Origin of the sequence: Serratia sp. root2, from assembly GCF_031931805.1 — a bacterium.
Classification (GTDB): Bacteria; Pseudomonadota; Gammaproteobacteria; order Enterobacterales; family Enterobacteriaceae; genus Serratia; species Serratia inhibens.
Map to the genome: position 1 here is coordinate 1 of NZ_JAUJXB010000004.1, position 57,671 is coordinate 57,671.

Annotated in this window: 42 protein-coding genes, 1 tRNA gene, 1 rRNA gene and 1 riboswitch (1 of these 45 running past the window's edge); of the genes, 25 read left to right on the top strand and 19 right to left on the bottom strand. The window is 58.0% G+C overall.

The window, feature by feature from the left end:
* Nucleotides 1–6: 6 nt before the first annotated feature.
* The 6 genes from QZQ97_RS17870 to aceK all read left to right on the top strand — a co-directional run bounded on the left by QZQ97_RS17870 (nt 7) and on the right by aceK (nt 6,725).
* Nucleotides 7–82 (top strand) — tRNA-Thr (locus QZQ97_RS17870).
* Nucleotides 83–131: 49 nt separating this feature from the next.
* Nucleotides 132–247, top strand: a 5S ribosomal RNA gene (gene rrf / locus QZQ97_RS17875).
* Between the two features lie 381 nt (nt 248–628).
* Nucleotides 629–1,558 (top strand): homoserine O-acetyltransferase MetA, encoded by a 930-nt coding sequence (gene metA / locus QZQ97_RS17880; protein WP_311994556.1) that lies wholly within the window; start codon nt 629–631, stop codon nt 1,556–1,558.
* A 388-nt stretch (nt 1,559–1,946) separates the two neighbouring features.
* Nucleotides 1,947–3,545, top strand: coding sequence for a malate synthase A (aceB, locus tag QZQ97_RS17885; protein ID WP_311994557.1), 1,599 nt, complete (start codon nt 1,947–1,949; stop codon nt 3,543–3,545).
* A 47-nt stretch (nt 3,546–3,592) separates the two neighbouring features.
* On the top strand, nt 3,593–4,900 hold the full coding sequence (gene aceA / locus QZQ97_RS17890; RefSeq protein WP_065506694.1) for an isocitrate lyase: 1,308 nt from the start codon (nt 3,593–3,595) through the stop codon (nt 4,898–4,900).
* A 70-nt stretch (nt 4,901–4,970) separates the two neighbouring features.
* Nucleotides 4,971–6,725 (top strand): bifunctional isocitrate dehydrogenase kinase/phosphatase, encoded by a 1,755-nt coding sequence (gene aceK, locus QZQ97_RS17895; RefSeq protein WP_311994558.1) that lies wholly within the window; start codon nt 4,971–4,973, stop codon nt 6,723–6,725.
* 27 nt (nt 6,726–6,752) lie between these two features.
* On the opposite strand, the gene QZQ97_RS17900 is transcribed toward aceK, so the two are convergent.
* From QZQ97_RS17900 to iclR, 5 genes are all read right to left on the bottom strand, one after another.
* Nucleotides 6,753–7,394, bottom strand: a complete 642-nt coding sequence (locus QZQ97_RS17900) for a bifunctional 4-hydroxy-2-oxoglutarate aldolase/2-dehydro-3-deoxy-phosphogluconate aldolase (protein WP_311994559.1) — start codon at nt 7,392–7,394, stop codon at nt 6,753–6,755.
* A 29-nt stretch (nt 7,395–7,423) separates the two neighbouring features.
* On the bottom strand, nt 7,424–9,238 hold the full coding sequence (gene edd, locus QZQ97_RS17905) for a phosphogluconate dehydratase (RefSeq protein ID WP_311994560.1): 1,815 nt from the start codon (nt 9,236–9,238) through the stop codon (nt 7,424–7,426).
* Nucleotides 9,239–9,348: 110 nt separating this feature from the next.
* The gene (gntU, locus tag QZQ97_RS17910; RefSeq protein WP_311994561.1) at nt 9,349–10,686 is read right to left on the bottom strand and encodes a gluconate transporter; all 1,338 of its coding nucleotides are present in this window, start codon (nt 10,684–10,686) and stop codon (nt 9,349–9,351) included.
* On the bottom strand, nt 10,683–11,222 hold the full coding sequence (gntK, locus tag QZQ97_RS17915; protein ID WP_062791567.1) for a gluconokinase: 540 nt from the start codon (nt 11,220–11,222) through the stop codon (nt 10,683–10,685). Before gntK ends, gntU begins: the two co-directional genes overlap by 4 nt.
* A gap of 236 nt (nt 11,223–11,458) precedes the next feature.
* Nucleotides 11,459–12,289 (bottom strand): glyoxylate bypass operon transcriptional repressor IclR, encoded by an 831-nt coding sequence (gene iclR / locus QZQ97_RS17920; RefSeq protein ID WP_311994562.1) that lies wholly within the window; start codon nt 12,287–12,289, stop codon nt 11,459–11,461.
* A 182-nt stretch (nt 12,290–12,471) separates the two neighbouring features.
* Here iclR and metH point away from each other — a divergent pair, with 182 nt between their 5' ends.
* Nucleotides 12,472–16,182 (top strand): methionine synthase, encoded by a 3,711-nt coding sequence (gene metH, locus QZQ97_RS17925; RefSeq protein WP_311994563.1) that lies wholly within the window; start codon nt 12,472–12,474, stop codon nt 16,180–16,182.
* 73 nt (nt 16,183–16,255) lie between these two features.
* On the opposite strand, the gene QZQ97_RS17930 is transcribed toward metH, so the two are convergent.
* Nucleotides 16,256–16,981, bottom strand: a complete 726-nt coding sequence (locus QZQ97_RS17930; protein ID WP_311994564.1) for a UTRA domain-containing protein — start codon at nt 16,979–16,981, stop codon at nt 16,256–16,258.
* Nucleotides 16,982–17,173: 192 nt separating this feature from the next.
* Between QZQ97_RS17930 and QZQ97_RS17935 the strand changes: the two genes are divergently transcribed.
* From QZQ97_RS17935 to QZQ97_RS17960, 6 genes are all read left to right on the top strand, one after another.
* A complete protein-coding gene (locus tag QZQ97_RS17935; protein WP_311994565.1) occupies nt 17,174–18,235 on the top strand; it encodes an ABC transporter substrate-binding protein in 1,062 nt (353 codons plus the stop codon).
* Nucleotides 18,236–18,246: 11 nt separating this feature from the next.
* The gene (locus tag QZQ97_RS17940) at nt 18,247–19,044 is read left to right on the top strand and encodes an alkaline phosphatase family protein (protein ID WP_311994566.1); all 798 of its coding nucleotides are present in this window, start codon (nt 18,247–18,249) and stop codon (nt 19,042–19,044) included.
* An 8-nt stretch (nt 19,045–19,052) separates the two neighbouring features.
* On the top strand, nt 19,053–19,892 hold the full coding sequence (locus QZQ97_RS17945; protein WP_311994567.1) for an ABC transporter permease: 840 nt from the start codon (nt 19,053–19,055) through the stop codon (nt 19,890–19,892).
* 23 nt (nt 19,893–19,915) lie between these two features.
* Nucleotides 19,916–20,701: an ABC transporter permease gene (locus QZQ97_RS17950; protein ID WP_311994568.1), complete on the top strand. Its 786-nt coding sequence runs from the start codon at nt 19,916–19,918 to the stop codon at nt 20,699–20,701.
* 3 nt (nt 20,702–20,704) lie between these two features.
* A complete protein-coding gene (locus QZQ97_RS17955; protein ID WP_311994569.1) occupies nt 20,705–21,697 on the top strand; it encodes an ABC transporter ATP-binding protein in 993 nt (330 codons plus the stop codon).
* Between the two features lie 295 nt (nt 21,698–21,992).
* Nucleotides 21,993–23,642, top strand: a complete 1,650-nt coding sequence (locus tag QZQ97_RS17960; RefSeq protein ID WP_311994570.1) for a Na/Pi cotransporter family protein — start codon at nt 21,993–21,995, stop codon at nt 23,640–23,642.
* Nucleotides 23,643–23,692: 50 nt separating this feature from the next.
* Here the strand turns inward: QZQ97_RS17960 and QZQ97_RS17965 are convergent, their stop codons facing one another.
* From QZQ97_RS17965 to QZQ97_RS17985, 5 genes are all read right to left on the bottom strand, one after another.
* Nucleotides 23,693–28,516, bottom strand: coding sequence for a hemagglutinin repeat-containing protein (locus QZQ97_RS17965; RefSeq protein ID WP_311994571.1), 4,824 nt, complete (start codon nt 28,514–28,516; stop codon nt 23,693–23,695).
* Nucleotides 28,517–28,559: 43 nt separating this feature from the next.
* A complete protein-coding gene (locus tag QZQ97_RS17970; RefSeq protein WP_311994572.1) occupies nt 28,560–30,236 on the bottom strand; it encodes a ShlB/FhaC/HecB family hemolysin secretion/activation protein in 1,677 nt (558 codons plus the stop codon).
* Nucleotides 30,237–30,649: 413 nt separating this feature from the next.
* Nucleotides 30,650–31,567 (bottom strand): ketopantoate/pantoate/pantothenate transporter PanS, encoded by a 918-nt coding sequence (gene panS, locus QZQ97_RS17975; protein WP_004948846.1) that lies wholly within the window; start codon nt 31,565–31,567, stop codon nt 30,650–30,652.
* A gap of 149 nt (nt 31,568–31,716) precedes the next feature.
* Entirely contained in the window at nt 31,717–33,084 is a 1,368-nt protein-coding gene (gene lysC / locus QZQ97_RS17980) for a lysine-sensitive aspartokinase 3 (protein ID WP_311994573.1), read from the bottom strand.
* 109 nt (nt 33,085–33,193) lie between these two features.
* Nucleotides 33,194–33,387: riboswitch (Lysine riboswitch) on the bottom strand.
* 52 nt (nt 33,388–33,439) lie between these two features.
* Nucleotides 33,440–35,248 carry a cation:proton antiporter gene (locus QZQ97_RS17985; protein WP_311994574.1) on the bottom strand — a complete coding sequence of 603 codons (1,809 nt, stop codon included), beginning with the start codon at nt 35,246–35,248 and terminating at the stop codon, nt 33,440–33,442.
* Between the two features lie 228 nt (nt 35,249–35,476).
* On the opposite strand from QZQ97_RS17985, the gene pgi reads away from it, so the two are divergent.
* Nucleotides 35,477–37,123 (top strand): glucose-6-phosphate isomerase, encoded by a 1,647-nt coding sequence (pgi, locus tag QZQ97_RS17990; protein ID WP_311994575.1) that lies wholly within the window; start codon nt 35,477–35,479, stop codon nt 37,121–37,123.
* Nucleotides 37,124–37,186: 63 nt separating this feature from the next.
* Here pgi and QZQ97_RS17995 read toward each other — a convergent pair whose 3' ends face one another.
* On the bottom strand, nt 37,187–38,623 hold the full coding sequence (locus QZQ97_RS17995; protein WP_311994576.1) for a capsule assembly Wzi family protein: 1,437 nt from the start codon (nt 38,621–38,623) through the stop codon (nt 37,187–37,189).
* 223 nt (nt 38,624–38,846) lie between these two features.
* On the opposite strand from QZQ97_RS17995, the gene psiE reads away from it, so the two are divergent.
* Nucleotides 38,847–39,254 carry a phosphate-starvation-inducible protein PsiE gene (gene psiE, locus QZQ97_RS18000; protein WP_311994577.1) on the top strand — a complete coding sequence of 136 codons (408 nt, stop codon included), beginning with the start codon at nt 38,847–38,849 and terminating at the stop codon, nt 39,252–39,254.
* A gap of 95 nt (nt 39,255–39,349) precedes the next feature.
* Here psiE and malG read toward each other — a convergent pair whose 3' ends face one another.
* From malG to malE, 3 genes are all read right to left on the bottom strand, one after another.
* On the bottom strand, nt 39,350–40,240 hold the full coding sequence (gene malG / locus QZQ97_RS18005) for a maltose ABC transporter permease MalG (RefSeq protein WP_004948829.1): 891 nt from the start codon (nt 40,238–40,240) through the stop codon (nt 39,350–39,352).
* 10 nt (nt 40,241–40,250) lie between these two features.
* A complete protein-coding gene (gene malF / locus QZQ97_RS18010; RefSeq protein ID WP_311994578.1) occupies nt 40,251–41,828 on the bottom strand; it encodes a maltose ABC transporter permease MalF in 1,578 nt (525 codons plus the stop codon).
* Between the two features lie 186 nt (nt 41,829–42,014).
* Nucleotides 42,015–43,208: a maltose/maltodextrin ABC transporter substrate-binding protein MalE gene (gene malE / locus QZQ97_RS18015; protein ID WP_119805413.1), complete on the bottom strand. Its 1,194-nt coding sequence runs from the start codon at nt 43,206–43,208 to the stop codon at nt 42,015–42,017.
* Nucleotides 43,209–43,567: 359 nt separating this feature from the next.
* Here malE and QZQ97_RS18020 point away from each other — a divergent pair, with 359 nt between their 5' ends.
* The 4 genes from QZQ97_RS18020 (at nt 43,568) to malM (ending at nt 47,966) form a co-directional block, all read left to right on the top strand.
* Nucleotides 43,568–44,539 carry an alpha-amylase family glycosyl hydrolase gene (locus QZQ97_RS18020; protein WP_311994579.1) on the top strand — a complete coding sequence of 324 codons (972 nt, stop codon included), beginning with the start codon at nt 43,568–43,570 and terminating at the stop codon, nt 44,537–44,539.
* Entirely contained in the window at nt 44,532–45,641 is a 1,110-nt protein-coding gene (malK, locus tag QZQ97_RS18025; protein WP_311994580.1) for a maltose/maltodextrin ABC transporter ATP-binding protein MalK, read from the top strand. The genes QZQ97_RS18020 and malK overlap by 8 nt, the downstream gene beginning before the upstream one ends.
* A gap of 32 nt (nt 45,642–45,673) precedes the next feature.
* Nucleotides 45,674–46,966 carry a maltoporin gene (locus QZQ97_RS18030; RefSeq protein WP_065506674.1) on the top strand — a complete coding sequence of 431 codons (1,293 nt, stop codon included), beginning with the start codon at nt 45,674–45,676 and terminating at the stop codon, nt 46,964–46,966.
* 97 nt (nt 46,967–47,063) lie between these two features.
* Nucleotides 47,064–47,966 (top strand): maltose operon protein MalM, encoded by a 903-nt coding sequence (gene malM / locus QZQ97_RS18035; protein ID WP_311994581.1) that lies wholly within the window; start codon nt 47,064–47,066, stop codon nt 47,964–47,966.
* A gap of 55 nt (nt 47,967–48,021) precedes the next feature.
* On the opposite strand, the gene QZQ97_RS18040 is transcribed toward malM, so the two are convergent.
* The 3 genes from QZQ97_RS18040 to QZQ97_RS18050 are packed head-to-tail and all read right to left on the bottom strand — an operon-like array spanning nt 48,022 to nt 51,433.
* Nucleotides 48,022–49,005 (bottom strand): nucleoside hydrolase, encoded by a 984-nt coding sequence (locus QZQ97_RS18040; RefSeq protein WP_311994582.1) that lies wholly within the window; start codon nt 49,003–49,005, stop codon nt 48,022–48,024.
* Between the two features lie 21 nt (nt 49,006–49,026).
* A complete protein-coding gene (locus tag QZQ97_RS18045) occupies nt 49,027–50,028 on the bottom strand; it encodes a LacI family DNA-binding transcriptional regulator (protein ID WP_311994583.1) in 1,002 nt (333 codons plus the stop codon).
* A gap of 22 nt (nt 50,029–50,050) precedes the next feature.
* A complete protein-coding gene (locus tag QZQ97_RS18050) occupies nt 50,051–51,433 on the bottom strand; it encodes an MFS transporter (protein ID WP_311994584.1) in 1,383 nt (460 codons plus the stop codon).
* Between the two features lie 19 nt (nt 51,434–51,452).
* Here QZQ97_RS18050 and QZQ97_RS18055 point away from each other — a divergent pair, with 19 nt between their 5' ends.
* Genes QZQ97_RS18055 through ubiA form a run of 3 tightly spaced genes read left to right on the top strand, consistent with a single transcriptional unit; the run spans nt 51,453 to nt 53,219 of the window.
* Nucleotides 51,453–51,800 (top strand): hypothetical protein, encoded by a 348-nt coding sequence (locus QZQ97_RS18055; protein WP_311994585.1) that lies wholly within the window; start codon nt 51,453–51,455, stop codon nt 51,798–51,800.
* 4 nt (nt 51,801–51,804) lie between these two features.
* Nucleotides 51,805–52,329, top strand: coding sequence for a chorismate lyase (gene ubiC, locus QZQ97_RS18060; protein ID WP_311994586.1), 525 nt, complete (start codon nt 51,805–51,807; stop codon nt 52,327–52,329).
* A gap of 17 nt (nt 52,330–52,346) precedes the next feature.
* Complete coding sequence (ubiA, locus tag QZQ97_RS18065) at nt 52,347–53,219, top strand: 4-hydroxybenzoate octaprenyltransferase (protein WP_311994791.1); 873 nt, start codon at nt 52,347–52,349, stop codon at nt 53,217–53,219.
* A gap of 61 nt (nt 53,220–53,280) precedes the next feature.
* On the opposite strand, the gene plsB is transcribed toward ubiA, so the two are convergent.
* Complete coding sequence (plsB, locus tag QZQ97_RS18070) at nt 53,281–55,746, bottom strand: glycerol-3-phosphate 1-O-acyltransferase PlsB (RefSeq protein ID WP_311994587.1); 2,466 nt, start codon at nt 55,744–55,746, stop codon at nt 53,281–53,283.
* A gap of 149 nt (nt 55,747–55,895) precedes the next feature.
* Here plsB and QZQ97_RS18075 point away from each other — a divergent pair, with 149 nt between their 5' ends.
* The 3 genes from QZQ97_RS18075 to dinF form a co-directional block, all read left to right on the top strand.
* Nucleotides 55,896–56,264 (top strand): diacylglycerol kinase, encoded by a 369-nt coding sequence (locus QZQ97_RS18075; protein WP_212557130.1) that lies wholly within the window; start codon nt 55,896–55,898, stop codon nt 56,262–56,264.
* A gap of 118 nt (nt 56,265–56,382) precedes the next feature.
* A complete protein-coding gene (gene lexA, locus QZQ97_RS18080; RefSeq protein WP_311994588.1) occupies nt 56,383–56,991 on the top strand; it encodes a transcriptional repressor LexA in 609 nt (202 codons plus the stop codon).
* Nucleotides 56,992–57,092: 101 nt separating this feature from the next.
* On the top strand, nt 57,093–57,671 hold the 5' end (the start) of the coding sequence (gene dinF, locus QZQ97_RS18085; protein WP_311994589.1) for an MATE family efflux transporter DinF. 759 nt of this gene lie beyond the right edge of the window; 579 of the gene's 1,338 nt are visible here — the first part of the coding sequence; its start codon is at nt 57,093–57,095; its stop codon lies beyond the right edge, outside the window.

The window sequence follows — 57,671 nt, forward strand, 5'->3', positions numbered from 1 at the left end:
TAGTGTGCTGATATGGCTCAGTTGGTAGAGCGCACCCTTGGTAAGGGTGAGGTCCCCAGTTCGACTCTGGGTATCAGCACCACTTTATTTAAAGTGGTTTAGAAGTTCGGCAAAAGAATTAAAAGAATTTGCTTGGCGGCAATAGCGCGGTGGTCCCACCTGACCCCATGCCGAACTCAGAAGTGAAACGCCGTAGCGCCGATGGTAGTGTGGGGTCTCCCCATGCGAGAGTAGGACACTGCCAAGCATCAATTAAAGCAACAAGCCCTACGTGAAAGCGTAGGGCTTTTTGTTTTATCTATTTTTTGGTGTTCTACTCGAGCATGGGCATGCGAAAAGCCCGTCGGGAACGGGCTTCAACGCCGCGAGCGGCGGCCGCGTAGGGGTGAGTCTCAGGATGAGACGAGTATTGTAGGACACTGCCAAGCATCAATTAAGCCAAGAGGCCATCCGAAAGGATGGCCTTTTTGCTATCCAGCCTTTGAACGATCCCCACTTTTCATTCCCCTGATTTTCAGCAATGAAACATTTTCACCTTACCGTTGAACACTCGACATTGTGCTAAAAAAACGCTATCTTCGGGCATCTAGAAGTCTAAACGTATAAACGGATGTGTGAGGATTAAGCAATGCCGATTCGTGTTCCTGATGAGTTACCTGCAGTCAGTTTCTTGCGCAATGAGAATGTCTTTGTGATGACATCCTCTCGGGCAAAAACACAGGAAATCAGGCCATTGAAAGTACTGATCCTCAATTTGATGCCAAAGAAGATCGAGACGGAAAACCAGTTTTTGCGTCTGCTTTCCAACTCTTCCCTGCAAATTGACATCCAGCTGCTGCGCATCGATAGCCGTGAGTCGAAGAACACGCCAGCGGAGCATCTGAACAACTTTTACTGCGATTTCGAAGATATTCAGGATCAGAACTTCGATGGTCTGATCGTGACTGGCGCACCATTGGGGTTAGTTGATTTCTGTGACGTTGCCTACTGGCCGCAAATTGAACGGGTCATTGACTGGGCCAAGAATCACGTCACCTCCACGCTGTTTGTGTGCTGGGCGGTACAGGCTGCTCTGAATATCCTGTACGGCATCCCGAAGATGACGCGTGAGGAGAAGCTATCAGGCGTTTATCAGCACCAGACGCTGCAGCAACATGCACTGCTGACCCGTGGCTTTGATGAAACCTTCCTGGCCCCGCATTCACGCTATGCGGATTTCCCTACGGAGATTATCCGTCAATACACGGATCTGGATATTCTGGCCGAGTCGGAACAGACCGGGGCCTATTTATTCGCGAGCAAGGACAAGCGGCTGGCGTTTGTGACTGGTCACCCGGAGTATGATGCGTTGACGCTGGCAGGTGAGTACTGTCGGGATAACGATGCCGGCCTCAACCCCGTTGTTCCGCTTAACTACTTCCCTGATGATAATCCTGCACTCACCCCAAAAGCCTCCTGGCGTAGTCATGGGCACCTCTTGTTCGCCAACTGGCTGAATTACTATGTTTACCAGATCACACCGTACGATCTGCGCCATATGAACCCCACTCTCGAGTAACGTTTTTTATTTTAACCGGCGGCTGAATCGAGGCCGCCGATCTCTTCTCTGTCCTGTCATAACCCATTTCCTCCGTCATATTTTCAGTGAAATTCTTTTATAAACAATTACTTGATTCTACTAATTGATTTTAATGGAACCGGTTTCCTTGTCTGTAAAATTCGTTATTTTAATTAACCAATTGATAATAAAAGGTTAATAAAATATTTAATATTAAAATGGAAATCGTTTTTGATTTTTATTTTTAGTTGAGTATTCTTAGATCCAATGGGGTTGAGATCTGACCAGTCGGGATCGTTTTGCATGCCCTGATCCACATTGATTTCTGGTAAAGAGGTACCGGCCTCTTGGCGACGGCGGGTGCGCAACAATGGGAAGGAGTAAGACAATGACGCAACAGATAGTAGGCACGGAGTTAACGTTTACGCAGGGTTTTACCGCTGCTGAGCGACAAGTGTTAACGGATGACGCAGTCGAATTCCTGGCGGAACTGGTGAGTAAGTTTACTCCACAGCGCAACAAGCTATTGGCTGCGCGCGCCTGCTGGCAACAGAAGATCGATCAAGGCGATCTTCCTGGTTTTATTTCGGAAACCAATTCCATTCGTGAAGGTGAATGGAAAATTCGCGGTATTCCTGATGATCTGCGCGATCGCCGCGTGGAAATTACCGGACCGGTTGAACGCAAGATGGTAATCAATGCCCTGAACGCCAATGTGAAGGTGTTTATGGCTGATTTCGAAGACTCGCTTGCGCCGAGCTGGGACAAAGTGATCGAGGGGCAAATCAACCTGCATGATGCGGTGAATGGCACCATCTCCTATACCAACGAAGCCGGAAAAATCTACCAGTTGAAGCCGAATCCGGCGGTCCTGATCGCCCGTGTACGCGGCCTGCATCTGCCGGAGAAACACGTGCAGTGGCAGGGTGAAGCGATCCCCGGCGGCCTGTTTGATTTCGCGCTGTATTTCTTTCACAACTACCGCCAACTGCTGGAAAAAGGCAGCGGCCCTTACTTCTATCTGCCGAAAACCCAGTCCTGGCAGGAAGCGGCCTGGTGGAGTGAAGTCTTCAGCTTTACCGAGGATCGTTTTGATTTGCCGCGCGGCACCATCAAAGCCACGGTACTGATCGAAACCTTGCCGGCGGTGTTCCAGATGGACGAGATCCTGTATCACCTGCGTGACCATATCGTCGGGCTGAACTGCGGTCGTTGGGATTACATCTTCAGCTACATAAAAACGCTGAAAAACCACGCCGATCGGGTGTTGCCGGATCGGCAATCGGTCACCATGGACAAGTCATTTCTCAGCGCTTATTCCCGCTTGCTGATCAAAACCTGCCATAAACGTGGTGCCTTTGCGATGGGCGGCATGGCGGCGTTTATCCCGAGCAAAGACGCCGAGAAAAACGCCTGGGTACTGAACAAGGTGCGGGCGGATAAAGAGCTGGAGGCCAATAACGGTCACGACGGCACTTGGGTGGCGCACCCAGGATTGGCGGATACCGTGATGGAAGTGTTCAGCCGGGTGCTCGGCGAGCGCCGCAACCAACTGGAGGTTCTGCGTGAAAACGATGCGCCGATCAGCGCCGCGCAGCTGCTGGAGCCGTGCGACGGCGAGCGGACAGAAGCCGGCATGCGAGCCAACATTCGCGTGGCGGTGCAATACATTGAGGCCTGGATTTCGGGCAATGGTTGCGTACCGATTTATGGCCTGATGGAGGATGCGGCGACGGCAGAAATCTCCCGTACCTCTATCTGGCAGTGGATCCACCATGAAAAATCCCTCAGCGACGGCCAACTGGTCACCAAAGCGCTGTTCCGCCAGATGCTTGCCGAAGAAGTTCTCGTTATTCAAGAAGAACTCGGTGAGCAACGTTTTAGTCAGGGTCGTTTTACCGAGGCTGCTCGTCTGATGGAGAAAATCACCGTTTCAGATGAGCTGATCGATTTCCTGACATTGCCCGGTTACGAATTACTGGCCTGAAAACATTCCTGAACATTAACCCTACATTATTGAAAAGGATAAAAATTATGTCTACCTCACGTACTCAACAGATTCAACAGCTGGAACAGGAATGGAAATCAGCGCGCTGGGAGGGCATCACTCGTCCATACAGCGCTGAAGACGTGATCAACCTGCGCGGGTCGGTCAACCCGGTTTGTACCCTGGCGCAGAACGGCGCTGCCAAACTCTGGGATCTGCTGAATGGCAAATCACGCAAAGGCTACGTTAACTGCCTGGGTGCGCTGACCGGCGGCCAGGCGTTGCAGCAGGCCAAGGCGGGCGTCGAGGCAATTTACCTGTCCGGCTGGCAGGTGGCGGCGGATGCCAACACCGCGACCGCGATGTACCCAGACCAGTCGCTGTACCCGGTTGACTCGGTACCGACGGTGGTTGAGCGCATCAACAACACTTTCCGCCGCGCCGATCAGATCCAGTGGTCCAACAAGATTGAACCGGGCAGCAAAGGCTACACCGATTTCTTCCTGCCGATCGTCGCCGATGCGGAAGCCGGCTTTGGCGGCGTACTGAACGCCTACGAACTGATGAAGGCGATGATTGAGGCCGGCGCCGCCGGGGTGCATTTCGAAGACCAACTGGCGGCGGTAAAAAAATGCGGCCATATGGGCGGTAAAGTGCTGGTGCCGACTCAGGAAGCGATCCAAAAGCTGGTTGCCGCGCGTCTGGCGGCCGACGTACTCGGCGTGCCGACGTTGGTGATTGCGCGTACCGACGCCGATGCGGCTGATTTGCTGACGTCCGATTGCGATCCTTACGATAGCGAATTCGTTTCCGGTGAACGCACTGCCGAAGGCTTTTTCCGCACCCATGCGGGTATCGAACAGGCGATCAGCCGCGGGCTGGCCTACTCTCCTTACGCGGACATGGTGTGGTGCGAAACTTCAACCCCGGATCTGCAAGCGGCCAAGCGTTTTGCCGACGCGATCCATGCCAAATTCCCGGGCAAACTGCTGGCATACAACTGCTCGCCGTCGTTCAACTGGAAAAAGAACCTGGACGATCAAACTATCGCTCGCTTCCAGGAAGAGCTGTCCGCTATGGGTTACAAATACCAGTTCATTACCCTGGCGGGCATCCATAGCATGTGGTTCAACATGTTCGATCTGGCGCACGCTTACGCGCAGGGTGAAGGCATGAAACACTACGTCGAGAAGGTGCAAGAGCCTGAGTTCGCCGCCGTTGAACGTGGCTACACCTTTGCCTCGCACCAGCAGGAAGTAGGTACCGGCTACTTCGATAAAGTCACCACCATCATTCAGGGTGGCGCATCCTCGGTGACTGCACTGACCGGATCGACCGAAGAGCAGCAGTTCTGATGCAGCAGCGCTGACAATGGGTGTTCCAGAGCCTGCTTACGCAGGCTCTGTCTTCTGGCGGGAGGTAAGGATGGCGGCAAAACTGGAGCTGTTGATCGCACAGACGATCCTGCAGGGCTTTGATGCGCAATACGGCCGTTTCCTCGAGGTGACCGCCGGCGCGCAGCAGCGCTTCGAGCGGGCGGACTGGCCGGCTGTGCAACAGGCGATGAAAAAGCGTATTCATCTGTATGATCATCATGTCGGTCTGGTGGTGGAGCAACTCAAATGCATCACTGGGCAAAAATATTTTGATGTGGATTTTCCCAGCCGGGTGAAGGCGGTCTATACCGATCTGTTGCCGGAGTACCCGCGTTTTGAGATTGCCGAAAGCTTCTTTAATTCGGTTTACTGCCGCCTGTTCGGGCACCGCGATCTGACGCCGGAAAAGCTGTTTGTTTTCAGCTCACAACCGGAAGGGCGTTTTCGCGACATCCCGCGGCCCCTGTCGCGCAATTTTACCGCCGGCGGCGACGTCCCGTCGATGCTGCATACCCTGCTGACCGATTTACCCCTGCGCCTGCCGTGGGAAAACTTGCCGCGCGATATTCATTACATCACCCTGGCATTGCAGCAGAGCTTCAGCGCGCAGCAACTGGCGGGGGCAACGTTCCAGATCGCCAATGAGTTGTTTTATCGCAATAAGGCCGCCTGGCTGGTTGGCAAATTGCGGTTGCCAGACGGAGTTTATCCTTTCCTGCTGCCTATTCATCACAGTGATTCCGGCGCGCTGTTTATCGATACCTGCCTGACCAGCAAGGCCGAGGCCAGCATCGTGTTCGGCTTCGCCCGCTCGTATTTTATGGTTTATGCACCGCTGCCGGCGGCTATGGTCGAGTGGCTGCGCGAGATCCTGCCGGGTAAAACCACCGCCGAGTTGTATATGGCGATTGGTTGCCAGAAGCACGGTAAAACAGAATGTTACCGAGAATACCTTACCTTCATGGCCAGTTCGCAGGAGCAGTTCATCATCGCGCCAGGGGTTAAAGGCATGGTGATGCTGGTGTTTACCCTGCCGTCGTTCGATCGGGTGTTCAAAGTGATCAAAGATCAGTTCGCACCGCAAAAAGAGGTGACGCAGGCGCAGGTGATGGCCTGTTACCAACTGGTGAAAGAGCACGATCGCGTCGGGCGTATGGCGGATACCCAGGAATACGAGAATTTTGTCGTCGACAAGGCGCGTCTCAGCCCGGAGCTGTTGGCGGAGTTGCAGCGCGAGGTGCCGGACAAGCTGGAGGATTTGGGCGATCGCATTGTTATCAAGCATCTGTATATGGAAAGGCGCATGACGCCACTGAACCTGTATCTGGAGCAAGCCAGTGAGCAACAGATGCGCGACGCGATTGAGGAGTACGGCAACGCCATCAAACAACTGGCGGCGGCCAATATTTTCCCCGGCGATATGCTGTTCAAGAATTTCGGCGTGACCCGTCACGGGCGGGTAGTGTTTTACGATTACGATGAAATTTGCTACATGACCGAGGTGAATTTCCGCGATATTCCGCCGCCGCGCTATCCGGAGGACGAACTGGCCAGTGAGCCCTGGTACAGCGTGTCGCCGAACGACGTATTTCCGGAGGAGTTCAGGCATTTCCTGTGCGGCGATCGACGCATCCGCCAGGTGTTTGAAGAGATGCACAGTGACCTGTTCGAGGCCGACTACTGGCGCGGGTTGCAACAGCGAATCCGCGATGGACATGTGGAAGATGTGTTCGCTTACCGCAAGAAGCGGCGTTTCAGCCAGCGCAGCGGCACGGCGCTGCCCGCAATATCAGCCACCGCATAGGGGCGCGGCATGCCGCGCCCGATACGATTAAGCCGCAGCACCCGCAACGGCTGCGCGCGCCAATTCGGTGATGCGCGCGTAGTCGCCGCTTTCCAGCGCATCCGCCGGCACCAGCCAGGAGCCGCCGATGCACAACACGCTTTTCAGCGCCAAATAGTCGCGGTAGTTGCCCGGCGAAATGCCGCCGGTGGGGCAGAAACGCACCTGTGGGAACGGGCCGCCGATCGCCTGCAGCGCTTTCACGCCGCCGTTGGCTTCCGCCGGGAAGAACTTGAACTCGCGCAGGCCATAATCCATACCCAGCATCAGTTCAGACACGGTGCTGATACCCGGAATTAACGGGATCGAACCGGCGGTGGCCGCTTTCAGCAACTCATCGGTCAGGCCCGGGCTGATGGCGAACTGTGCGCCGGCGTCGGTCACCTGCCGCAACTGCTGCGGGTTAATTACGGTGCCTGCACCGATAATCGCGTCCGGCACTTCCTGGGCAATGGCGCGAATCGCATCCATCGCACAAGCGGTGCGTAGCGTCACTTCCAGCACCCGTACGCCGCCGGCGACCAGGGCTTTTGCCAGCGGCACCGCGTGTTCGAGCTTGTTGATGACGATCACCGGTACGACCGGCCCGGCCATCAGGATTTGCTCTGCGCTTGTCTTCCAATTGTTCATTAACGATGTTCTCCAGTTATGGGCAACGATTAAAATTTAATGCAGCAGGCACCTTGTTCCGCGCCGGAAAGCTGGCTGCGTAAGGCGCCGAACAATTCGCGGCCGCAGCCGATGTGTTCCGCGCTCAGGTCCGGCTGATAAGGGGCGCGCTGTGCCAGCACATCGGCGTCGACCAACAGTTCCAGTTCGCCGGTTCGGCCGTTAACGCGGATCAGATCGCCGTTTTGCACCTTCGCCAGCATGCCCCCGGTGTAGGCTTCCGGGGTAACGTGGATGGCGGAGGGCACCTTGCCGGAAGCGCCGGACAGGCGGCCGTCGGTTACCAGTGCCACCTTGAAACCGCGATCCATCAACACGCCCAGCGGCGGCATCAGCTTGTGCAGCTCTGGCATGCCGTTGGCCTGTGGCCCCTGGAAGCGCACGACTACCACGCAATCGCGCTCCAGTTTACCGGCCTCGAACGCCGGAACGATGTCGTGCTGGCTTTCGAAGACTACCGCCGGCGCTTCGATAATCTGATTGTCGACGGGCACCGCCGAGGTTTTCATCACCGCCCGGCCCAGGTTGCCGGCCAGCACCTTGGTGCCGCCATGGTGTTCAAACGGCTGGGCTACGCTGGCGATGACGCCGGCGTCGAGCGAGGCGTCCACGCCTTCGCGCCAGGTCAGTTGGCCGTTATCCAGCCATGGCTCCTGGGTGTAGCGTTCCAGGCCAAAACCGGCCACGGTGTGCACGTCCTGATGCAACAGTCCGTGGTTCAACAATTCACGCACCACCAAAGGCACGCCGCCCGCTGCCTGGAACTGGTTGATGTCCGCCGGGCCGTTCGGGTAGATGCGGCACAGCAGCGGTACCGCATCTGACAATTCCGAGAAATCGTCCCAATTGATGATGATGCCGGCAGCGCGCGCCATCGCCACCATGTGCATGGTCAGGTTGGTGGAGCCGCCGGTGGCCAGCAGTGAAACAATGCCGTTCACCACCACTTTCTCATCCACCAGTTGGCCGACAGGCAGGTAATTGCCGGCGGTTTCGGTCAGGCGGGTGATCTGGCGTGCGGCGGCGTCGGTCAGCGCGTCGCGTAGCGGCGTGGCCGGGTGAACAAAGGACGCGCCCGGCAGGTGCAGGCCCATCACTTCCATCACCATCTGGTTGGTGTTGGCGGTGCCGTAGAAGGTGCAGGTGCCGATGCCGTGATAAGAGGCGGCCTCCGCTTCCAGCAGCGCCAGGCGGTCAGCCTTGCCTTCGGCGTACAGCTGGCGCACGCGCACCTTTTCTTTGTTCGGCAAACCGCTGCTCATCGGGCCGGCGGGTACAAACAGCGCCGGCAAATGGCCGAAGGACAGGGCGGACATCACCAGCCCCGGTACGATTTTATCGCAGATGCCAAGGAACAGCGCGCCGTCGAACATGTTGTGCGACAGGCCAATAGCGGAAGACATGGCAATCACGTCGCGGCTCATCAGCGACAGCTCCATACCGTCCTGGCCCTGGGTCACGCCATCGCACATCGCCGGCACGCCGCCGGCCACTTGCCCGACGGCCCCCACCGCGTGCAGCGCCTGTTTCAGCCGCTGTGGATAGTTCTCATAGGGTTGGTGGGCGGAAAGCATGTCGTTATAGGCGGTGATGATGGCGATATCGCTGCGCACCATGTTTTTCAGTGCGGCCTTATCATCCGGCTGGCAGGCGGCGAAGCCATGCGCCAGGTTGCCGCAGGCCAGTTGCGAGCGGTGTACGGTTTGGGAGCGGGCGGCCTCGATGCGCGCCAGATAGGCGGTGCGGCTCTCTTTGGAGCGGTCGATGATGCGCTGTGTGACACGGGACAGGGTTGGATTAATCATACCTTCCTCACATTGCTGTTGTTATTGACGTCGCCAGTGGCGCTGCCCCCGATGGTTGACTGCAGCCCTGATGTGCAATGACCGGGGGCGGGTTATGTCGTTATATTTTTTTAAAACAGGGTGAAGGCGATCATGCCGATGATCCCACCCACGCTGCCCAGAAGCGTTTCCATCACCGTCCAGGTTTTCAGCGTTTGCAACTCGTTGGCACCGGTAAATTTACCGAACAGCCAGAAACCGGCGTCGTTCACGTGGCTGAGCACAATCGAGCCGCCGGCGATGCAGATAGCCAGTGCGGCCAGTTGCCCGCCGCCAAGTCCCAGTTGGCTGGTGACCGGCAGCACCAGACCGACGGTGGTCAGGCAGGCGACGGTCGCAGAGCCCTGAATCACCCGCACTACGGCGGACAGCGCGAAACAGGCTACGGCGATCGGCAGGCCAGCGCCTATCATGGCGTCACCCAGCGCCGGACCAACGCCGGAATCCACCAGGATCTGTTTGAATACGCCGCCCGCACCGGTCATCAGCAGGATGATCCCGGCGGGTTGCACCGCCGCAGAGCAGATGGCCAGCGTTTGTTCATTGGTCATGCCGCGCGGTTTCGCCAGGCCGTAAATCACGATCAGACAGGCGATCAAAATGGCGGTGAACGGGTGGCCGATAAACTCCAGCCATTGCTGCAATTGCGAGCCGGGCGTGACCAGCCGCGCGCCGATGGTTTTCATGCCGACCAGCACCAGCGGGCAGAGTACCAGCGCCAGGCTAAAGCCAAATGACGGCAGGTTGCCCTTATTGAGCGTCGGTTCGTTTTCATCCGCAGGCATTGGCCAGTTAACGAAGCGGCTGATAAAGCTGCCGTACAATGGGCCTGCAATCAGCATGCCGAGAACGGCGGCGACCAGCCCTATGGCGATCATCCAGCCGAAATCGGCCTTCATCTGAGAGGCCAGCAGCATCGGCACCGGCCCCGGCAGCAGGAACGAAGCTGCGGCTGCAACGCCGGCAAACAGCGGAATGGCCAGCTTGACGATGTTGCCGTCGGTGCGGCGGGCCACGGCAAATACGATGCCGATCAGCAGCACCACCGCCACGTCAAAGAACAGCGGCAGGGCGCAGATCAAACCGGCGATGCCGAGGGCATAATGCGCCTTGCTCTGACCGAAACGTTTCAGTAAGTGCGCCGCAATTTGGTCCAGCGCGCCGACCTCATGCAGTATCTTGCCGAACATGGCACCCAGCGCCACCACAATCGCCAGAAAGCCCAGCGTATCGCCCATGCCTTTTTGCATGGTGTCGGCGATGCGGTCGAGCGGCATGCCGGAGAAGATACCGGCGGCGATAGACACCAGCATTAACGCGACGAAGGCGTGCATGCGCGCCTTCATCACCAGGAATAACAGCAGTAAAACCGAGCCGACTGCGGTACCGACCAGCGTTATCGTACTCACGCGCACACGTCCTGTGGCAGGAAGCTTTGGATATGACGCACCGTATCGGCAATTACGCCTTCCAGAGGCTGATTGATGTCGACAGCCATCACGTCGCTTTCATCGACCCCCGGCTGTTCCAGCGCGGCGAATTGGGTGACCAGCATTTGCGGTTTGAAGAAGTGGCCGTTGCGCGCGGCGAGACGGGCTTCGATCACCGGGAAATCACCGTGCAGATAGATGAATGACAGGTTGCCGTTGCCGGCGCGCAGGCGGTCGCGGTAATGCTTTTTCAGTGCAGAGCAGACGATGATCGACACGCTATGGGTGCGCTGCATGGCGAAGGCGGCGTCGTTGAGTGCGGCCAGCCACGGGGCACGGTCGTCATCGTTTAGCGGTTCACCGGCGGCCATTTTCAGGATATTGCTGCGCGGGTGGAGGAAATCACCGTCGAGGAACCCGGCGGACAGTTGGCGGGCGGTCGCCGCGGCCACGGCGGACTTGCCGCTGCCGGAAACGCCCATGATGACGTAGATTCGGTTTTGATTGTTGGTCATGGCTTAGCTCCAAAACGGCAAATAGGGTTACCTTGCATGCAATTGTTACCGGTAACATGTTATCGGTAACATTGTCGAAGGAAGTTTGGCCGGTTGCAATGAGCTTTAGCGGTGAGGATCGTTAACTGTGATCGGCTTCAAGTTTTTTTCGGGGCTGGAAACACTCTGCCTACAGAGATTTACATGCTGACAACAGTGGGGATACGGGGCGTCGCTGGCGGCGCCCCGGGGTAAGTTCAGCGTATGCCACCGTACTCCAGGCTGATCTCTTTCGCGGCGTGGATCACCAGCGCGCCCAGCTCGATCACGCGGTTGTCGGTGATGCGCGACACCGGGCCGGAGATCGAAATGGCGGCGAAGGCTTCCCGGTGCTCATCGAAGATACAGGCCGCCACGCAGCGAAGGCCGAGGGCATGTTCTTCGTCGTCAAAGGAAAAGCCCTGTTTGCGGATTTGCGCCAGCCCTTCCTTCAGGTTATGCGGTGTCAGGGTATGCTGGGTGTAGGTCTGCATGCCCTTTTTATGCAGCAATTTGGTGACTTGCTCATCCGGGAGGGTAGAGAGAAAAGCTTTCCCCGCGCCGGAGGCGTGCATCGGCAATTTACCGCCGATCGGCGCAGACATGCGCATCAGCGCGGTGCACTGAACCTGATCGATAATAATGGCCTGATACTCGCTGGTATCCAGCACGGCCAGATTGACCGTCTCGCCGGATTCTTCCATCAGACGGCGCAGCGTCGGGTGCACCATCGCCAGCAGGTTACGGCTTTGCAGAAAGCTGCTGCCGACCACAAAGGCGTGCGATCCGATGGTCCATAGGCCCAGATCGCCCACCTGCCGCACGAATCCCTGCTGTTGCATGGTGGTGAGCAGGCGGTGAGTAGTGGAATTCGGCAGCCCGGCCTGCTGGGCCAGATCGGTCAGCGCCACGTTTCCCTGGGCTTCGGCAATGTATTCCAGCAATTTCAGGCCACGGGTCAGCGATTGAACCTGACCGGTCGCCGCGCTGGTGGCCGGCGAGGCGGCGCGGGGCTTTTTGCCGCGTTTGGCGGGAGCAGGGGTGACCATAATTCACATTCCTCTTTCCGTATTATGGAATTCATTTTCGTTTTTTGCAGATGAATTGCAAGCCGTCAATCAGCTCATCGGATGTGTTGGTCGGCAACCTGAAAAAGTCTCAATAGCCGCTCACCCCTTTGACCGCACAACCTGTGCTAGGATGACTCGTTGGTTTTTGCGGCAGTTAAGCGATGGGCTGGATGGCAATTGAAGGGGTTACAGTGACAAATCGAGTAGAACAACTGCGTCGGCAGCTGGCGCAGCGCATCTTAGTGCTGGACGGCGGTATGGGCACCATGATCCAGAGCTATCGGCTGGAAGAGAGCGATTTCCGCGGCGAACGTTTCGCCGACTGGCAGAGCGATCTGAAAGGCAATAACGACCTGCTGGTGCTGACCAAACCGGAAGTGATCACCGCGATCCACTACGGTTATCTGGAAGCGGGCGCCGATATTCTCGAAACCAACACCTTCAACTCCACCACCATTGCCATGGCCGACTACCATATGGAGTCGCTGTCAGCCGAGATTAACTATCAGGCCGCCTGCCTGGCGCGCGCCTGCGCCGACGAATGGACTGCGCGCACGCCGGATAAACCGCGCTACGTGGCCGGGGTGCTAGGCCCGACCAACCGCACCGCCTCTATCTCGCCGAACGTCAACGATCCGGCATTCCGTAATGTCTCATTCGACGAACTGGTGGAGGCTTACCGCGAATCAACGCGCGCGCTGGTGGAAGGTGGCGTCGATCTGATCATGATCGAAACCATTTTCGACACCCTGAACGCCAAAGCCGCAGCCTTTGCGGTGGAAACCGAATTCGAAGCGCTTGGCGTGGAACTGCCGATCATGATCTCCGGCACCATCACCGACGCCTCTGGCCGTACCCTGTCCGGCCAAACCACCGAAGCTTTCTATAACTCGATGCGCCACGTCAAGCCACTGAGCTTTGGCCTGAACTGTGCGCTGGGGCCGGATGAGTTGCGCCAATACGTTGCCGAGCTGTCGCGCATCTCGGAAAGCTACGTCACCGCGCACCCGAACGCCGGTTTGCCCAACGCTTTCGGCGAGTACGATCTGGACGCGCAAGAGATGGCGAAACAGGTGGGCGAGTGGGCGCAGGCCGGCTTCCTCAATATTATCGGCGGTTGCTGTGGCACCACGCCGGAGCATATCGCCGCGATGGCTAAAGCGGTTGAGGGTGTGCCGCCGCGTCCCTTGCCGGAAATCCCGGTAGCCTGCCGTTTGGCCGGCCTTGAACCGCTGAATATCGACGCCAAAACGCTGTTCGTCAACGTCGGTGAACGCACCAACGTCACCGGCTCGGCCCGCTTCAAACGGCTGATTAAAGAAGAAAAATACAACGAAGCCTTAGCCGTGGCGCGCCAGCAGGTAGAAAGTGGCGCGCAGATAATAGATATCAACATGGATGAGGGGATGCTGGACGCCGAAGCGGCGATGGTGCGTTTCCTCAGCCTGATTGCCGGCGAGCCGGACATTGCCCGCGTGCCGATCATGATTGACTCCTCTAAATGGTCGGTGATTGAAAAAGGTCTGAAGTGCATTCAGGGCAAGGGCATCGTTAACTCCATCTCGATGAAAGAAGGCGAAGAGGCCTTTATTCACCACGCCAAGCTGGTGCGCCGTTACGGCGCAGCGATGGTGGTCATGGCGTTTGACGAGATTGGCCAGGCCGATACCCGCGAGCGCAAGTTCGAAATCTGTCGCCGCGCTTACAAGATCCTGACCGAACGCGTCGGCTTCCCGCCGGAAGACATTATTTTTGACCCGAACATTTTTGCCGTCGCCACCGGTATCGAAGAGCATAACAACTATGCCGTCGACTTTATCGAGGCCTGCGCCGACATCAAAACCCACCTGCCGCACGCAATGATCTCCGGCGGGGTGTCCAACGTGTCGTTCTCGTTCCGCGGCAACGATCCGGTGCGCGAAGCGATCCACGCGGTTTTCTTGTACCACGCGATCCGCAACGGTATGGACATGGGCATCGTCAACGCCGGGCAACTGGCAATCTACGACGATCTGAGTGACGAACTGCGCGGCGCGGTGGAGGATGTGATCCTCAACCGTCGCGACGACGGCACCGAGCGCCTGTTGGATCTGGCGGAGAAATATCGCGGCAGCAAAGACAACGAAGTGGCGGTGCAACAGGCGGAATGGCGCGGCTGGCCGGTAGAAAAACGGCTGGAATACTCGCTGGTGAAAGGCATTACCGAGTTTATCGAACTGGATACCGAAGAGGCCCGGCAGCGGGCGGATCGCCCGATCGAAGTGATCGAAGGGCCGCTGATGGCGGGGATGAACGTGGTCGGCGACCTGTTCGGCGAAGGCAAGATGTTCCTGCCGCAGGTGGTGAAGTCCGCCCGCGTGATGAAGCAGGCGGTGGCCTATCTGGAACCCTACATTGAAGCCAGCAAGCAGAAAGGCACCACGGCGGGCAAAATCCTGCTGGCGACGGTGAAGGGCGACGTGCATGACATCGGTAAAAACATCGTCGGCGTGGTGTTGCAGTGCAACAACTACGAAATTGTCGATCTGGGCGTGATGGTGCCGACGGAGAAAATCCTGAAAACCGCACGCGAACAGAACGTGGACATCATCGGTCTGTCGGGGCTGATCACCCCGTCGCTGGATGAAATGGTCAACGTGGCGAAAGAGATGGAGCGCCAGGGCTTTACCCTGCCTTTACTGATTGGTGGCGCGACCACCTCCAAGGCGCATACGGCGGTGAAGATTGAACAGAACTACAGCGGCTCGACCACCTACGTGCAGAATGCCTCGCGCACCGTGGGCGTGGTGTCGGCCTTGCTGTCCGATACTCAGCGCGACGATTTCGTGGCGCGCACCCGTAAAGAATACGAAACCGTGCGTATCCAGCATGCGCGTAAAAAACCGCGCACCCCGCCGGTCAGCCTGCAAAAAGCGCGCGATAACGCCATGGCGCTGGATTGGGAAAACTACCAGCCGCCGGTGCCGAAGCAGCTTGGGGTACATGCGGTAGAGGCCGGTATCGAGACGCTGCGCCAGTACATCGACTGGACACCGTTCTTTATGACCTGGTCGCTGGCAGGCAAATATCCACGGATTCTGGAAGACGAGGTGGTGGGTGAAGAGGCCAAGCGTCTGTTCGCCGATGCCAACCAGATGCTGGACATGCTGGCCGCCAACGGCAGCCTCAACCCGCGCGGCGTGTACGGCCTGTTCCCGGCCAACCGCGTCGGTGACGACATCGAGGTGTATCGCGACGAAAACCGCGATGAGGTGCTGGTGGTCAGCCGTCACCTGCGCCAGCAGACGGAAAAAACCGACTTCCCTAACTACTGTTTGGCAGACTTTGTTGCGCCGAAAAGCAGCGGCAAGGCCGATTATTTCGGCGCTTTCGCCGTGACCGGCGGTCTGGAAGAGGATGAACTGGCTGCGGCCTATGATGCGCAGCATGATGATTACAATAAAATCATGATCAAGGCGCTGTCCGATCGCCTGGCGGAGGCTTTCGCCGAGTACCTGCACGAGCAGGTGCGCAAGCTGCACTGGGGCTTTGCGGCTGACGAGAACCTGAGCAACGAAGAGCTGATCCGCGAGAATTACCGGGGCATCCGCCCGGCGCCGGGCTATCCGGCTTGCCCGGAGCACACCGAAAAAGCGGAAATCTGGCGCCTGCTGGACGTTAACCGCCACACCGGCATGCTGCTGACCGAATCCTTCGCCATGTGGCCGGGGGCGGCGGTGTCCGGCTGGTACTTCAGCCATCCGGAGAGCAAGTACTTCGCGGTGGCGCAGATCCAGCGCGATCAGGTGGAAGATTATGCGGCGCGCAAAGGAATGAGCATCAGCGAAGTTGAACGCTGGCTGGCGCCTAACCTGGGTTACGACGCCGACTGATGACGGAGGGGCGCTGTATGCGGCGTCCCTGTCACTCAGCCTCTCTCACAAGGGGCCACATGTTGGCCCCTTCTTATCCCTCGTCGTTCGCCACTGCCTCCACATCAATGTGCAATGCGTCGTAGCGCCAATATTCCAAATCGCAATCAATCACCCGATCGTGCTGGTCACGGTTAACCCGGGTAATAAACAGCGACGGGCTGCCGTAGGCGACTTTCAGCATCGTGGCTGCCTCCTGCGGTAGCAGAGTCGGCAGCATATCGAAGCGCACCCGGCCATAATGGATACCGTAGCGTTCCGCGTACAGTGCGGTCAGCGACTGTGTCAAATCGGCATCCAGGATACCGGCAAAGTAGGTCGGGTTGAGGTAGTGCTCGCAATACAGCACTGCCCGCCCGTCAATATATCGCAACCGGCGAATGCGATAGGCTTCGGTACCGGGCGGCAACTCCAGCCGCCGGCTCAGGCTGTCGCACAGCTTCAGGGTAGCGGTATCAATCACCTCGGTATGGGCGTCACGTCCCTGCTGCTGGGCCATGGCGTGGAAGTGGCTGCGCTGCAACGGGTTGTACACCAACCGTGGCGGCGAGATAAACCAACCGCGTCTCATCTGACGGTAAATCACCCCCTGGGCCTCCAACTGGCCGAGCGCTTCCTGCAGCGTAATGCGGGTGGTGGCGAACTGTTCGCTCAGGGCGCGCTCGGAAGGCAGCTTGCCGTCGGCGCTGAACTCGCCGCTGGCGATACGGGCGGCCAGCGTCCGGCAGAGGGTCGCGACCGTGGTCGGTACATCATTCATGCAACAGGTGCCCCATTTCAGTGCGTTTCGCCTTCGTTAAGGTAGACCAGCGGCGCGGGTTCGGGGACGCAAATGAGATAAAACTGCTGCTTTTTTGGACTGACATATAATTATCACATTCGTCCATTAGATTGGCTTGGTTCTTGCTGGACTAGTCCAGCCACTCCCACACTACCACCTGGAGCATCTGTTATGAAACGTTTGTGCGCTTCTGTGTTAACCAGTGCCATTGTACTGACCAGCCAGATGAGCTGGGCCGCAGATCCCGATCTGGCGGCGCTGGAGCAGGCAGCCAAGAAGGAAGGTGAAGTCAACAGCGTCGGCATGCCGGACAGCTGGGCCAACTGGAAAGACACCTGGCAGGATCTGCAGAGCAAGTATGGCCTGAAGCATGTCGATACCGACATGAGCTCGGCGCAGGAAATCGCCAAGTTCGACGCGGAAAAAGGCAATGCCACGGCGGATATCGGTGACGTGGGGGCGGCATTCGGCCCGATCGCGGTGCAAAAAGGGGTGACGCAACCTTATAAGCCGTCGACCTGGGAACAGGTGCCTGACTGGGCGAAAGACAAGGATGGTCATTGGGCGCTGGCTTACACCGGCACCATCGCCTTCATCATTAACAAACAGCAGGTGAAAGAGATCCCGCACAGTTGGGCCGATCTGCTGAAAGGCACTTATCAGGTTACTATCGGTGACGTCGGCACTGCCTCGCAGGCGGCAAGCGGCGTGCTGGCGGCCACTTACGCCATGGGCGGCAACGAGAAAAACCTGAAGCCGGGCCTGGAGTTCTTCGGCAAACTGGCCAAGGCCGGGCGCCTGAGCCTGAGTAACCCGGTGATCGCTTCGCTGGAAAAAGGCGAAGTGCAGGTCGGCGTGGTGTGGGACTTCAACGGTCTGAACTACCGTGACCAGATCGACAAAACCCGCTTTGAAGTGTTGATCCCGTCCGACGGTTCAATCACGTCAGGCTATACCACCATCATCAACAAATTCGCCAAACACCCGAACGCCGCCAAGCTGGCGCGCGAATACATCTTCTCCGATGCCGGTCAGATCAACCTGGCGCGCGGCTATGCTCGCCCGATCCGCGCGGAACACCTGACGCTGCCGGACGACGTAAAAGCCAAGCTGCTGCCTGCCGAACAGTATAAAAACGCCCATCCGATCGCCGATCCGGCGGCTTGGGAGCAAAGCGCCAAAACGCTGCCACGCCAGTGGCAGGAAAACGTCATTATGTTTATGCAGCAGTGAGTTAAACCATCATGAAAACGATCCTCGTGCTGCTGGACGGCCTGAACTATCAGGTGGCGCATGACGCCATGGGATATCTGCAGGCCGAGTGTGCGGCAGGGCGCGGACGGTTGTATCAGTTGGAGAGCGAGCTGCCTTCGCTCTCTCGGCCGTTGTATGAATGCATTCTCACCGGCGTGCCGCCGGTGGAGAGCGGTGTGGTGCATAACCAGGTATCGCGCCTCTCGCATCAGCAAAGCGTGTTTCACTATGCGCGCGCCGCAGGGCTGACAACCGCTGCGGCCGCCTACCATTGGTTCAGTGAGCTGTATAACCGTACCCCGTTCGACGCCGCGCGCGATCGCCATACCGACGATACCGGGCTGCCCATTCAGCACGGCCATTTTTATTATGACGATCGCTATCCGGACTCCCATCTGTTTGACGACGCCGAAAGCCTGCGTCGCCGTCATCAGCCCGATTTCCTGCTGATCCACCCAATGAACATCGACGATGCCGGGCACCGTTTTGGCCTGTCTTCACCGCAGTACCGTAACGCGGCGCGTAATGCCGACGGCGTGCTGTCGCGCTATCTGGGCGACTGGTTAAGCGCCGGATATCAGGTGATGGTGACGGCCGATCACGGCATGAATGACGACCGTAGCCACGGCGGCGTGTTACCGGAAGAGCGACAGGTGCCGCTGTTTGTGTTCGGTGCGGCTTTCAGCCAGAACGACGCCAATCCGCAGCAAACCGACCTGTGCGGCACGCTGTGCGAGGTGTTGCAGGTGGCACACGACAAGCCGCGCTGCCGTGCGCTGTTGGCATAAGGGTGAAAATGAAAGCTAAGTGGATTGCCGCGCTGTGCCTGCTGCCGTTTATGCTGCTGTTCGGCGCGTTTCAAATCGCGCCGCTGGTGTGGATTGCGGTCGGCAGTTTTTTCAGCCAGACCCGCGGCTGGGGGCTGGGTAACTACGTTGACGTCCTGACCTCACCGTTCTATCTGCAGGCATTTCAGTTCTCGCTGGAGATTTCCCTCTGGTCGAGCGTTTATGGGCTGCTGATTGCCCTGGTCGGCAGTTACTCGCTGCGCCAACTGGGCCAGACGCGGTTCCATGATTTTGTGATGTCGTTTACCAATATGACCAGCAATTTTGCGGGGGTGCCGCTGGCCTTCGCCTTTGTCATCCTGCTGGGGCTGAACGGCTGCCTGACGTTGCTGCTACGCAAGTACGGCCTGATGGAGAGCTTTAACCTTTACTCCAAAACCGGGTTGATCGTGCTTTACACCTACTTCCAAATCCCGCTGGGCGTATTGCTGTTGTACCCGGCGTTTGATGCGCTGCGCGAAGACTGGCGCGAGTCGGCCTCGCTGCTTGGCGCCAGCCCCTGGCGCTACTGGCGGCACATCGGCCTGCCGGTGCTGGCACCGGCGCTGATGGGCACCTTTGTCATCCTGCTGGCCAATGCGCTGGGGGCCTATGCCACCGTATATGCGCTGACCACCGGCAATTTCAACGTGATACCGATACGTATTTCGTCGCTGGTGGCGGGAGACATCTCCCTCGATCCGAACCTGGCCAGCGCGCTGGCGATGCTGTTGGTGGCGATGATGGCGTTTATTACCCTGATCCATCAATGGCTGTTGCGCAGGAGCTACCTGAATGCGCGCTCATAATCATAATATTGCGGAGGGCGGCCATGTCCCGTTTTGAAACCGGCTACCACCGCGTCGTGACCAGTCTGCTGTTGCTGATCCTGCTGTTACCGCTGGCGGCGACGCTGATTTACGCGCTGGCCACCCAGTGGGGCGCCACTATCCTGCCGGACGGTTTTACCCTGAAGTGGATGACGACGTTGTGGAGCGACCCGCGTTTCCTGCTGGCGCTGTGGCACTCGTTGCTGATCTGTTTCGGCACTTTGGTGCTGGCGGTGGTAGTGATTTTGCCGATGATGTTTGTGATTGCGTACTATTTTCCCAAACTGGACGCGGTGATGAACGTGCTGATCCTGCTACCGTTCGCCGTGCCGCCTGTGGTGTCGGCGGTAGGGCTGATGCAGCTGTTCGCCGCCGATCCGCTGCCGCTGCTCGGTACGCCCTGGATCCTGATCGGTTGCTACTTCTCGATTGCCCTGCCGTTTATTTACCGCGCCATCAGCAACAACATGCAGGCGATCAACCTGCGTGATCTGATGGACGCGGCACACCTATTGGGTGCCAGCACCTGGCAGGCGGCGCTGCTGGTAGTGCTGCCGAACCTGCGCAAGGGCGGGATGATTGCGGTGCTGCTGTCGTTCTCGTTCCTGATTGGCGAATTCGTCTTCGCCAACCTGCTGGTGGGCAGCCAGTATGAAACGCTGCAGGTTTATCTCTATAACATGCGCAACGGCAGCGGCCACTTTACCAGCGCACTGGTCATTTCTTATTTCGCTGTGGTGCTGATTGTCACCTGGTTGGCGAATTTGCTGAATAAAAATAAGGGTTAACGCATGGCATATCTCACCGTCACCCGCCTCAACAAACGCTATGGCCAAACCCAGGTGTTTCAGGATATCGATTTCACCGCCGAGGAGGGCGAGTTCGTCACGCTGCTCGGGCCGAGCGGTTGCGGTAAATCCACGCTGCTGCGTTGTCTGGCGGGGCTGACATCGGTCGACAGCGGGCAAATCTTGCTGCAGGGCCAGGATCTGGTGCCGGTGCCGCCGCAAAAGCGCGGTATCGGCATGGTGTTCCAGAGCTATGCGCTGTTCCCTAACATGACCGTTGAAGGCAACGTGGCGTTTGGATTGAAAATGCAGAAGCTGGCGGCCGGGCAGATCCTCCAGCGGGTACAGGAAGTGCTGGCGCTGGTGGAGTTGACCGAACTGGCGAAGCGTTACCCGCATCAGCTGTCCGGCGGGCAGTGTCAGCGGGTGGCGCTGGCGCGCTCGTTGGTGACACGCCCGCGCCTGCTGCTGCTCGACGAGCCGCTGTCGGCGCTGGATGCACGTATCCGCAAACACCTGCGCGAACAGATCCGCCGTATCCAGCGCGAGCTGAACCTGACGGCAATCTTCGTCACCCACGATCAGGAAGAGGCGCTGACGTTGTCGGATCGCATCGTGCTGATGAACAAGGGCCAAATCGTGCAGAGCGGCGATGCGGAAACCCTGTACACCCAGCCGGCTAACGTTTTCGCCGCCGGGTTTATCGGCAACTACAACTTGCTGAGTGCCGAACAGGCGAGCGCACTTACCGGCCGCAATTATGCCGGCAAGGTGGCGATACGTCCTGAATCGATCGCGCTGCTGCCGGCCGGGCAGGGGATTGAGGGGATGATCATCAGCCATAGCCTGCTGGGGAATGTGGTACGCTACCGTGTCCAGGTTCGTGGCATCGAGCTGTTGGTTGACGCGCTCAACCGGTCGGTCGAGGATTTGCGGCCCGACGGCAGCGAAATTGGGCTACACTTGGAAACTGTTACATTACGGGAAGTTGCATGACTTCGCTGCGGCACTCAATGATAACTCCAGGATAATTCCTGCCGTTGCGTTAACCCTCCAATATGCGGTCTGCAGCCTGTTACCGCTGTCCTGCCCGACTACCGCCCGGCAGGCAGGATAGCCTGCTATACCCGTCGCCTTTCAAGCTGCAGGTGTGTTGGCCGCGCGGTCTCACCCCAGTCACTTACTTGAGTAAGCTCCTGGGGATTCACCCGCTTGCCGCCGTCCTGCAGCCCGAAATTCATAGGGTATGGATTTGATTTTTCCTGCCGGGCGTTAATGGAGCGTATTTTCCGTGTTGACCCTTCTTCACCTGCTTTCCGCCGTGGCGCTGTTAGTGTGGGGCACCCACATCGTGCGCACCGGTATTATGCGGGTCTACGGCGCTAATCTGCGCCGGGTATTGAGCGACAGCGTCGAGAAAAAACCGCTGGCGTTCGTCTCCGGTATCGGCGTAACCGCGCTGGTGCAAAGCAGCAACGCTACCGCGCTGCTGGTCACCTCTTTCGTCGCGCAAGGGTTGGTGGGGCTGGCGCCTGCGCTGGTGATCATGTTGGGTGCCGACGTCGGCACCGCCTTGATGGCGCGAGTGCTGACCTTCGATCTTTCCTGGCTGTCGCCGCTGTTGATTCTGGTCGGTGTTTTCCTGTTCCTCAGCCGCAAGCAAACCCGGGTTGGCCAAATGGGGCGCGTGTGCATCGGCCTTGGGCTGATCGTATTGGCATTGGAGCTGATCGTGGCCGCCGCGACGCCCATTACCCAGGCGGCGGGCGTGAAAGTGCTGTTTTCGTCGCTGACCGGCGACGTGATGCTGGATGCCCTTACCGGCGCGTTGTTCGCCATCGTCAGCTATTCCAGCCTGGCGGCAGTATTGTTGACCGCCACTCTTACCGCATCCGGCGTGATCTCGCTGAAAGTGGCGCTGTGTCTGGTAATTGGCGCCAATCTCGGCAGTGGCTTGCTGGCGGTCATCAATACCAGCGGCCAGAACGCCGCCGGCCGTCGGGTGGCGCTCGGCAGCCTGCTGTTCAAGCTGGTAGGCTGCGTGCTGGTACTGCCGTTTGTCTCTTATCTGGCGGAGGTAATGACCCGTCTGCCGGGCGAAAACGAAGAACTGGTGATCTACTTTCACGTCTTCTATAACCTGATCCGCTGCCTGATACTGATCCCGCTGGCCGGGCCGATGGCGCGTTTATGCGAAACCCTGATTGCCGATGTGGCGGCCGACGATCCCCGCCTGCGGCCGCGACACCTGGACGCCAGCGCGCTGGATACGCCGACGCTGGCGCTGGCCAATGCGGCGCGTGAAACCCTGCGCATGGGCGACGTGGTGGAACACATGATGATCCTGCTCCGCGAAGTGCTGCACGGCAAGAATGGGCAGGATAAAGAGGTGCGCCGCTTGGACGACGATGTCGACGTGTTGTATACCGCCATCAAGTTGTACCTGGCGCAGATCCAGAAAGAGGATTTGGGCGAGGAGGATTCGCGCCGTTGGGCGGAAATCATCGAAATGGCGCTGAACCTGGAGCAAGCCGGGGACATCATTGAGCGCATGACCGGTGACGTGGCGGCGAAATCGCACGCGGCACGGCGAGCGTTCTCGGCGGAAGGGTTGGCGGAGCTGGATACGCTGCATGAACGGCTGGTCGGCAACCTGCGCCTGAGCCTGTCAGTGTTCCTGTCCGGCGATCTTACCAGCGCCAAACGGCTGCGACGCTCCAAGCACCGTTTCCGCATTCTGGATCGCCGCTACGCGCATGCGCACGTCGATCGCCTGCATCAGCAGAACGTGCAAAGCATCGAAACCAGTTCGCTGCATCTGGGGTTGTTGGGGGATATGAAACGCCTGAACTCGCTGTTCTGCGCGGTGGCCTATAACGTGCTGGATCAGGATGAACGCGATGATGAGCGTGAGTGGGACGATACGCCGAGCACGCTGTAAAAAAATGCCCCCGATTAAATCGGGGGCATTGCAGGTTTATTTACCGCGGTTTATTTACCCGAAAAGACCCCCGCCTTGGCATCGGCGGCCTGATTATTGATGTAGCCGCCAACCGGCGTTTCCAGTTTGACCGCGCTTTTACCGGCGATACCGAGCAGCGCGCCGGCAGAAGCCGCCGCATCAAGATGCCCGCCGCCCTGATAGCGGTTGCCTGTCACATCCTGCCGTTCCACCTTGCCGTTACCCAATGCTACCTGGCCCTGCTGGCTGCGGATCTCACCGCCGGTCAGGTGGGTTTTCCCTTGCACGTTCAGCGCAACGCCATTTTTCCCGCTGATGGCGGACTGCACGCCAACCGCATCGTTATCGACCACATCGGCGTTCACCTTGAACTGCCCTTGCAGCCCGGCAGGGCCGGTCAGCGCTTCTTTGGACTTGTTGCCCAGGAAGCGAGCACCGCGATCCCACAAGGGGCCTTTCTCTTTTGCACCCGCCGGCGTTTCCGGCAGCGTCACCTTGCCATCGGTCTTGCTGAAACTGACCGTACCGGCGGTATCCTGCTTCGGATCGAGGCGACGGGCCAGGCTGTTGTACTTGTCGGTGGTCGCGTCGGCCACTTTATTGATGCCGCCTTCCAGTTTCTCCTTCACTTTACCCGCATAGTGCGGAGTACCCACTTTCGACAATTTTGAGGTGATGCTGCTGGCCGGATCGTTGGTGTGACTCAGGCCGACATCCACATTGACCTTCACGCTGCTTTCGTTGTCCTTGCGGCTTTCGACGCGCAGATCGCCGCCGATGTTGCCCTGAACCTGATCGGCGTCCACCCGGGCGCCGGCCAGCCGGGTATCTTTGTCGCTGTTGAGCGTCACTTTCCCGGCGTTAATCAGGGTGTTGCCCTGCGTGGTTTTCTCCAGTTGATCCACGCCGACCTTCACGCCGGCACCCAGGGTGTGGGTATCGCTGCCGCTGGCGGTGTCAACCTTGCCGCCGGCATCCTTGTTGAAGGATTGACCGCCTTTGGCGTTGGCCTTCAGCCCCAGATTCACATTGTTTTTCTGCTCCTGGTTTTGTACCGACTCAAGCACGATGCCGCCATTTTTCGCTTCGAGCGAAGCGCTGCTGCCAGTGACTTCGGCGCCCTGTAGATGCAAGGCGTCATTTCCTGTGCCGCCGGCGGTAATCTTCACGGCGCCGCCACTGGTGACCTTGCCGCCCTTATGGGTGGTGGAGGATTCATTTACCTTGGCGATATCAAACGCGCCGCCAAGGGAAATGCCGCCACCGCTCTTTTTGGCGGAGTCGGTGCTGTTGCCACCGAGATCGATATTGCCCGACAGGCTATCATCCTTACGCTTCTGGTGGGCGTCCGCCGCCGTCAGTGCAACCTGATTGCCCGCCTTGAGCGTAACGTCACCGTCGCTGGTCAGCACGCTGCCTTGCAGCGAAAGATCGCGGCCTGCGTCCAGCTCCACGCCCTGGTTGCCGCCGATGTTGCTGACCTGTGCGCTGCTGCCGTCGCTTTCACCCTGGCTGCGACCACCGCCAAACCCGACGCCAACGTTTTTGGTTTCTGGCGTGGAGCCGCCTTTGGCCGAGGCCTTGACCGTGAAGCCATTGTGGCTCTCATGGTGGGTATCGGTGGCCTGATCAAAACGGATGTTGCCCTCTTCGGCTTTCACCCGCACCTTGCCGTCACCGGCGTCCAGCGCGGTACCCTGATAAACCGCGTCCTTTTTAACCCGGATGTCGATACCTTTGGCGGCGCTGATGCTGCCGGTGGCCGCCTGGCCGGCCGAACTTTCACTGCGTTTGCTGCCGCCTTCGCCTTTGGCGTCCACGGTCAAATCGCTGCCGGTGGTGGTATAGACGCGTAAGCCGGCGCTGCCGTGAGTTTCGTTGCGGTTTGCCTGTTGGCGGTTTTCCGCCGCCTCACTGCGATGCCTGTCCGCCGTCAGCGTTACCGCGCCTTGCGTCGCCTGATATTGGGTGCCGCGATCGTGTACTTCGCCAGTAGCGGTCACCTCTATCGCCCCGGCGGTAATGTTGCTGACTACCGCCTTTGAATCGCCGGTGCGCGTTTCACTGCTGCCGCCCTTGGCGCCGATATCCAGCCCGACATTCGGCGCGCCGATACCGCCGATTTCGTTAATGACGCCGCTGGCGTCCAACTGGGCGACTTTACCCACCGCGCGTTCCACCGGGCGGGTAACCGCGCTGTAATCGAGGTTGGCGCCGATATCCACGCCGACGTCTGTTTTGCGGGTAGTGCTGCTTTCGCTGTTAGTGGCCTCAAGATGGGAGACGTTGGCGGCTTTTTCCTGATATTTTCCACCCACCTGATGCTGCGCGCCCTGCTGGGTTAGCCGATCTTTAGCGGTAATCGTCAGGTTGCCTGCGACATGAGTGCCGGAGGTGACCGCCTTGCTGTTTTCCGCGTGGGTTTTGCCGTTCTCATAGCCGCCCTCGATGCCGGAACCGAGTTTGTCGATGCCGCCGGTGTAATAGACGCCGCCACCGATTTTGGTCGTTTCGGTATCCGAGGTGGTTTTGTCATCGGCTGCCAGGAAGGCGACGTTATTGCCGCTGATGCCGGCATCGCCTTGCGTGGTAACCAGTTTGGAGCCGCTGAAGGTCACGTCTTTATCCGCTTCCAGTGCTACGCTGCCACCGCTCAGCATGGATGCCTGATGTTCGGTACGGGTGGTTTTATCGCTGTCGCTGGTATGTTCAAGGCGCAGACCGGCGCGGTATTGCTTGTCGCCTTTCTCATTGGCATAGCCGTTGATGGCGAGCGCTGTTTTCCGTTCGTCGATGCTTTGCTGCTGCTCGGCGGCCTTGACGTTGATATTGCCGCCGGAGCGGACGTCCAGCTTACCGACGCTGCTCACCTTGCTGCCCACCACGTCGGTATCTTGATGGCTGACCAACTGCAGGTTGGTATCGGAAACCAGTTCACTGGCGGTAGTGTGCTGATGGCTGTTATTGGACTTTTGCGAACTGCTGGTGATGTTGAAGGCGGTACCGGTGCGGGCATCAATCCTGTCCACGGTAGTGCTGAGGGCGTTATCAATACGTAGGCCACCGGCAGCGGCTTCAACGAAACCGCCTTGTTTGCCTCTCGCTTTGCTGCCGGTAATGGCCACGCCCTGCTTGCCGTTAAGCCGCAGGGTACCGTCGGCGGTCAGTTCGGAGGCGTTGCTGGTCTCGTGACGGTTACTGTTGTCTTTATTATCGCCGCCGCCGATCCCGCCCCACGAGGTTTTATTGTCGTGTACCCTTTTCGTGTTAGCGGTCTTTTGCACGTCGACGTTGATACGTTCGTTGGCGTTTACGGTGAGGTTGCCCTTCGCATGGACTTTGGCGCCTTGAGTGAGCAGGCTGTTGCCGGCTTTAAGATCCAGTTCACCGCCGGCGTGCAAATCGCTGGCTTTCAGGCTCTCGGTTTCGTTGCTGTTGTTCCAATTGCCGGTGCGCAGGCTGGAAGTATGGTTGCGCTGGTAACCGCGCTCGCTGGTTTTGTCCCGCTCGATCAGCCCGGCGATTTGCACATCGCGGCTGGCCTCGATTTTAAGTGCGTCGCCCGCTGCAACCGTGGCACCGAGTAGCTTCACATCTTGCGCAGTGGCGGTCAGCGTGGCGTTTTTGATTGCGGTGACGGTGCTGCCGACTTGCCGGATCTGCTCATTTTCTCGTGTCACGTCGTACTGCCAGGAGTAGAACCATTGGTCGTTGGTCTGGCCCTGGGTTTGCTTCAACTGTTGGCCGTCGAGCGTCAGGCTGGCGCCTTGCAGTTTGATCTCATCCCCGCGAATGTCGGTGGCGGTCAGGTGGTTGCTGTTATCGGCCAGCAGGCTGATATTTTTGCCCACCAGTTCGGTGCGCGTCAGTTTCTGGCTGGTGCTGCGGTCATTGATATAGATACCGCCGCGATAGTTTTGATAGTTCTCACTGCTGTTGCGGCTGGTGCTGGCGTCACTGACCTGACTGTCGGCGCGGATGTCGTAGGCTTTCACGCTGATGTCGTCGCTGCCCCGCAGGTTGCCTGCCAGCTTCACGCCGCTGCCGGCTGCCGTATTGATAATGTTGATGCGCCCGGCCTGCATGCTGCCAAGGTAGTAGCTGTCCAACGCGCTCAGCGGCTTTTCGCTGCTGAGCACTTGCGCATCGCGCGACACGCGGTTATTGCCGCTGATGGCGTTGATATCCGATACCGTTTTTCCGGTTTTTTTGTCGAATACCGGCGCGATGATCACCTCGCCACGGCTGTCGATTTTCGGTGCGATCAGATCCAGCACGCCGCCGGCGTTAAGTTTGCCTTCAAGGCTCAGGGTATTCGCGTTACCCAGCGTGCTGTAGCCCTGCAGCATGCCGTTTTCCACCAGTGGGTTGCCCACCACCAGCGATGAACGGCTGGTATTGATAAAGCCGCAGCCGTCGCAGCTGATACCATTCGGATTGGCCAGCACATAGTCGGCCGCCATGCCGAAGATTTCCTGCTGGCCGTGCAACAGTGACGGATTGCGGCTGATCACTTCATTGAGGATCACGCTGGCTGCCTGACCATTCAGGTTCGGGTTGGCGCCCAGTTGGCCGGCCAGTTGCGACTGCCCAGCGTCGCGTGAGTTATTCAGCACGGCGCCCGGCTGGTTGACGTTAAAGTCCTGATACTGGTTATGCGACAGTCCGTGATCGTTGGGCGTCACGATGTTGACTACCTGCGCGCCGGTGGCGGCGGTGGAAACGCCGGGGCCGTTGGCCCCATTGGCCGCTACGATCTCCCCCGCGTAGCCGGCGCCGTACGAGGCGAGAATGATCGCCAGTGACGCGGCCAGCTTGCCCGCTGCGGAAAGCCTGAAGTTATTATTTTTCATCCATGTATCTCCCTATATCGCTGTGGTAGTGCAAAAACGCTGACTAAAAGGTGTATGAGAAGCGCGCCAGCAGTTGGATCGGATCATCCGGCATCGGGTGCTCGGACAGGATCCACCCGCGGCTGGCTTCTACGTCGAGAATTGCCCGCTGGTAACGCAGGGTGGCGCCGGCGCTCAGGCCGGCGCTGCTTTGCCAGCCCGATGGCCGATTGTCGCGCGGCAGGACCCGCCCCACGTCGGCGCCGATACGCGGAATGAGGGTGCTATGACCCAGGCTGAAGTTGCGCGACAGGGTATTTTGCAGATACCAACCGTTGTCGCCGGACAGCGTGCTGCGGCTGAACCCGCGGATTGCGCTGCGGTCGGTCAGGCTGAGCCATTCCACGCCAGGCAGGCTATCGCGGCTGTATTGTCCGTACAGCAGGTTGCTGAGCTGATAAATTGAACCGGCAAGCTGTACACGTTGACTGAGGTTGGCAAACAGTTTGCCTTTGGTGAATTGAGCGTCGGGTAGCCCGGTCGCGGCGTGACGATCCGCGCCAAACCAGGGTAATCCCTGCTCCACGCTGAGGTTGGCGCTGATCAGGCCGGTGGGCAGGATCTGCAGGTGGTTGATCCCCAGTTCAAACAGGCTGAGCGTTGGGCTGCTGAGGCCGATGCGCACGGTGTCGAAATAGTTATCGATGCGTTTATGAGTGAGCTGGCCGTTGAGGGCATTGATCTGATCGCGATCGCGGTAAAACACATAGTCGCCGCGCAGGCCATATTGCTGAGTCTGGCCGTGCAGCTTATAGCGGTTGAACGTCAACTGCTGATGGTTCACGTATTCCGAATAGCTGGCGAATCCGCTGAAGGTGAAAGCGCCATAGGGCAGGGAATAGAGCAGAGTGTAGGCGCGGTTATAGCGCTGCGCCGAGTCTTTCAGCGTGCTGGCGGCGTTCAGGCTGACGAAATCCGACAGGCCGAATGGGCTGTCCAGCGTGGCGGTCGTGCGTGCCAGCCACTGGCCGGTGTTTTTTTGGCCGTAATTGTCCGTCGTGGCCGTCAGTTGCCAAGGCTTGGCGTGTTGGTTATTCAGGCGAATAATGGAGCCGCCTGTTTGATTTCCCGGCAATATATCCAACCGGGTTTTGTTTGATTGCAAACGATTGGCTTGATCCAATCCCTGATCGAGCTGAGTTAATTGCAAGGGTTTGCCTTCGAGCCCGGGGAATAATAATTGGCTATTCACCCAGCGGTCGCCACCCTCTATTTTTTCGATAAACCCTTCGGTGACCCGCAGCCCTAATTCGCCATCGGTATTAGGGCGAACAAATTGCACGCGCGCGGTGATGTAACCTTTATCGACGTATAACCGAGTTAATTCGCGCGTAAGTCGGTTAATGTCATTGCTGCTGATACAGCGCTGCGGCAAGGCGCTCAGCGTTGCCAAATCTTTCGCGGACAGCAGGGTGATCCCCTGTAAATACACGCCACCGATCGGCAAGCACTGCGCAGAACGCGGTAGCGCCGGGGGCGCAGGTGCGGGTTCCGCCAAGAGTTGCTGTTGCTTGAGCTGCTGATAACGGCGTTGTTCTATCTGCTGATTCACTTCACGCGTGCTGTCTTGCAAGGCGCGGCGTGATTCGCTCATCGGTGAAAAATCACCCATTTCTGGCAGAGTAGCGGCGGGGAGTGCGTTGCTGAACAGCAGCGCCAGGACAAGGGTTTTTTTAATCATTGTAATCCATTATGAGAAGCTGCCGGGCAGCCTGCTCAATCCATGAGGGTCAATAACGGACGGCCGGTGGCCGGCCCGAAACAGCGAGCGACAATCACATTGCGGGGTTCTTTTATTGCTCAGGGCAAATAAGAAGGTGGGTTTTTATTATTACCAATAATAATTAGGCTGCTTGTTTTTATTTTTCAATGCATGCCCATTAATTACCCCAAAGGAGGTAATAAGACTCACTCGTTGGTTTTTTTCTTTTCGCTCTTACTTCCGGTTATCGGCAGAGTTAAGAAGAATCTGAATTTTTATTTTGTCGGGGGATAATAAGGGATGGAGGTAATTCTGACAATCCAACCGGTGGGAAATACGAAATTTCGCAGAAGCGGAGTGGGGGGCGCAAATGACTGCGCCCCGGCGTGAGATTATTTTTTCTTGATCGGTCGGCCAGACCAGTACCCTGCCAGCAGCGAGCCGGAAAGGTTATGCCACACGGAGAACAGGGCGCCCGGCAGCGCGGCCAGCGGAGAGAAGTAAATCTTGCCCAGCGTCGCCGCGAGCCCGGAGTTCTGCATGCCGACTTCAATGGCCAGCGTGCGGCAGGTGGATTCGTCGAAGCCGAACAGTTTGCCGCCCCAGTAACCGCTCAATAAGCCAATGCCGTTATGCAGGATCACTGCGATGATCACTACCAGCCCGACGGAGGCGATGTGACTCTGGCTGCCTGCGACTACCGCACTGATGATCGCCAGGATGCAGACCATCGACAGCGCCGGCAGGAATGGCTCGATACGTTTGACGGTTTTGGTAAAGGTGTGATGCACGATCAGGCCGAGGCCAATCGGGATCACGACGATCTGCAGGATGCTCAGCAGCATGCCCATCACATCGACGCTGATTTCGGTATCCACATACAGGCGGGTCAGCAGTGGCGTGGCGAATACGCCCACCAGCGTGGAGACCGCCGAAATGGTCACCGACAGTGCTACATCCCCTTTTGCCAGGTAGATCATTACGTTGGAGGCGGTGCCGCTGGCTACGCTCCCGACCAGCACCATCCCGGCGGAAAGATCCGGCGGCATATGGAACAGCATGGCCAGCAACCAGGCCGCCAGCGGCATGATCAGGTAATGCAGAAAGATGCCCGCCGCCACAGGAGCGGGGCGCGACAGCACGCGCTTGAAGTCATCCAGCCGCAGCGTGACGCCCATGGCGAACATGATCAGCATCAGCAGCGGGCTGACGTAGGGACCAATACCGGTGAAGGTGGTGGGTGTAGCGTAGGCGGCGGCGGCAAGCAGCACCGCCCACAGGGGGAATAATCGGGTTAGTAATGCCAGCATGAATAGGGTTTTCCTTAGCCAAAAAGGGAATTATGGGATGGAGTTATGTTTTTTTGCGGGTTCAGCGTGCTGGGCCCCTACAAATTATGAACGGCCTTTTTTAGACGTAGGGGCGCAGCATGCTGCGCCCGCAATGGGGTGAGATCCGGTTATTCGAACAGATTGTGATGCAGAGTACGCACTACCTGTTCGGCGTCATCGCCCGGTACCAGGAAGCACAGGTTGTAGCTGCTGGCACCGTAGCAGATCATGCGGATATTGAACGGATCAAGCACGCCGAATACTTCTTTGCCCACGCCGCAGGCCTGGGAAAGCTTGTTGCCGATTATCGCCACCAGCGCCAGGTTCTCCTCCACTTCCACCCGACACAACGACGACAGCTCGGTCAGCAGCGAGGTGGTCAGCAGACTGCCGCCGGTGGAGGTGGAGCCGGTGGTGTCCATGGTCAGTGCCACGCTGACTTCGGAGGTGGTGATCAAATCTACCGAAATATTGTGGCGCGCCAGAATGCTGAACACTTCGGCCAGGAAACCGCGTGCGTGCAGCATATTGAGGCTGTGCAGCGTTAACAGGGTTTGTTTGCGGCGCAGCGCCAATGCGCGGAACAGCGGCGGGTTCTTGGTGGTATTGCACACCAGGGTGCCGCCGGCGGACGGATCCTTGCTGGAACCGACAAACACCGGAATATCGCTGCGTACTGCCGGCAGCAGGGTGGCCGGGTGCAGCACCTTCGCGCCGAAGGTGGCCATTTCAGCCGCTTCTTCAAAGGTGATTCTGTCGATGCGCTTCGCCGTAGGGACCACGCGCGGGTCGGTGGTGTAGATGCCAGGTACGTCGGTCCAGATATCCACCCGGCTGACGCTCAGCGCTTCACCCAGCAGGGCGGCGGTGTAATCGCTGCCGCCACGGCCCAGTGTGGTGGTGCGGCCCTTCGGTTCGCTGCCGATAAAGCCTTGCGTGACTACCAGCGCTTCCTGCAGACGCGGTTTGAGCAGCGTCTGGGTCAGTTCTTTCAATACCGCGCTGTCCGGCGTGGCGCGGCCGAAATGATCGTCGGTATGCATCACCTTGCGCACGTCAAACCACTCCGCCTGCACCTTGCGGCTACGCAGGATCTCAACGAAAAGCAGGGTGGACATCAGTTCGCCGTGGCTGACCAGTTCGTCGGTCAGTGCCGTAGAGGTCGCCAGCGCCGCCGCTTCGGACAGCATGGCGATGTTTTCCAGCATGCGGTCGATTTCCTCGCGGATCACCGCCGGGTTATCGAGGCGGTCGAGAATGGCGTACTGGATGCGGCGGATTTCATCGAGCTGGTAGTTGCGTTTGTCGGCGTCGCTGCCTTCGGCCAGTGCGACCAGCAGGTTGGTGACGCCTGCAGAAGCGGATAAGACCACCAGGCGGACCTGCGGATTGGCGAGTACGACGTCGGCGCTGCGGTTCATGGCTTCATAGTCGGCAACGCTGGTGCCGCCGAATTTGGCCACAACGGTAGAATTTTGGGGTGCTGCTTGGTTCATGTAAAACCTCGTGTCAGGGATGCCCTATTTTGAGAGCACTTTTTTCCATAGCCTTGGCACAAGGGGAGAGCGATAAACAGGGGGCAGACGTAGAGGTTGAAACTACGATACACCCAGAAGCGCCCCACCTTGCTGATTGCCCCCGCGGGGCAAACTTTGGTGACAACCCAGGGGATTCAGCCCCTGTAGCCGATACGATGAATGCCGTGCATCACCCTACCTCGGCGTCGCTCCCCCTCAAGTGCCGTCATGGGAAACGGCTCCTCTGACACTCTACCTGGGCGACGCGCCTCTTCTGGCTTGCGCACCGGGTGCGCAAGTAGGCTGATAGGAATAGCCGGTTATTGCGCTTGTGTCAACGGTCAGACGTTGAGGGATTTTCAATTTGCACTAACGCTATCAGCGTGCAGGGTATGGCGGGGACAAAACCGGTGCCTATCGGTTGCAGCTTGCCATCCTCGCGTTGGCACAACAGCGGAATAACGCCCTGATGTTTTTCCAGATATTCCAGCCAGCCAAAGTTTTCGTTCAGCTTGGTGGCCTTGATGGTCGCGCCTTTGGCGATCAGGCTGCTTAACCGGCCGTAGGTGGCCTCCTGATTGAACAGGATTTCGTGGCGGCGGAAGCGCGAACTTTCCGAGCTGTTGCCACGCCCTTTCAGCGGTGCGCCGGAGCGGATGGCGAAGACCTGTTCGTCACCGAAGATATGGCCGAAGTGGTACACCGCCAGCGCATTCTGATGGCGATTGGGCGAGAGCGCCAACACCTGCGCGGTATCGCTCAGATCGAGGTAGTTCTCGGCATGTTCGGAGTAAGCATGCCCATAATAGGCGGGAATACCCTCCATACGCGCCTGGCGGTAATATTCCCAACTGCTGTCGGTGACAAGCACCGGGATGTTCATTTTTATCAACGCCTGTGCCAGCATGCGTGCCACGCTGTTGGCGCCGACGATCAGCACGCCGCGCGGTTTTTGCTGCTGTACCCGCAGCCAGCGCGCCATCATGCCGCTGGTCAGGCTTTGCAACACCACCGTGCCGATGATGACGGCGAACACCACGGTCACCAGCCGATCGGCACCCTGATAGCCGCTGCGCTGCAATGTCAGGGCGAACAGCGAGCTGACCGCTGCGGCGACGATGCCGCGTGGGGCTATCCAGCACAGCAGCAGGCGGTCGCGCCAATGCAGGGAAGAACGCCAGGTCGACACCGCAATGCACAGCGGCCGGGCGATAAACTGGACCACCAGCAGCAAACCCAGCAGCGGCCAGCCCATGTTCCAAAGCGCATGGATATCCAGCCGCGCCGCCAGAATGATGAACAGCGCCGAAATCAGGATAGCCGACAGCTCTTCCTTGAACGCCAGAATGTCGCTGGTATCCACATCGCGCATATTGGCCAGCCAAATGCCCATTACCGTCACCGTCAGCAGACCGGATTCGTCGGCAATGGCGTTGGATACGCCAAAGGCGGTCAGCATGATCGCCAGCACCGCCAGGTTTTGCAGGTAGCGTGGCAACCAGACACGGCGCAACGCCAGCCCCAGCAGATAACCGAACAGCGCGCCGATCGCCAGGCCGACGGCGGCGGTAATGCCCAGTGTCCAAAACAGGTGGGTATAGGACTCCGAATGCTGCTTCAGCACGATAAACTCAAACACCAGCAGGGTGAAGATGGCGCCAACCGGGTCGATCACTATCCCTTCCCAACGCAACACCTGGTTGATATTGGCATTGGGCCGCACCACGCGCATCAGCGGGGCTATCACCGTAGGCCCGGTCACCACCGTTACCGCGCCGATCAGCGCTGCCAGCTCGGGCGGAAAGCCCAGCAGCCACCAGCAGGCGACGCCAATCACCAGGAAGGTCATCAGCATGCCGATGGTCACCAGGTTGCGCACCACGCCGCCCAGGCCGCGTATTTCCTCTACCCGTAGCGTCAGCGCGCCTTCAAATAAAATGATCGCCACCGACAGCGATACCAGCGGGAACAGCAGATCGCCGAACAGCGCGTCCGGCTGGACCAGATGCACTGCCGGCCCCAGTACGATGCCAAACAACAGCAGGGGCAGAATGGCTGGCAGCCGCAATAGCCAGGCCAGCCATTGCGCCAGCAGTGAACTTAAACCGATGATCACCAACATCAGTGGGGCAGATAATTCCATGGTGGAGGTCCTTCTCGAATAGGCTATCAGCAACAATGGCACATTTCAGTGACAGTTCGGCAACCCTGATAACAGGCTGTTATCCAAAAGTATAGGGGAATGGCTGAAACGATGCAGGGGACGTTTGACAGTTAGCGCCTATCGCAAGAAAAGAGATCATAATCACGGTCGAACAGGCTACAATCGGGCAACCACGTCACATTTATTCTCAAGCCTAAGAGTGTTGCTATGAAAAATATCAATCCTAGTCAAACCGCTGCTTGGCAAGCCCTGCAGCAACATTTTGAACAGATGAAAGATGTCCGGATCAGCGATCTGTTCGCTCAGGACAAAGACCGTTTCTCTCGCTTCTCCGCCACCTTCAACGATCAGATGCTGGTGGACTACTCTAAAAACCGCATCACCGCAGAAACGCTGGAGAAGCTGCAGGCGCTGGCGAAAGAAACCGATCTGCAAGGCGCGATCAAATCGATGTTTGCCGGCGAGAAAATCAACCGCACCGAAGACCGCGCGGTGCTGCACGTTGCCCTGCGCAACCGCAGCAACAGCCCGATTATCGTTGACGGCAAAGATGTGATGCCGGAAGTGAACGCGGTGCTGGCCAAGATGAAACAGTTCTGCGACCGCGTGATTGGCGGCGACTGGAAAGGCTATACCGGCAAAGCGATTACCGACGTGGTGAATATCGGTATCGGCGGTTCGGATCTCGGCCCTTATATGGCTACCGAAGCGCTGCGTCCTTACAAAAATCACCTGAATATGCATTTTGTCTCCAACGTTGACGGCACCCATATTGCCGAAACGCTTAAACCGCTGAACCCGGAAACCACGTTGTTCCTGGTGGCGTCCAAAACCTTTACCACGCAAGAAACCATGACCAACGCCCACAGCGCGCGCGACTGGTTCCTGAACACCGCCGGCGATCAAAAGCATGTGGCTAAGCACTTTGCGGCGCTGTCCACCAACGGCAAGGCGGTAGGTGAGTTTGGTATTGATACAGCCAATATGTTCGAGTTCTGGGACTGGGTTGGCGGCCGTTATTCTCTGTGGTCGGCGATTGGCCTGTCTATCGCGTTGTCGCTGGGCTATGAGAATTTCGAACAGCTGCTGAGCGGCGCGCACGAGATGGACAAGCACTTCGCGAACACCCCGGCGGAGCAAAACCTGCCGGTACTGCTGGCGCTGATCGGCATCTGGTACAACAATTTCTTCGGTGCAGAGACTGAAGCGATTCTGCCGTACGACCAGTACATGCACCGTTTTGCCGCTTACTTCCAGCAAGGCAATATGGAATCGAACGGCAAATACGTGGATCGTAACGGTAACCCGGTTGATTATCAGACTGGCCCAATCATCTGGGGCGAGCCGGGCACCAATGGCCAGCACGCGTTCTACCAGCTGATTCACCAGGGCACCAAACTGGTTCCTTGCGACTTTATCGCACCGGCCATCAGCCACAATCCGCTGAGCGACCACCACGCTAAACTGCTGTCGAATTTCTTCGCGCAGACCGAGGCGCTGGCATTCGGCAAGTCGCTGGAGGTGGTGGAAGAAGAGTTCGCCGCTCAGGGCAAGACTGCGGAAGAAGTCAAACACGTGGCGCCGTTCAAGGTGTTTGAAGGCAACCGTCCGACTAACTCCATCCTGCTGCGCGAGATCACGCCGTTCAGCCTGGGCAGCCTGATTGCGCTGTATGAACACAAGATCTTCACCCAGGGCGCGATCCTGAACATCTTCACTTTCGACCAGTGGGGCGTAGAGCTGGGCAAACAGCTGGCTAACCGCATCCTGCCGGAGCTGGCGGGTAGCGAGAAAGTCAGCAGCCACGACAGCTCAACCAACGCGCTGATCAACCGCTTTAAAGAATGGCGTTAATAGCTGTATCCGATTGATGCCAACAAAAAACCCGCCGCGGCGGGTTTTTTTACATCTGGATGATTACAGATTGATAGGCACTTCGAAGCTGATGCCTGCGCCCACGTCATCGGCGGTGCTGGCATTGTTATCGGTATACCACAGGCTGGTATCAAACTTGACCTGGGAATCCAGGGTGTAACCCCAGCCGAGTTGAATGCCTTTCAGCGTGTCAGATTTCGGGAACGCATGGTTGATTGACTGGCTGTTCGGGTTCACTTTGGCGTACACCAAACGGGTGCTCCAGCGTTGGCTGTCATCCAGCACCAGTTCTACGCGCCCGGACAGCATTTGGCCGTCACCGCCCATCGCATGGCCCAGCGGATAACCCTGCTGATAGTAGCCGCCTTTGTAGGTGTAATGGGTGTAAACATAGTTTTTGCGGTTCATATCGGCACGGGTATCAGCCCCTTCGATAGACCAGTTGATGGTGGTTGGGCCCCATTCCGGGTGGCCTTCCAGACCCAGCAAGTAGGTGTTTTGTGACGGCAGGAAGCCCGCTTCATCTTCACCCACCAACTGACCATATAAACTTACCGGCAGGCCAATCAACGGCTGCATTTTCAGCTTGAAGTCGAAGCCGGCGAGCTGGTTGCCCGGATCGTTGCCTTTGCCCGAATCATCGTTATCCTTGCCGGTGAATGCGTCCCAGAAGGAGCTAAAGGACTGAGGTCGACCGCTGCCGCCCCATTCCATAATGCGTGAGGCACCCAGTTCCAGGAAATCGGTCGGCATCATGGTAAGGCGACCACCAATCAGCTTGGTATCAGGTACGGAAGAATATTGCGACAGCTGGCCTGCGGTCAGCTGGTACTGCCAGCGGCCAATCCAGGACAGCCAAGGCGTTTCAAACGGAGACTGGTCGGCGCGTTGCAGCATAAAGCCGGCCACCGGGCGTGCGGCGTCGGAGCGAATCAGGCTGCCGTCGTAACCCGGGCCCCACCATTGGGATACTTCACCGAAGGACAGCCATTGGTTCCAGATTTTTACTGCGCCGTAGGAGCCATTCAGGTTGAATTTTGAGCCGTCGCTGACGCGTTGATCGCCTTCGACTGAACCTTGTACACGCACGTCCCAGAATTCGCCGTTGGCACCGGCGCCGATAGTCAGGCGATCGTCAGCATATTCATTCTGACCGAAGCCCTGCGGGGTACCGGGTTTGTCGGTAGAGGCATAGCCGCTGACGCGGATATTGGCTTTCAGGGCATCGACACGGCGCTGAACGCGGTCAATAACGCTTTTCTCGGTATTGGTTACCGGCTTGGCTTGTGAAATAACCGAGCTGATTTCTTCCTGGCTCAGTGGCCAGGTGGACAAACTGACGTTAATCACGCCGCGGTCGGACAACCAGGCGAGGTCGTTGCGCAGATCGTTATCAGGAGTGACCAGGCCGGCGGCGTGGCCGGTTAATGCACAGGTAAACAGGCCCGCCGCGACCAGTCCGTTAAGTTTAGCGCGCATAAAGAATTCCCTTGTTAATTCGAGGTTATTAGTTTTATGTAAAGATCTATGTCCCATCATAGTTGACATTTCAATTTGCTACAAATATATCAACCAGAAATATCCTAATGTAACTGATTGAATTAAATTGAGTTTAAAGTGATTTCATCAGGGTAATAAATTTTAAGATAATGCCTATGTTAGGATGCGCGGATAATTTTAGCGGTATTTAAGGGGAGTTCTTATGGCGAAAACATCGCGTTCGATAATGATTGCGAAGGGGTTGCAGCGGATACTGAACGTTGGGCTGCTGCTGCTGGCGGCGATCTTGATCGTTTTTTTGGTAAAAGAAACCATTCACTTGGCGAAAGTATTGTTTGTAAACAGTGAGGAATCATCGTCTTATCTGTTGATCGAAGGCATCGTGATTTACTTCCTGTATTTTGAATTCATCGCCTTGATCGTCAAGTATTTTGAGTCGGGATACCATTTCCCGCTGCGCTATTTCATCTATATCGGCATTACCGCGATTATTCGTTTGATCATAGTGGATCATAAAAACCCATTCGATACCTTGATTTATGCCGGGGCGATATTGCTGTTGGTAGTGACTCTCTATCTGGCCAACACCGACCGCTTGAAACGCGAATAACCCATATAAAAATGGCGGCCCACAGGGCCGCCGAAGACACAGGTATTGATCGGAAAGAACTGAAGTACATCAAGCGCATTGCAGTGGCAAAAACCTTAACCTTTGACCCCGCCGGCCGTCAGGCCACCCACCAACCAGCGCTGAGCCAGCAGGAATACGGCGGTAATTGGAATGGCTGACAACACCGCCGCAGCGGCAAAGTCACCCCATAAATAGTTCTGCGGGTTCAGATATTGCTGCATCCCCACCGCCAGCGTGTAGCTGTTGACGTCGCGCAGCAGCAGAGAGGCTACCGGCACCTCGGTAATAGCGGCGATAAACGACAGAATAAACACCACCGCCAAGATCGGCACCGACAATGGCAGGAGCACCAGGCGGAAGGCCTGCCACGGGCTGGCGCCATCCAGCGCCGCCGCTTCTTCCAGCGAATTGTCGATGGTTTCGAAATAGCCCTTGATGGTCCAGACGTGCAGCGCAATGCCGCCCATATAGGCGAAGATCACCCCGCCGTGGGTGTTCAGGCCGATAAAGGGAATGTACTGACCCAGGCGATCGAACAATGCGTACAGCGCCACCAGCGAAAGCACTGCCGGGAACATCTGGAAAATCAGCATGCTTTTCAGCAACGTGCTTTTACCGCGAAAGCGCATGCGGGCAAAGGCATAGGCGCAGGTCGTGGACAGTGTGACGATGCCGATGGCGGTGATCACCGCGATCTTGATCGAATTCCATAACCACAGCAGCACCGGGAATGGCGGCGGGGTGACGCTGCCATCGGCGTGCGTCACGCTCATGCCGAGCGCCAAACGCCAGTGATCCCACGAAATCTGCTCCGGTATCAGACTGCCGGTGGCAAAGTTGCCGGAGCGCAGTGAAATCGTCACCACCATCAGCAGCGGGAACATGATCAGGGCAATAAAGCACAGCATCAAAGTGTGAGTCATCCACAGGCGCAGGCGCTGGGATTTGGGTTGGACCATAGCCATTATTTTCTCCCTAGTCGAAGTTCATCTTGCTGGCTTTCAGATTCAGGATCGCCAGGGCGCCTACCAGCAGGAAGATCAGCGTGGCAATCGCGGCCGCCAGACCGAAGTCCTGCCCGCCGCCGCCTTCAAAGGCGATGCGGTAGGTGTAGCTGACCAGCAGGTCGGTATAACCGGCTGGCGTGGTGGTGCCGATCATGTCCGGCCCGCCGTTGGTCAACAGCTGAATCAAGACGAAGTTGTTAAAGTTAAAGGCGAAACTGGCAATCATCAACGGCGTCAGCGGCTTGATCAGCAACGGGAGAGTGATGCGGAAAAAGTTCTGCATCGGGGTAGCGCCGTCCATTGCCGAGGCTTCGTACAGATCGTCGGGGATCGCTTTCAACAGCCCCATGCACAGGATCATCATGTACGGATAACCCAGCCAGGTGTTGACGATCAGAATCATGCTTTTGGCGGTAATGGGATCGCTGAACCAGGCCGGTTTGATGCCGAACAGATGGCTGAGCATCATGTTGATTTCACCGAAGCTTTGGTTAAACAACCCTTTGAAAATCAGAATAGAGATAAACGACGGTACCGCGTAGGGCAGTATCAGCATGACGCGATATACCGCTTTGCCTTTCAGCGCTTCCCACTGCACCACGCAGGCCAGCACCATGCCTACTGCCACGGTGAGGATCACGGTCAGCACCGAGAACACGATGGTCCAGATAAAGATCGAGACGAACGGTTTTTTGATGCCTTCATCCTGCAAAACGCGCAGGAAGTTTTTCCAGCCTATGGTGACGGTGTATCCCGGGCTAAGGGTTTCTTTGGCCCAGTGACCGTCGACATTCAGCGCTTGATAGAAGCCAATGTCCGGGTTCGGCCGATATTGAATATGGGTCTGTTGGTCGGTCAGCACCTTGCTGTCTTTATCCAGCAGGTACAGCGGAGAGGTGCCGGAAAACTGGCGCAGTGAACTCATGCGCAGCTCGCCGCCTTCCGGTAACTGTGCCACCAATTGGCTCAGTGCCTGGCGGTTCTGAGTAATCACCCGCAGCGTGGCGCGTTCGCCTGCCGGTTCGGCATTTTCCACCGTCAGTTTCAGCGTTTGCGGCGTGTTGGCATCAAAGCTGAACGGCCCGGAAATCAGTTGTTGGCCAGTGTCAGGATGGGTTAACTGCAGGCGCCACTGCTGATTTTCCGCCGGGTACAGGCCGAAAGTGAAAGTCTTGCCGGTCTGGAACTGGCGTTGCATCAGCACCGACTGGGCACGCTCAAAGGTGAGCTGGTTGGTGCTGCTGTAGTTGGTAAAGGCGATGGCGATGGTGCAAATCAGCGGAAACAGGACAAACAGCCCCATGCCGGCGATGCCCGGATAGACGTAACGCCAGGCGTAAGCACGGCGGTTGGCGAAGACATAAAGCCCGGCGCTGACCAGAATCAGCGTCAGAATGGCAAACAGGTATTCACCCTGTGCATACATCAACACAATCAGGTAGCAGGTAACCAGACTGAACAGGCCGATCACCAGCCATTTCAGTACGTCACTCTGCCACCACTTCGATTTCTTGCGCGCAGGCGACCCGGCGTGAGCTAATTGCATAGGGTGTTCCTTTCTGTAGATCAACAGCGGGACGCTTGTCCCCTTCATACTTGAAGCTACCCCTTTGTTGGCTGCGTCCGCTCACCCCGGTCACATAGCTCTCTATGCTCCCGGGGATGTGCGTACTTGCCGTCGCGGTGTCACTCCAATTATTTGGGGGATGCTAATCCCGCACAGCGTCGTTTGTTACTTGGTAATACGGGTTTGCACGTCATCCAGCGCGGCTTTCACCGTCTGGCGGCCACTGACGGCGTTGATCACCGCGCTGCGTTCGGCGTACCAGAAGGCGCTCATCTGCGGGATGTTAGGCATGATTTCGCCGGTCTGCGAGTTTGCCATGGTGGCGGCAATCTTCGGATCTTTCGCCAACTGTTCCTGGTATGATTTCAGCGCCACGGCGCCCAGTGGTTTGTCCTTGTTGACGTCCGCCAAACCCTCGTTGGTCAGCAGGTAGTTTTCCAGGAATTCGGTCGCCAGCTCTTTATTCGGGCTGGCGGCGTTGATCCCGGCGGTCAGCACGCCGACGAAGGGTTTGGACGCCTTGCCTTTGAAGGTCGGCAGCAGGGTAACGCCGTAATTGATTTTGCTTTGTTCGATGTTTGCCCACGCCCAAGGACCGTTGATGGTCATTGCGGTCTGGCCTTTGTTGAATGCGGCTTCGGCAATCGAATAATCGGTATCGGCGTTGACGTGTTTGTTTTTCACCAGATCGACGATGAACTGCAGGCCGGCCTGTGAACCGGCGTTGGCAACGCCGACGTCCTTGATGTTGTACTTGCCGTTCTCATACTTGAAGGCATAACCGCCGTCGGCGGCAATAATCGGCCAGGTGAAGTAGGGTTCCTGCAGGTTCCACATGATGGCGCTCTTGCCTTTGGCGCGCAGCTCTTTGTCCAGCGCCGGGATCTCTTCCCAGGTTTTTGGCGCTTCTTTGATCAGGTCTTTGTTGTAAATCAGCGACAGCGCTTCTACCGCGATCGGGTAGCCAATCAGCTTGCCGTCATAACGCACCGCGTCCCAGGTGAACGGGAACAGCTTGTCCTGGAAGGCTTTGGAAGGGTGGATTTCGGCCAACAGGCCGGACTGCGCGTAGCCGCCAAAGCGGTCATGAGCCCAGAAGATGATGTCCGGGCCGTCGCCGGTGGCGGCTACCTGCGGATATTTTTCTTCCAGCTTGTCCGGGTGCTCAATGGTGACTTTAATGCCGGTGTCTTTCTCAAACTTTTTGCCGACTTCGGCCAGGCCGTTATAGCCTTTATCGCCGTTGATCCAGATAACCAGTTTCCCTTCCTCGATCTTGGCGAAGGCGGAAGAGGAAAGCACCAAGGTGGTCAGAGCGGAAAGCACCAGCGTACGGGCGGTGGTAAAGCTGCGAGTCATAATCCAATCCTTCTTTTTTGTGGGCACGTAAATCAAGGAGAGAGGTTTCGCGGTAATAGTGGGTCACAAAGCGACACATTCTCATCCTCCCCCCCTCTACGCCCCACAGCTGCGTAGTGTGATCCAGTTAACGTTGTGCCCTATTCTGTGGTGTCAGGCACAGAATAGGGTGACGATTTTTGCCATACGGATCACAGATTTGCTTTAAGCGTTGAACTTCTCGCCGCGCCTGTCGTTCTCTCATCCTCCCATCTCCTCCCCCATGAAAAATCTTGTTACGGATGATTACCCCTTGTGGGGATTACCGCAGTATCGGCCACATTGATTTTCATCGTCACGTGCAGCAGGGAACCGGATTTATGTCGCTAATGCCTACCGTCACTCAACCCGCCTTGTACCGGATCCATCCGGTCAGTTTCCGCGATGGAAACGGGGACGGCGTGGGCGACGTGCACGGCATGGTTGCGGCGCTGCCTTACCTGAAAACGCTGTCTATCGATGGCCTGGTATTACCGCATGAGCTGTCGGCGCAAGCCGCCGCTGCGGTAGCCGCTCAGGGGCTTGGGCTGTGGTACTGCGATGGGCAGAGCCTTGTCCGCCACTCTGCCGCCCGGCAACAGTACGTCCGCAGTCCGTTGGCGCTGGAGGTTGTGCCCTTCAGCATCGAGCGACTGGTTGAGGTATTGCATGCCCGTCGCACCACGCTGGCTGACAGTCTGTGGAGCACCGGCGATGCCGACCAGCCACGGGTGGTCAGCCATTGGGGGCAAGGGAATTTACGCTCCGCCGATGCGTTTTTGACGCTGCTGGCGATGTTGCCTGCGCCTGTCTGCCTGTATCAGGGCGAAGAATTGGGCCTGCCGCATGCCGCCGGCCTGCAGGATCCGCTTGGCGCGCAAACGCCGATGCCGTGGCACGAGGCACCGGAACAGGTGACTGCAGGGGAGATCCATTGGTATCAGCAGGTGGCGATAGAGCACCGCGCGCTGGCGATTAGTCGTCAACAGCATGACAGCCAATCCACTTTACGTTACTGCCAGTCGCTGCTGGCGCTGCGTCGCTTACCGGTGATCCAGCACGGTGAGTTGAGCGCAGTCAGCCAAAAGAATGGTGTGGTTCGTTTACTTATTACCCATCAGGATCAATGCCTTGAAGCGCTGATTAATCTGCAGCCTTATACTCAGGCGGCCGCGCCGTCTGAGGCGACCTTGCCGCTGGCATGGCAGCACGGCGCGCAGCAAGAGGGTCATCAATGGGTTTTGGCGGGTTTTGCATCCGCCATTTTTACGCGAAATGTTAACTGCGAAAGCAGGGGAGTAACGCATGGCTAGCGTCACACTGCGCAGCGTTTATAAGGCCTTCGGCGAAGCTGTGATTTCCAAAGACGTCAATCTGACCATAGATGACGGTGAGTTTGTGGTGTTTGTCGGGCCATCGGGCTGCGGCAAATCGACGCTGCTGCGCATGATCGCCGGGCTGGAGGACATTACCTCCGGTGACCTGTTGATCGGCGATAAACGCATGAATGAAGTACCGCCTTCTGAACGCGGTATCGGGATGGTGTTCCAGTCCTATGCTCTTTACCCGCATTTGTCCGTGGCCGACAACATGTCGTTCGGCCTGAAACTGGCGGGAGCGAAGAAAGCGGAGATCAGCCAGCGGGTGAATCAGGTATCGGAAGTGCTGCAATTGGCTCATCTGCTCGACAGGCGACCCAAAGCGCTGTCCGGCGGGCAGCGTCAGCGGGTGGCGATCGGCCGTACGCTGGTGGCGGAACCCGATGTGTTTCTGCTCGACGAACCGCTGTCAAACCTTGACGCTGCGCTGCGGGTACAAATGCGCATCGAGATTTCCCGTCTGCATAAACGCCTGCAGCGCACCATGATTTACGTCACCCACGATCAGGTGGAAGCGATGACGCTGGCCGACAAGATCGTGGTGCTGGACGCCGGGCGAGTAGCCCAGGTCGGCAAACCGCTGGAGCTGTATCACTACCCGGCCAACCGCTTTGTCGCCGGCTTTATCGGTTCGCCAAAAATGAATTTCCTGCCGGTCAAAGTGACCGCCGCAGAGCCGCAACAGGTGCAGGTCGAACTGCCTAACCGCCAGCTGGTATGGCTGCCGGTGGAAGGCACGCAGGTTCAGGCCGGCGCGAACATGTCCCTGGGCATTCGCCCGGAACATCTGCTGCCCAGCAATGCCTCTGAAGTGACGCTGGAAGGTGACGTACAGGTGGTGGAGCAACTCGGTAACGAGACGCAAATCCACATCCAAATCCCGGCAATTCGTCAGAACCTGGTTTACCGCCAGAACGACGTGGTGCTGGTAGAAGAAGGTGCAACATTCGCTATAGGCCTGCCGCCTCACCGCTGCCATCTGTTCCGTGAAGACGGTACGGCATGTAAACGGCTGCACCAGGAGCCGGGCGTTTAAAGCATCACAGTCTGTATAACAGGAGAATAATGATGACTACTCTGCGCAAACTTCCTCTGGCACTGGCAATCGCCGCTGGTGTGCTGACCACCCAGGCAATGGCCGTTGATTTTAAGGGCTATGCTCGTTCCGGCATCGGCTGGACCGGCAGCGGCGGTGAGCAACAGTGCTTCCAGGCCACCGGTGCCTCGAGCAAATACCGTCTCGGTAACGAATGTGAAACCTACGCTGAATTGAAGCTGGGTCAGGAAGTGTGGAAAGAAGGCGATAAAAGCTTCTACTTCGATACCAACCTGGCTTATTCCGTTTCACAACGTTCCGACTGGGAAGACGTGACACCGGGCTTCCGTGAAGTGAACGTGCAGGGTAAAAACCTGATCGAATGGCTGCCTGGCTCCACCATGTGGGCCGGTAAGCGCTTCTATCAGCGTCATGATGTCCATATGATCGACTTCTATTACTGGGATATCTCTGGCCCAGGCGCCGGTCTGGAAAATATCGATCTGGGCTTCGGCAAGTTGTCTGCCGCCGTGACCCGCAACTCCGAATCCGGCGGCTCCTACGGCTACCTGGACAATGAGTGGGATCAACGCCCAACCGTCAACGATACCTTCGACGTGCGCTTGGCCGGTCTGGAGCTGAACCCGGGCGGCACGCTGGAACTCGGTGTGGACTACGGCCGCGCCAATGTGCAGGACGGTTACAGTCTGGCTGATGGCGCCAGCAAAGACGGCTGGATGTTCACTGCTGAACATACCCAGAGCATCCTGAGCGGCTACAACAAGTTCGTGCTGCAATACGCCACCGACTCGATGACTTCGCAAAACAACGGCCGCAATCAGGGCGCCACCATCGACAATAACGGCAAGATGATCCGCGTGCTGGATCACGGTGCCATCGACTTCAACGATAAATGGGCGCTGATGTACGTCGGCATGTTCCAGGACATCGATCGCGACAACAACAACGGCACCACCTGGTACACCGTGGGCGTGCGCCCAATGTACAAATGGACGCCAATCATGAGCACCTTGCTGGAAGCCGGTTACGACAACGTGAAATCCCAGCGCACCGGCGATCGCAACGGCCAGTACAAAGTCACCCTGGCGCAACAATGGCAGGCGGGCAACAGCATCTGGTCACGTCCGGCTATCCGCGTTTTCGCAACCTACGCCAAGTGGGATGAGAAATGGGGCTATGCCAACAGCGATTCCGGCACCGGTTACAACTCAGGTACCGCGTATAACGACACCAGCGTACACACCTTCAGCCGCGGCAATGACGATGAAGTCACCTTCGGCGCCCAGATGGAAATCTGGTGGTAATGACAGGACGGGGAGGGCCATGCGCTCTCCCCAACATGTATTCGCCGACGCCGGCTCTCTTGCCTGACCTGCATCGGCGCTGATAGAGGGTATAACAATGAAAAAGAATCTGCTGTCACTCTGCTTGTCACTGGCGCTGAGCTTGGGGGCGCCATTGGCGGCCAATGCCGATACGCCGGCCAATGTCTCCGTTGCCCCGGCCATCAGCGCCGCCACGCTGCAAAGCCTGCCATGGCAACCGCTGGTACCGCCGGTCAGCCAGGAAGTGAAACTGGATAATGTCAGCCCGCAAATCAATCAGGGCGACATTCAGGGCGCCATAGCCGCCTATACGCTGCCGGCCGATCGCGGTTCGCTGGAAGTCACGCTGAGCAGCATCAGCAAGAATAATTCGATTTATGCGCCAAGCGTGTTGGTGCTGGACGAGCACCTGCGCCCGGCAGCCTATTACCCGAGCAGCTATTTCCCGTACCAACCGCCGGGGGCGATGTCCTCCGATCGCCTCGAGGGCACACTGAAGCTGACCCCGGCGCTCGGTCAAAAACAGATTTATATGCTGGTGTACACCACCCGTCAGGATCTGGCCAAAACCACCCAGTTGACCAACCCGGCCAAGGCCTATGCCGCCGGCGTGGGTAACGCGATACCGGATATCCCGGACCCGATCGCCAGCCACAGCACCAGCGGGACGCTTAAGCTGAAGGTGACCGCTGAACAGGGTTCCGGCAACGTGATGATCGGTATGCTGCAGCCGGCACCGGCCGCTGCACCGGTGGTTGTGGGGTCAACCGCACCGGCCACGGCGGCACCTGCCGCGGCACCGGCCAAGCCTTCGGAGCCGATGCTGAACGACACCGAAAGCTACTTCAATAACAGCATCAGGCAGGCGGTGAAGGCGGGCGATATCGATAAAGCGCTGAAACTGATGAATGAGGCTGAAAGACTGGGTTCCACCACAGCGCGTGAAACATTTATTGGCAGCGTGAAAGGCAAGGGGTAGTACCCGACGCTGCCGATGCTGGCTCGATGATTGGTGCGCCTCGGCGCACCTTTTTTCATGCGCGGGCCAGAGTGTCGCCAATCAGCGCCAGCAGACGGGTGTTATCTACCTGTTCCATCACCCGTATCGTTTTGCCCTGCGGTTCCGGCATGCCGACCGTCAACCGCAGGCTGTTCGGCCGCCAGCGGCGCGAGCTGCCGCGTGTCATGGCTCCCTCCAGGGCAACATCCACATAATACTCCGCCGTGGTCACCAACTGTGGCTCAAGCAGCCAGGCAATCACCAACGCATCGTGGATCCAGCAACCCGGCAGGTGGCGGGTCTGGCGCGAGTAATCGATCCAGGGCCGGGTAGTGGCCCGCAAATAGCGGCACAGCGGCGTGTCCGGCTGCGTCATGCGCGTCAGATTCGCCTGAGTGAGCATGGTTTGCGTAGTGACGTCCAGAGGCGCGAGCGTGATGTTGGCGCCGCTGGTCAGCACCTGTCGGGCGGCTTCAGGATCGAGACCGAAATTGGTGTCCTTGAGGTAACCCTCCACGTTGAACACCCCGCCCATAATCACAATTTCCTTCACCGCCTGCGCCATCTGCGGGTACAGCTGCAGAGCATGGGCGATATTGGTTAGCGGGCCTATCGCCGCCAGGGTGATTTCACCCGGGTTGTTGCAGATCAGTTCGCCGAGGGCCACGGCAGCGTTTGGCGTGGCGATCGCCGCCGTTTGCGGGTAAGGGACGTTATGCCACAGGCCGGCTAAATCCGGCCGGATAATCGCACGGTCAAGGTGAGTGCGCCACGGCTCTGGCGGTTCGCTCAATGCACGGGTGGCTCCGGCCACGACCGGCACCTGGTAGCCGGTTTGATGCAGCAGGTGGTTGGCCACGGCAAAACCGACGTCGCGCGGGGTATTGCCTGCGACGATGCTGATCAACTCCAGCGAGATTTGCGGTTTGGCTGCCAGCGCCAATGCCAGCGCCAACCCGTCGTCCACGTTGGCGCCGGGAACGCCGTTGCCGGGATCGCAATCAATAATCAAACGCATAACGGTTACCTGAATAAAAAACTAACAGCCGCATGAACGGCGAATATGCAACTGGAAGGCGAATTCGTGCAGCTCCGGCTGCACGGCGCCGGCGGCCAGCATGGCGATGGCTTGCCTGGCCATGGCGTCAATCGGTTGTTCGACCGCGCTGAGCGGCGGCACGCTGAACTCGGATTGCTGCGTGCCGTTAAAACAAATGATAGCCAGATCGTCCGGCACACGCAGGTGATGTTCCGCCAGCGCAGAGAGACAGCCGAGCGCCTGCTGTTCGTTGGAGGTGAATACCGCCCGCGGACGGGGGCCTTGAACCATTCTTTGCGCAGCCTGGAATCCGCCCTGGCGAGTATAGGGCGCTTCAAAAATCCACTCTTCTCGTGGCGTAATGCCTGCTTCGAGCAGCGCATCGCGCCAGCCGTTGAGGCGATCCTGAGCGTTCAGCATGGTCAGCGGGCCGATAAAAATGCCGATGTCGCTATAGCCGTGCTGCAGCAGATGGCGGGTCGCCTGGCAGGCGGCGTCGCGCTCGTCGACGCGTATGGCGCAGATGCCGGCATGGCTGTCGATGGTGTCTATCATCACGCAGGGGGTGTCGGAGGCGCGGATCAGATCGAACCACGGGTGGCGGTCGACGCTGGTGTACAGCAGGCCATCAACCTGACGGCTCAGCAGATGGTTAATTAATTCGTACTCGCGCTGGCGGTCATCGCCGGCGTCGCCCAGCAGCAGCACACGGCCCTGGCTGAACGCCTCACGCTGTAGCGCCCGCGCCAGAGTGGCGAAAAACGGATTGGAGATGTCGGGCACGACCAAACCGTAGGTCTGAGTGTTGCCCGAGGCCAGCGCCCGGGCGATGTCATTCGGCCGATAACCGGTCTGTTCGATCGCCGCCAGCACCCGCAGGCGAGTGGCTTCTGCGACCGGGCGCGGGCCCTTGTTGATCACGTAGCTGACTACGGCGACCGACGTGCCCGCTACGCGGGCGACGTCGGCGCGGGTGGTGCGCCGTGCGGGTTGCTTATCCAAATTGGATTCCTGTGCGCCCTGGTTACACCGCATCCTGCGGCAGATTGAGATCGCGGCCGCGGGTTTCCGGTGCAAAGAAGGTAGTGATTAAGCCAATGGCCGCCATTACAACAAAATAGCAGGCGACAGGCCACCAGTGACCGAAACCGGACAGCAGCGCGGTGGCGATCAACGGCGCGGTACCACCGGAGAGGATCGAACCAAGTTCCTTGGCGAACGCCATTTTTGAGTAACGATTTTTGACGCCGAACAGTTCCACCCCGTAAGCGGCCTGCACGCCGAAAATCCCCAGCGACGCAATGCACATGCCGACGACAATCACCGAAATCACCGTCGCCGGATCGCGGCTGTCGAGCAGCCAGAAAGCCGGGAAGGCATACAACACCAGCAGCAGACAGAACCAACGGTAGGTGATGCGGCGGCCGAAGCGATCGGAAAGCCAACCGGCCAGCGGAATGACCAGGAAGCCGCACAGTGAAGCGATCATCACCGCCAACGCCGGCACCGATTTGTCGACCATCAGCACCTTGGCAACGTAACCGACGATAAAGCCCTGGCACAGGTAAGAGGGGCCGTTTTCGCCGATGCGCAGGCCGAGCATCACCCAGAAAGCCTTGGTACGCTGCAGGTAACTGCGGTTATCCGGCGCGGCGGCGGAGGCGTCCAGCATGCGCTGATGGTTTTGCTGTAGCTCGCGTTCAAATACCGGCGTTTCACGTACGTGACGGCGCAGGTACAGCGCACCCCCGGCGATCAGAATGCTGGCAAGGAACGGAATGCGCCAGCCCCAGGCAATCAAATCGGCTTTATCCAACTGCAACACCAGTAACCAGACCAGCGAGGCCAGCAGGGTGCCGCTGTTGGAGCCAATAGCAATGATCGAGGCGACCAGCCCGCGCCGTTTGGCCGGTGCGTATTCTGCCAGCATCACTGCACCGCCGGAAAGCTCCGCCCCGGCGCCGAACCCTTGGGCAAAACGCAAGATCACCAGGCAGGTTGGCGCCCAGACGCCGATTTGCGCATAGGAGGGGATCAGCCCAATCAGCGTGGTGGAGACGCCCATCAGCGCCACGGTGGTGATCAACACCACGCGGCGGCCTTTGCGATCGCCAATCCAGCCGAACACCAAAGCGCCGATAGGGCGGGCGATAAAACCGACCGAGTAGGTGGCGAAACTGGCCAGCAATGCCACCATAGGGGTGGCTTCGGGGAAGAACACGTCGCCGAACACCATGCCGGCCGCCAGGCCGTACAGCGCAAAGTCGACGTATTCCATGGCGGTACCCAGCCAGCAAGAGAAGGTGGCGCGCCAAAACTGGCTGCGCCCCTCTTTGGTTGCCAGACGTTCATCGGCCGCCAGCGTATCGCCGGTGGCCTGTGGGGTAGCAAGCGTTGTTTCGCTCATTGTATTGATATCCTCTGTTTTGCTGCAGTTGGTTTCCCTGGTGTCGGCAAGAAGGTTTGCTGACGAAAATGTCGGACATATGGCGATTCAACGCTGCGACATCAGCTTATCTACGCGCGTAGATAACACAATGCAGCTAAGGCAGAACTTTGCTGACGATCACAGAATCACCGCCGTGCCGGAACCTGAAGGTAGAGAAAACAGATGGCAGAAAGATGACATTACGACGTTTTACCGCAGCAATTTTGCTGTCAGCCGCACCACGAATCAGCCTGCCGCTTTTGGATTTCTGCGTTACAATGGATTTCTGTTAACAGTTTGTATGGTCTGGTGCGGTCCGCAGGGGGCGGCGTCAGGCCTGGAGTAGAACAATGTCTGGCAATAGGGACTCCATCCTGCCGCCGCTTGAGTGGTTATCTGCGCAATCCCCCCCGGTACCCGCCGCCGTCAGCGACTGGCTGATGGAGTTAGGATCCATGACCCGCCGTTTTGAACGCCACTGCGGGCGCGTGCACGTTGAACCGCAGCGCGAGTGTTTCGTTACCCGCGACCAGTTGGGTGAAGAAGCCGAGCATCTGCCGGACAGCCCGCGTTATTGGCTGCGCGAAATCGTGCTGCTGGGCGATAACCAGCCCTGGCTGCTGGGGCGCACGGTGATCCCGCAGGAAACCCTGACCGGCCCGGATCAGGCGCTGGTGGATTTGGGCACGCTGCCGCTGGGGCGCTATCTGTTCAGCAGCGGTGAATTGACTCGCGATTACATTCATATGGGTCGGCAGGGTGCGCTGTGGGCGCGTCGCTCCCGTTTGCGGTTGGCGGGCAAGCCGTTGTTGCTGACCGAACTGTTTTTACCCGCTTCGCCGTTGTACGCGGCGGGCAGTACGGAAACCGCATGATGAGGAGAGGAAATACCTTGGAGGGAAGCGTGACTCAAAGCAAATGGCGGGCTTACAGCCATCTGATGCGCCTCGATAAACCGATCGGCAGCCTGCTGCTGCTGTGGCCAACGCTGTGGGCGCTGTGGATTGCGGGGCAGGGTGTGCCGCCGCTGTCCATTCTGCTGGTGTTTGTCCTTGGGGTATTCCTGATGCGCGCTGCCGGCTGTGTGGTGAATGACTATGCCGATCGCGCCGTTGACGGCCACGTGAAGCGCACTGCGGGGCGCCCAATGCCGAGCGGCCGGGTGAGCGAGAAAGAGGCCAAGATCCTGTTCGTGGTGCTGGTGCTGATCTCGTTTGGGCTGGTACTGACGCTGAACGCCATGACCATCTGGCTATCGCTGGCGGCGCTGGCGCTGGCGTGGATCTATCCGTTTATGAAACGGGTTACCAATCTGCCGCAGTTCGTGCTGGGTGCGGCGTTTGGCTGGGGCATTCCAATGGGTTACGCCGCGGTCAGCGAGTCGCTGCCGCTGAGCTGTTGGTTGCTGCTGCTGGCCAATATCTGCTGGACGGTGGCTTACGATACGCTTTATGCGATGGTAGATCGCGACGATGACCTGAAGATTGGCGTCAAATCCACCGCCATTCTGTTTGGCCGTTACGACAAGCTGATCGTCGGCCTGCTGCAGTTCGCCACACTGTTGCTGCTGCTGTGGGTGGGCTATCTTGCACAGCTGAGCGGGGCATTTTATTGGTCGTTGCTGCTGGCAGGTGCCTTGTTTATTCATCAGCAAAAGCAAATCGCTACCCGCGATCGCGATGCCTGCTTCAAGGCGTTCCTGGATAACAACTATGTCGGGCTGGTACTGTTTATCGGTATCGCATTGAGTTACTGGCAGGGATAGCGGTATTTCGGCAATAAAAAAGGCACCTGACGGTGCCTTTTTGTTTTTGATTATCAATCGATTATTCGTCTTTTTCTTCCACAGTCGCCGTTTCCGGCTGCGCGTTGGTTTCCGCCGGCATGCTGACGCTTTCGATAGTCAGCTTGATTTCCGGGGTAATTAAATCGCTCAGCATGCTATACACCTCCAGGGTGTGCTCACGAACTGCATCGCCGATATCGTTGATGTAGCCTTCTTCACGCAGCGTCGCCACCAGGGTAGAGAACACCGCCTTGTCGAAGAACTCCGGCGCGTTGATGCCGTGCAGCACCGAAAGGCGCTGGGCCATGATACGGCTCTCTTTCTCCAGCGCGCCGCGGTTGATGCTCGGGTTGGCGCTGAGGATAGACATGGTGATGGCATAGCGCTGCAACGTTTCGCGCACGCCGGCTGCCAGCAGCTGCAGAGGGCGAATGCGCGCCGGGTTAAGCACCAGATCGTCGCCTTTGTCGCAGATGAGCTGTTGGCGGATCATTTCCTCGATCAGCGGCTGCAGTACTTCCGGCAACTGTTCCTTGTCGTTATGCAGGAACAGTTCGGCTTTCAGCATCGGATAAATCAGGCCGATCTGCCGCAGCAGTTCAGCGCGTGACACCCGGCGGTGATGCATCACTATGGTGGCGATCAGCGAAGGCAGCACCAGCAGATGGTGGATATTGTTGCGGTAATAGGTCATCAGCACCGCCTGCTCGCGCGGCAGGATGATAATATCGCCGATGTTATCCTTCTCCACCTCGAACTTGTTCATGTTCAGCGCGTGATCCAGCAGCTCGTCCGGCGTCTGGGTCGGCACGGTGACGTCGCCGGCGTAAGGTACGTTGCGCATCAGTTGCAGATAACACTCCAACTGCTCGAGCAGCTGTTCGCGGGTCAGCGAACGCTGGCGTGAAGCCAGTAGCGCCGTGGAACACAGGTTCATGGCATTGGCGGCGGCCGCGTTGTTGATGCGCACCATAATCTTGGCCGCCAGGTCGTTGACCGTTGGCGTCAGCCAGCTTGGACGCTGGGCTTCGATCGGGTCAATAGATTCGCGCCACTGCGGCACGTTCTGGTTCAGGTAGGCGGTCAACGGCAGCGGATCACCGAAGTTGACATAACCCTGACCGAGATTACGCAGTTTGCGCAGGCCGCGCAGCATCTGCAACAGGCTCTCTTTTTCCTTGGTCGCACCGCGCAGTTCTTTGGCGTAAGTACCCACCTCCATCACATGTTCATAACCGATGTAGATCGGCACCAGCGTGATAGGGCGAGTGCCGCCGCGCAACATTGCCTGGATGGTCATCGACAGGGTGCCGGTCTTCGGTTCCAGCAGGCGCCCGGTACGGGAACGGCCGCCTTCGACGAAGTATTCCACCGAGTAGCCGCGGGTAAACAGCTCGCCGAGGTATTCGCGGAACACCGTCGAGTACAGCTTGTTGCCTTTGAAGGTACGACGGATAAAGAACGCACCCAAGCGGCGGAAGATCGGCCCGGCCGGCCAGAAGTTGAGGTTGATGCCGGCGGCGATGTGCGGCGGCACCAGGCCCTGGTGATACAGCACGTAGGACAGCAGCAGGTAGTCCATATGGCTGCGGTGGCACGGCACATACACGATCTCGTGGCCGTCCTGCGCCAGTTGGCGCACGCGCTCGGCGTTGGTGACGTTGATGCCCTGATACAGCCGGTTCCAGGTCCAGCTCAAGACGCGATCGGAAAGACGCACCGTCTCGTACGAGAAGTCGGCGGCGATCTCTTCCATCAGCGCAATGGCGTTCTGCTGGGCCTTTTCATGAGAAATTTTCTTGCTGCGCGCTTCGTCTTCGACCGCTTTTTCGATCGCTTTGGAGGCCAGCAGCTTATTGAACAGATCCTGGCGGGCCGGCAGGCTTGGGCCGACGGCGGCCAGACGTTGGCGAGAGAAATGCATGCGCGCCACGCGTGCCAGTTTCTGTGCGATAGTTTTGTCCGTGCCGTGTTCGGTCGCCATTCGGCGCAGCGAAACGGTATTGGAGAAACGCACGAAGCTGTCGCGGCCCAGCCACAGGACGGCGAAGAATTTCTGCACGCCGTTCAGCAGGCGCAGATGCGGCGTGCCGTGACCTTCGCGGCCTGGGGAGCGGCCAAACATCACCGACACCGGCAGCATCTGAATATCGAGATCCGGATTGCTGCGGTGCAGATCCAGATAGTCGTGAAACAGTTTTACCGACTCTTCTTTCGGCGTGTAGTAGCGGAACACGCGCGGGCCGTCGTGAATAAACACGTGGCTTGGCAGTACGGTGCCGTCTATCTCCAGCGGATTGAGGGGATCGGGCAAATCCTGCGCCAGGCACTGGGTGCGCAGCGTCAGTAAATCCGCCTTGGAATTATAAGGTAAAACATACAAAATCGGCCGTGAGGGATCCAACCCTAACTCCGTGACCGGATCTGAAGGGATAACCTTACTTCTTACCAACAATTTGAGTGGTAAATTCAATAATTTATAATAAATTTTACGCCAACCTGACATAACAACGTGAAGCCTCTTGTTAGCAATGCGCCGCAAGCATACCAGAAACCGGGTAGCAGATCTGTGGTGTTGGAAAACCGGGAGCCGGGAGAGTTTCCTGACCCAAGCTCTATAATTATGACTTACCTCTGTGAAAGGCACTAAAAAACATGGCAAACCAAGCAACCGGCCTGACCCGTATTATTAAAGCCGCCGGCTATTCCTATAAAGGGTTTTCTGCAGCCTGGCAGCATGAAGCCGCATTCCGCCAGGAGCTGGTGGCGACCGTGCTGGCTATCATACTGGCGATCTGGCTGGATGTGGGTGCGATAGCGCGCATTTTACTGATCGGATCGGTACTGTTGGTCGTGATCGTCGAGATGCTGAACAGCGCGATTGAAGCCATTGTCGATAGGGTGGGCACGGAACACCACGAGCTTTCCGGCCGCGCGAAAGATATGGGGTCGGCGGCGGTAACGCTGACGATCGTACTGGCGCTGTTTGTCTGGGGTTCCGTACTGTGGCAGCACTTTGTCTAAGTGGAATGCCTCGTTGCGGCGGGGCGCTAATCCCTGATTTTTATTCATTCTTCGGTTCCCAAGGCGCGCTTACCTGTATATACTCACAGCAAGACTGTATAAACAAACAGGGGGCGGAATGAAAGCACTAACTACCAGACAACAAGAAGTCTATGACCTGATTCGCGATCATATTTCGTCAACTGGCATGCCGCCAACGCGCGCCGAGATCGCCATGCGTCTGGGGTTCCGTTCGCCAAATGCTGCAGAAGAACACCTGAAGGCGCTGGCGCGCAAGGGCGTGATCGAGATCGTCTCCGGCGCGTCACGCGGTATTCGCCTGCTGATGGAAGATGAAGAAGGTTTACCGCTGATTGGCCGTGTGGCCGCCGGTGAACCGTTGCTGGCGCAGCAACATATCGAAGGGCACTATAAGGTGGATCCTTCCCTGTTCAAACCGAGCGCGGATTTCCTGCTGCGAGTAAACGGCATGTCGATGCGTGACATCGGCATTCTCGATGGTGATCTGCTGGCGGTGCATAAAACCCAGGACGTGCGTAACGGCCAGGTGGTTGTGGCGCGTATTGAAGACGAAGTGACGGTCAAGCGTCTGAAAAAAAATGGGAATGTGGTTGAACTGCTGCCGGAAAACAGCGAGTTCCAGCCTATCGTGGTCGATCTGCGTCAGCAGAATTTCACCATTGAAGGCCTGGCGGTCGGCGTGATCCGCAATGGCGACTGGATTTAACCCACGTGCCTGAACGTCGTTCCCTGATTTAAATCGCCCCAGCTCTGGGGCGATGTCATTTCTGATTCATTCAAACTCTACCGCCACGGGAACATTTCACTATGCGCCTGCTTTCTGCCTTCACCAGCGATACTGATAAAGCCCTATGGCGCCTTGCGTTGCCCATGATCTTTTCCAATATTACCGTCCCGCTGCTTGGGTTGGTGGATACTGCGGTAATTGGTCACCTGGACAGCTCTACCTATCTGGGCGGCGTTGCGATTGGCGCCATGGCTACCAGCTTCCTGTTTATGCTACTGCTGTTCCTGCGCATGAGCACTACCGGCCTGGCGGCGCAGGCGCTCGGTGCACAGGATCCGCCGGCACTGGCGCGCGCTTTTATGCAGCCGCTACTGATGGCGGTATTGGCCGGGCTGGCCATCGTATTGTTGCGCCATCCGCTGATCGATGCAGCTCTGCAGGTTGTGGGCGGTGATGGCGCAGTGCTGGAACAGGCACGGCTTTTCCTCGAGATCCGCTGGCTAAGCGCACCGGCGGCGCTGGCCAATATGGTGATTCTGGGCTGGCTGCTTGGGGTGCAGTACGTGCGTGCGCCGGTGATCTTGCTGATTATCGGTAATCTGTTGAATATCTTACTGGATATCTGGCTGGTGATGGGATTGGGCTGGAATGTGCAGGGG

Coding starts and splice junctions, on each gene's coding strand:
- metA (WP_311994556.1), top strand. CDS start 629: ATGCCGATTCGTGTTCCTGATGAGTTACCTGCAGTCAGTTTCTTGCGC.
- aceB (WP_311994557.1), top strand. CDS start 1,947: ATGACGCAACAGATAGTAGGCACGGAGTTAACGTTTACGCAGGGTTTT.
- aceA (WP_065506694.1), top strand. CDS start 3,593: ATGTCTACCTCACGTACTCAACAGATTCAACAGCTGGAACAGGAATGG.
- aceK (WP_311994558.1), top strand. CDS start 4,971: ATGGCGGCAAAACTGGAGCTGTTGATCGCACAGACGATCCTGCAGGGC.
- QZQ97_RS17900 (WP_311994559.1), bottom strand. CDS start 7,394: ATGAACAATTGGAAGACAAGCGCAGAGCAAATCCTGATGGCCGGGCCG.
- edd (WP_311994560.1), bottom strand. CDS start 9,238: ATGATTAATCCAACCCTGTCCCGTGTCACACAGCGCATCATCGACCGC.
- gntK (WP_062791567.1), bottom strand. CDS start 11,222: ATGACCAACAATCAAAACCGAATCTACGTCATCATGGGCGTTTCCGGC.
- iclR (WP_311994562.1), bottom strand. CDS start 12,289: ATGGTCACCCCTGCTCCCGCCAAACGCGGCAAAAAGCCCCGCGCCGCC.
- metH (WP_311994563.1), top strand. CDS start 12,472: ATGGGCTGGATGGCAATTGAAGGGGTTACAGTGACAAATCGAGTAGAA.
- QZQ97_RS17930 (WP_311994564.1), bottom strand. CDS start 16,981: ATGAATGATGTACCGACCACGGTCGCGACCCTCTGCCGGACGCTGGCC.
- QZQ97_RS17935 (WP_311994565.1), top strand. CDS start 17,174: ATGAAACGTTTGTGCGCTTCTGTGTTAACCAGTGCCATTGTACTGACC.
- QZQ97_RS17940 (WP_311994566.1), top strand. CDS start 18,247: ATGAAAACGATCCTCGTGCTGCTGGACGGCCTGAACTATCAGGTGGCG.
- QZQ97_RS17945 (WP_311994567.1), top strand. CDS start 19,053: ATGAAAGCTAAGTGGATTGCCGCGCTGTGCCTGCTGCCGTTTATGCTG.
- QZQ97_RS17950 (WP_311994568.1), top strand. CDS start 19,916: ATGTCCCGTTTTGAAACCGGCTACCACCGCGTCGTGACCAGTCTGCTG.
- QZQ97_RS17955 (WP_311994569.1), top strand. CDS start 20,705: ATGGCATATCTCACCGTCACCCGCCTCAACAAACGCTATGGCCAAACC.
- QZQ97_RS17965 (WP_311994571.1), bottom strand. CDS start 28,516: ATGAAAAATAATAACTTCAGGCTTTCCGCAGCGGGCAAGCTGGCCGCG.
- QZQ97_RS17970 (WP_311994572.1), bottom strand. CDS start 30,236: ATGATTAAAAAAACCCTTGTCCTGGCGCTGCTGTTCAGCAACGCACTC.
- panS (WP_004948846.1), bottom strand. CDS start 31,567: ATGCTGGCATTACTAACCCGATTATTCCCCCTGTGGGCGGTGCTGCTT.
- lysC (WP_311994573.1), bottom strand. CDS start 33,084: ATGAACCAAGCAGCACCCCAAAATTCTACCGTTGTGGCCAAATTCGGC.
- QZQ97_RS17985 (WP_311994574.1), bottom strand. CDS start 35,248: ATGGAATTATCTGCCCCACTGATGTTGGTGATCATCGGTTTAAGTTCA.
- pgi (WP_311994575.1), top strand. CDS start 35,477: ATGAAAAATATCAATCCTAGTCAAACCGCTGCTTGGCAAGCCCTGCAG.
- QZQ97_RS17995 (WP_311994576.1), bottom strand. CDS start 38,623: ATGCGCGCTAAACTTAACGGACTGGTCGCGGCGGGCCTGTTTACCTGT.
- psiE (WP_311994577.1), top strand. CDS start 38,847: ATGGCGAAAACATCGCGTTCGATAATGATTGCGAAGGGGTTGCAGCGG.
- malG (WP_004948829.1), bottom strand. CDS start 40,240: ATGGCTATGGTCCAACCCAAATCCCAGCGCCTGCGCCTGTGGATGACT.
- malF (WP_311994578.1), bottom strand. CDS start 41,828: ATGCAATTAGCTCACGCCGGGTCGCCTGCGCGCAAGAAATCGAAGTGG.
- malE (WP_119805413.1), bottom strand. CDS start 43,208: ATGACTCGCAGCTTTACCACCGCCCGTACGCTGGTGCTTTCCGCTCTG.
- QZQ97_RS18020 (WP_311994579.1), top strand. CDS start 43,568: ATGTCGCTAATGCCTACCGTCACTCAACCCGCCTTGTACCGGATCCAT.
- malK (WP_311994580.1), top strand. CDS start 44,532: ATGGCTAGCGTCACACTGCGCAGCGTTTATAAGGCCTTCGGCGAAGCT.
- QZQ97_RS18030 (WP_065506674.1), top strand. CDS start 45,674: ATGACTACTCTGCGCAAACTTCCTCTGGCACTGGCAATCGCCGCTGGT.
- malM (WP_311994581.1), top strand. CDS start 47,064: ATGAAAAAGAATCTGCTGTCACTCTGCTTGTCACTGGCGCTGAGCTTG.
- QZQ97_RS18040 (WP_311994582.1), bottom strand. CDS start 49,005: ATGCGTTTGATTATTGATTGCGATCCCGGCAACGGCGTTCCCGGCGCC.
- QZQ97_RS18050 (WP_311994584.1), bottom strand. CDS start 51,433: ATGAGCGAAACAACGCTTGCTACCCCACAGGCCACCGGCGATACGCTG.
- ubiC (WP_311994586.1), top strand. CDS start 51,805: ATGTCTGGCAATAGGGACTCCATCCTGCCGCCGCTTGAGTGGTTATCT.
- plsB (WP_311994587.1), bottom strand. CDS start 55,746: ATGTCAGGTTGGCGTAAAATTTATTATAAATTATTGAATTTACCACTC.
- QZQ97_RS18075 (WP_212557130.1), top strand. CDS start 55,896: ATGGCAAACCAAGCAACCGGCCTGACCCGTATTATTAAAGCCGCCGGC.
- lexA (WP_311994588.1), top strand. CDS start 56,383: ATGAAAGCACTAACTACCAGACAACAAGAAGTCTATGACCTGATTCGC.